The sequence below is a fragment of the Janibacter sp. Soil728 genome, assembly GCF_001428305.1.
Taxonomy (GTDB): Bacteria; Actinomycetota; Actinomycetes; order Actinomycetales; family Dermatophilaceae; genus Janibacter.
Genome location: NZ_LMRZ01000008.1, coordinates 1 through 56,299 on the forward strand (window position 1 = coordinate 1; position 56,299 = coordinate 56,299).

Below are 56,299 nucleotides of genomic sequence, written 5' to 3' on the forward strand. Positions count from 1 at the left end.
GCCGCGCAGCCTGGCCAACACCACCGACGAGGATGCTCTCTTCTGCGTCATCATCGGCACCAAGAAGCCGCAGCTGCCCACCTACCCCGAGACCTCGGAGATGCACGGCGTCACCCGCTGAGCAGAGTCCACACCACCACGGTCAGCGCGAGGAGCACTGTCATGAAGATCGGTTCAGAGTCGAGTCAGGTCCTGCGGGTCCACCAGAAGACCTGGGAGGCGCAGGGCGTCACGAGCGTCACCCTGGTCCACCCGCACGGCGAGGCCCTGCCCCGGTGGGAGCCCGGTGCGCACCTGTCGCTGCACCTGCCCAATGGGCTGGTGCGGGAGTACTCGCTGTGCTCCGACCCTGATGACACCTCGCGCTGGACCGTGGCGGTGCTGCGCGTGGAGGACTCCCGTGGTGGCAGCAGCCTGATCCACGACCAGCTGCCGGTCGGGGCCGAGATCCTCGTCGACGGCCCGCGCAACCTCTTCGAGCTCGATGGCGACTCCCCTCGCCACCTGCTCGTGGCGGGCGGCATCGGGATCACGCCGATCGTCGCGATGACGCGCGCGCTCCAGGCGAAGGGGGCCGACTGGCACCTGCTCTACACCGGCCGCTCTCGCGAGGTCATGGCCTTCGTCGACGAGATCAGCGGCCTGCCGGCCGACCGGGTCACCGTCCACGTCGATGACGAGGTGGGTGGCTTCGCCGACATCTCGGGCATCGTCGGGGGAGTGGATGACGAGACGGTCGTGTACTGCTGCGGCCCCGCGACCCTCATGGAGGCCGTGGAGATCTCGGCGCCGGACGCAGCCCGGCTGCGTCTCGAGCGCTTCCGCGCGCCGGACCCCGTGGTCGACGCCGATGCCGCGCCTGATGGTGGCTTCGATGTCGTCATCAGCAGCAGCGGCGAGCGGATCCCCGTGGGTGCACAGACCTCGATCCTGGACGCCCTCGCCTCGGCCGGTCACGACATGCCCTTCTCCTGCACCGAGGGCATCTGCGGGACCTGCGAGACCGGAGTGGTCTCCGGGGAGATCGACCACCGCGACTACCTCCTGACGGATGAGGAGAAGGAGTCCGGCACCACGATGTGCATCTGTGTCTCGCGCTGCCGGGGGCCCGAGCTCGTCCTCGACCTCTGAGCCCGATCCATCACCACCCCCTCCCGGACCCGACCAAGGAGCCCTTCATGAACTACTGCGACGAGCCCGTCGTCACCCTCCGCGGCCTGCGCTCGGTGACCCTGCGCGTGCCCGAGGTCGTGACGGCCAAGGACTTCTACACGCAGGTGTGGGGTCTGGGCGTGAGCGAGGAGGACGGCAACCGTTTTTGGCTGCGCGGTACCGGTCAGGACCACCACATCCTGCGGCTCGAGGAGGCGGCGAGCAATGCCATGGGTGGCATCTCCTTCGCGGTCGGGACCCCCGGCGAGGTCGACGAGGCTGCTCGACGTCTGAGCGCGGCGGGCATCCCGCTCCTGCGTGAACCGGGGCGGCACGACGAGGCGGCCGGTGGGTACTCCCTGGCCTTCGTCGACCCCGAGGGACGGGTCGTCGAGCTGGCCAGCGAGGTCAACGCCGTGGTCCACCAGGATCGCGACGGTTACCCGAGCGCGCCCCGCCAGCTGGCGCACGTCGTGCTCAACACCGTGGACATCGAGGTGGCCACGCAGTTCTACACCCAGGTCCTCGGGATGCGGATCTCCGACTGGTCCGAGCGCCAGATGGCCTTCCTGCGGTGCACGCCCAAGCACCACGTCATCGCCTTCAACCAGGCGCCCTGGACCTCGATCAACCACGTCGCCTACGAGCTGACGAGCATCGATCACTTCATGCGAGGTATCGGCAACCTCAAGGTGCACGGGATCGAGCCGCAGTGGGGCCCGGGCCGCCACGGCCCGGGCAACAACACCTTCTCCTACTTCACCGACCCCGCCGGCCTCGTGTGCGAGTACACCTCGGAGGTCGAGGAGATCGACGAGGACAGCTGGCTGTGCCGTACCTGGCGTCGCACGCCCGAGCTGTCCGACCAGTGGCGCACCGCCGGTCCGCCGACGCAGGGTGTGCGTTCGGCCATGGCCGGCATCCCCGACGATGGTGCCCGCGGGGCCGTCGAGGCGACGTCCGGGTACTTCCTCGCGGACGGCCGCGATGGCGTGGAGACGCCCGAGCAGCGCGCTGCCAGCGGCCGGTTCTGAGATGACGACCATGGCTGCCACCAGTACCCCCACCTGGACGCAGGACGGGATCGCTCTTGTCGAGCACCGCCCCGAGGGCGCACCGACCCGCACCGCAGTGCTCCTGCACGGCATCGGTGGCAACGCTGCCTCCTGCGCCGAGCTCGGCGACCGTCTCGCCGACCGTGGGGTGCTCGCCATCGCCTGGGACGCTCCCGGGTACGGGCGATCCCGTGACCCGCGTGGTGACGTCGACCTCGTCGACCGACTCGCGGGTGCGATCACTTCTCGACGCCTGGGCCCGGTCGATCTCGTCGGGACGTCGTGGGGTGGTGTCATCGCCACCGTGCTGGCGCACCGTCGGCCCGCCCTGGTCCGCTCCCTCGTGCTGGCCGACTCGACGCGGGGCTCGGGCACCACTCACGACAAGGCCACGGCCATGCGAGACAGGGTGACCGAGCTGGAGTCCTTGGGCGCCGAGGAATTCGCGGCCCGCAGGGCCGGACGGCTCGTCTCACCCCACGCGGACGACCACACGGCAGTGCAGGTGCGCCGTCAGATGTCCCGGGTCCGGGTGCCCGGCTACCGCGCGGCGGCCGAGTTCATGGCCAGCACCGACACCGGGTCGATCCTGTCCCGGATCAGCGCCCCGACGCTGGTCGTCGTCGGTGAGGACGATGTCGTGACCGGTGTGCCCGAGTCACGCCTGCTCGCCGAGCGGATCCCCGGCGCACAGCTGAGCATCATCCCGCGCGCCGGCCACGCCGCAGTCTCGGAGCGTCCCGACGCGATGGCCGATGCCATCACCGACTTCTGGGGGCTGACCTCGTGACGCAGCCTCGACTGGTCGTCATCACCGGCGCCGCGCGCGGACTCGGCCGGGCCATCGCCGAGAGCTTTGCCGGGGACCGGCTCGTCCTGGGCGACGTGCTGGCGGAGCAGCTCGACGAGACCGCCCGGGCGCTGCGGGCTGGTGGCACGGACGTGCACACCGTGCCCCTGGACATCGCCGACCGCGACTCGGTCCGGGCGCTCGCCCGAGTCGTCGAGGAGCTCGGCGGCGCGGACGTCCTCGTCAACAACGCCGCCAAGGCCGACGGCGTCGGCGGCGACACCTTCTGGGAGCTCGACGAGGACCGCTTCGAGGAGCTGGTCCGGATCAACGTGATGGGCACCTGGATGGTGAGCAAGTACCTCGTCGGTCCGATGCTCGCCCGGGGCGCGGGAGCGATCGTCAACATCGCCTCCGATGCAGCCTTCTACGGGTCGCCGCGGCTCGTCCACTACGTCGGGTCGAAGGGGGCCGTGCTCGCCATGACCCGCACGATGGCCCGTGACGCCGGCCCTCACGGGGTGCGGGTCAACGCGGTGGCGCCGGGCCTGACCCGCGTCGACGCCACCGAGGGCGTACCCGCCGACCGCTACGCACTGTACGAGGACAACCGCGCGCTCAGCCGCGACCCCGTCCCGTCCGACGTCGCCGACGTCGTCCACTTCGTCGCCTCCGAGGCGGCCGGATACATGACGGGCCAGGCGCTCGTCGTCGACGGTGGCTTCGTCATGCCCACCTGAGGAGGGTGAGATGGATCTGCAGCTGACCGACCGCATCGTGCTCGTCACCGGCGCCAGCTCCGGCGTCGGTCTGGCCGTCACCGAGATGCTGCTCGGCGAGGGCGCCCGCGTCGTGGCCGTGGCCCGTGACGTACAACGCCTCGAGGACGCGATCACGCCCCTCGACCCCGACGGCTCCCGGGTCCTGCGCCTGAGCGCTGACGTCACCGACCGGTCTGCGGTCGAGGCCGCAGTGACCGCGGGTGCCGAGCACTTCGGTGGCCTCGACGCCGTCGTGTGCAACGCGGGCCGCTCGCTGATGGCGCGGATCAGCGACACCACGGACGAGCAGATCCGCGAGGAGATGGACCTGAAGATCTTCGGTGCGTGGAATGTCATCCGCGCGGCCCGGTCGCACCTGGCCGCCTCGTCCGTCGGCGCCGTCGTCAACACCAATGCGATCCTCGCCAAGCAGCCCGAGGCCAAGCTGGCCATCACCGCTGCGGCCCGGGCCGCCTTGCTCAACCTCAGCCGCACCCTGGCCGAAGAGCTCGCCCCCGAGGGGATCCGGGTCAACTCGGTCAACCTCGGCCTCATCGACACCGGCCAGTGGCGCCGCCGTTTCGAGACCTACCGCAGCGACGGCGGCGCCCTCGACTACGACGCCTGGAGTGCCGATCTGGCAGCAGACCGCGGCATCTCGCTCGGTCGCTTCGGCACCGCCGACGAGGTCGCGTTCGCCATCGTCTCCCTGCTCAGCCCCCGTGCTTCATACATCACCGGCGCCCACGTGGACGTCGGCGGAGGAGTGACCCGACAGCCATGACCCAGACCTCAGCAGCCCCCCGTGCCGACAGCGTCCAGCAGGCCGGCCCCGCGACCGGCGGAGACGTCCTCGTCGACGTGATGCGCCGCCACGGCATCACCCACGCCTTCGGCGTCATCAGCATCCACAACCTCCCTCTGGTCGAGGCCGTCTCACGAGAGCTGACCTTCGTCGAGGTCCGGCACGAGGCGGCCGCGGTCAACGCCGCCGATGCCTTCGCCCGGGTCACCGGGGGAGTGGGTGTCGCCCTGACGAGCACCGGGACGGGCGCGGGCAACGCCGCCGGGTCGATGCTCGAGGCCCTCACCGCCGGCTCCCGCGTGCTCCACGTGACCGGACAGGTCGAGGCGGAGTGGATCGGCAGCAATCGTGGAGTCATCCACGAGGTCCCCGCCCAGCTGGAGATGCTCACCGCGATCTCGAAGGGAGCGGCCCGGGTCGCCGTCGCCGAGGACTCCGCGCGGGTCCTCGAGGAGGCGATCGCGATGATCCTCACCGCGCCCCACGGGCCGGTCTCCGTGGAGTGGCCCACCGACCTGCAGTACCTCGCCCGGCCGGACGCCCAGGTCGACGGAGACGTCGTCACGGTGCCGAGCCCGCCGGAGGCGCCCCTCGACGAGATCGACGCTGCCGTCGCGCTGCTCACCGGGGCCCGCCGTCCCGTCCTCTGGCTCGGTGGCGGTGCAGCCGGTGCCGGGGCGCAGGTGCGCGAGCTCGCCCATCGGCTCGGCGCCGGCATCATCACGAGCAACTCCGGCCGGGGGGTCGTGCCCGAGGACGACGACCTGGTCATCGGCAACTTCGGGTCCACACCGCAGGGAGCCGCGCTGCTCGAGGACGCCGATGTCCTGCTGAGCATCGGCACCCACTTCCGCTCCAACGAGACCCGGACCTACTCCCTTCGCCTCCCGGCGCAGCACGTGCAGGTCGACGTCGCCGCCGCGGCCATCGGCCGGGTCCACCCGGCCACGGTCGGGGTGCAGGGCGACGCCGCGCAGGTGGTCACCGCACTCCTGGAGCGCCTCACGCAGACGGCCACCGAGGACGGCTGGGCCGACCGGGCCCGGACCGTGCGACGGGAGGTCCGCGACCACCTCACCGGCTACATCGGTGGCTACGCCGAGGTCTGCGCCGAGCTGCGATCGCAGCTGCCCAGGGAGTCGGTCATCGCTCGTGACGTGACGATCCCCTCCAGCCAGTGGGGCAACCGGCTGCTGGAGATGTACGCACGGGAGACCAATGTCTTCCCGCTGGGCGGCGGCATCGGACAGGGCCTGGCGATGGGGATCGGTGCCGCAGTCGCTCGCCCGGAGGTGCCGACCGTCGTGATCGCCGGCGACGGCGGTCTGTCCGTGCACCTGGGGGAGCTCGCCTCCCTGAGAGGGACCGGCGCTGCGTGCGTCGTCATCGTCTTCAACGACTCGGGCTACGGCGTGCTGCGCAACATGCAGCAGGCCAACGACATGCGTCGTGCGGCCGTCGACCTGTGGACCCCGGACTTCGCGGTGCTCGCCGCGTCGATGGACATGCCCTACTGGCTCACTGGCGCGCCCGGGACCTTCGGCCCTGCGCTGCGTGAGGCGATCGCCACCGGCCGCCCGACGGTCATCGAGGTGTCGGTCGCCGACCTTGCGCCGGCCCCCGGTCCCTTCACCCCACCCGTACACATCCCCCAGCCGCAGGACGGTGCCTGATGGACGACCTGACCAGACCGGTGGCTCTCGTGGGAGCCGACCCCGGGCCGCCGCCGGAGGGCCTGCGCGTCATCCCGGTGGCTGCCGACGAGCGAGCCCGCTGGGCGGCGGACGCGGCCGGACAGCTCGCCGAGGCCACCCATGTCGTCGCCATCGGTGCTGACGCGCCTGGGGCCCTCACCCTGGCCGCGGACCACGAGCCCCACGTCGTCTCGCTCGTCCTCGTCGACCCCGAGGTCGACCTCGCGGACCCCGAGCACGAGGCCACGATGGCCCGGATCACGATCCCGACCCTCGTCATCGCCTCGGCGCCCACGCCCGAGACGTCCATCGAGCAGCCGCAGTCCATCGCGGGTGGTGTCGACAACGGGGTCTTCGTCGTCATCGACGGCGCAGCGGCCCCGACGCTCGTCACCCGTCCGGCCTCGGTCCTCGAGTGGTCGTCCGCCTTCATGGCGATCGCCGAGGGGCTGGCCGACACCCGCACCGACCTGATCCCGCCGCGCGACGAGTCCTGAGGAGGAAATATGTCGCAGTACCTCGAGGTGCACCAGACGCACCCAGAACCCTTCACCCCGTACGAGACCAAGCTGGCCGGCTCCATCATGGAGATCTTCGGCCGTGGGACCCACGATCTGCCCGGTCTCGTCGCCGGGCTCAACGACCTCGGCCTCCACGCCCCCGACGGCGGCGAGTGGACCGAGGACAACTTCCGCGACGAGATGCGAAGGATGGGCGACTGACGATGACGACGACCACACAACACCCCGCAGGGGCACCCGCCACGGCGAAGCCCCTCCACGCTGTCGGTACCCGACGCACCCTGGATGCCGACGAGCTGGCGGCCTTCGGCCTCCGGGATCGCTGGTACCCGATCCTGCCCGGGCACATGCTCGCCGGCGGGTCGATGCAGAAGGTGACGCGCCTCGGTGTCGACTGGCTGCTCTTCCGTGACGCGACCGGCCGGGTGCGCATGCTCGAGGACCGGTGCCCGCACCGCAGCGCCCCTCTCTCGGCGGGGCAGCACCTGGGCGACCGGGTCGCGTGCCGCTACCACGGCGTCCAGGTGGACGGCACCGGCACCGTCGTCTCCGTCCCGGGCATGCCCGGCTGTGCCCTGGAGGGCCGTCAGGCGACCGTCTCCCTCGAGGTGGTCGAGGCGGCGGGAGTGATCTTCGCCTTCGTGCCCCTCACGGACGACAGCGAGCCCACCCCCTTCGTCCTGCCCGACCGACTCGACGACGAGGAGCACTCCCACTTCCTCAACTACGTGGAGTGGGCCGGCCCGTGGCGCTTCTACATGGACAACGTCCTGGACCCGATGCACGGTGCCTTCCTGCACCGTGACTCGCACTCGATGAACGCCGGTGGCACCTCGGCGCGCTTCCGCATCCGGGAGACGGAGCGAGGCTTCTTCTTCGAGAAGACCGACCAGCGAGGCAAGAACTTCGACTGGGTCGAGTTCGTGCGCGGGTCCATGGACCACGTCGACCTCGAGATCCCCTACGGCGACGAGGCCGGCCCGGGCGGGTCCTTCGGCATCGTCGGGATGTCCGTGCCGATCGATGCGGGCAATGTCGCCGTCTTCCACTGGCGCACCCGCAAGGTGTCCGGCTGGGAGCGCGAGGTCTGGCGCTTCCTCTACCGCACGGCGCTGGAGGAGAAGCACTGGAACGTCCTCGAGCAGGATCGCGCCGTCCTGGAGATCCTCGCCCACGACGCCGACAGCCATGAGCACCTCTACCAGCACGATCTCGGGGTCTCGCGCATCCGCCGGATGTACAAGGCGGACGCCAAGGCCCAGGCAAAGATCCTGGCCGGCCAGGCGTGAGCCCAGCTCCACAGGCGCAGCAGGACGGTGAGCTCATGCTCACCGTCCTGCTCCGGCACGACCAGTCGCAGCACCTCGAGCAGATCCAGTCCTCCCTGGAAGAGCGCGACTGGTGGCACGGGTTCCCTCCGGAGGGCTGCGAGATCGTCTCGTGGGTCGTCGCCATGGGCATCGGCCAGATCGTCACCCTGCGCTTCCCCGCGGAGCGCCTCGCGGCGGTCAACGTCGAGCTGGAGCGCCGGGCCTGGGGTGTCTTCGCGACGGAGTTCTACCCCACCTATGACTTCCTCCCGGTGCGCGAGCGACTCACCCGCGAGGCCGACGAGCGCAAGGCCTCGGCGTGAAGGTCAGTGCCGAGTCCGTGCCCGAACCGCCACGCGAGGGCATGTTCAGCAACGCGGTCGTGCGGGGTGAGCGCTTCTGGGTCTCGGGCATGCACGCCGGTGCCATCGGCGGCCCAGTGGGCGGGGACGATGCGTACCTGCAGGCCCGCGAGGTCTTCCGGCGCGTCATCGCGCTCGTCCACGCGTGCGGCGCGATGCCTGCGGACGTCACGGCACTGAGGGTCTATCTCACGGACATGGCCGACAAGGCCGCCGTGGGTCGGGCGCGTGGGGAGTTCTTCACCGGCGACATGCCGTGCTCGACGCTCGTGGGAGTCAGTGCCCTCGTCGAGCCGGGCCTGCGGGTCGAGGTGGAGGCAGAAGGCGTGATCACGGTGGCGGAGGAGATCGAGACGCCCCAGCCGTGAGCGGGGCGCGCAGCATCCTGGTGTCCGGTGCCGGTATCGCCGGCTGTGCCGCTGCGATCGCCCTCGCCGAGCGGGGGCACGCCATCCGGCTCATCGAGCGGCAGGAGGAGTGGGCCTTCGCGAGCTCGGGGATCTTCCTCTACTCCAACGCCTTGGTGAGCCTCGAGATGCTCGGGGTGCTGGAGGAGATCCTCGCTGTCGGCTTCGTCGTCCCGGAGGGCCGCAACCGCTATCTCGATCACCACGGCGAGCCCATCGTCACGACCCACTACCCGCCAGCAGAGGGCGGACGGGTCCCGGCGATCGTCGGGATCAAGCGAGCCGAGCTGCACCGGGTCCTCGCGCACCGGATGTCGCAGGTCGGCGTCGAGGTCGAGCTCGGGACCACGATCGTCGATCTGGTCGACGGTGCCGAGAGCGTCCGGGTGGTCACCAGCGACGACGAGGTGCGCGTGCACGACCTCGTCGTCTCCTGCGAGGGTCTGGGCTCCCCCCTTCGCCAGCACGTCGCGCCGGGTGTGCACGCGAGCTACTCCGGGTTCGGGATCTGGCGCAGCGTCCATGCCCGCCCGGGGGACCTCACCGACAAGATCATGCAGATGGGCACCGGTACCCGGTTCGGGATCATGCCCATCAGCCACGACCGCCTCTACACCTTCGGCACGGTCAGCGATCCGGGCAAGACCTGGCACGAGCGCGCCGACTGGCCGCGACTCATGAGGGAAGCCCTGGCGGAGTACGCAGGACCGGCGCGTGCCTTCCTCGACGAGCTCGACGAGACCAGCGACGTGCTCTACACAGCCGTGGACGAGGTCCTTCTACCCCTGCCCTGGCATCGCGGTCGCGTCGCCCTGATCGGTGACGCTGCGCATGCGGGGACCCCCTTCATGGGGCAGGGCGGCGCCATGGCTCTCGAGGACGCCCTCGTGCTGGCCGACTGCCTCGAGGACGCTGACCTCGAGGCGGCGCTCACGCTGTTCGAGGAGATCAGGTACCCGGTGTGCGTCTACGCGCAGGACGTCTCCCGGCGCGTGGGGGAGTCAGGCGCACGCTCGGACGGCAGCGTGACCGAGCGCGAGGCCTTCGCCGCGGCCGCGCAGGGTGCGGTCGACGAGTTCTACGCGCAGCTGGACCGCCTGCGAGGGCAGCAGGCGCCGGGCCGGTGACGCTCAGGCGTCCTGGACCTGTGCGTCGGGCTCGGCCCGGTGGATCGACTGCTCGAGCTTGCCCAACCCCTTGGCCAGGCCGGCGCGCTCTGTGTCGGACAGGCCGACGAGGAGTCGGTCGAGGTTGGCGAAGTGCAGCTCGGCGACCCGGTCGACCAGCTCGATACCCTTGTCGGTGAGCTGGACGTGGACGACCCGGTTGTCGCGGGTGTCGCGCGTACGGCTCACGAGGCCGTCGGCCTCGAGTCGGCGCACCCGCAGGGTCAGGCCGCCGGTCGTCACGAGAGTGCTCTGTGCCAGATCGCCTGCGGCAGCGCGGAAGTCGGGCTGCCGGCGCAGGGCCGCCATCACCTCGAAGCCCGACGCACTCGTCCCGAGCTCCTCGAAGAGGTCGTTGATCTGCTTGCGATAGAGCAAGAAGTTGCGGTGCAGCCGGCTGAAGACATGCATGGGCGTCACGTCGAGGCCGGGCTTGACGTCGGCCCACGACTCGATGATGTGGTCGACCTGGTCTGGTTCGCTCTTCATGCGGGTCCCCCGGGAGCTGGTTGTTGTCACACAAAGAATATTAGCGCTAAGAGGTTGATCGTGCAGCACCGACTCGATTGCGGTCGCGCCGGACGAAGGGAGTGGCCGCAGTTCACAGCCACCCCCTTCGCCCCTCCTCTCCCCCGGAGTCCTGGGTCAGAGACCGACCTGGTCGGCCGCGTAGGTGGCCTGTTCCTTCGTGAAGCCGGAACCGGCGTCCGACGACAGCTGGTCGATGAGTCCCTGACGTGAGAAGGGCATCGTGTCGAGGTAGCTCTCGGCGGACTTGACCGCCTGGGCCTTCCAGTCGACCGTGATGTGGTTGACGGCGAACTCGGCCACGGCGCGGGGATATCCGCTGCCGGCGTCGGACGCGAGCTGGTCCATCAGGCCCTTCTTGGAGAAGGCCATGAACTCCAGGTAGTTCTCCGCCTCTGCCACCGCGTTCTCCTGCTCCTTGGTCATCTCCGCCGTGGTCGCCTTGGGCGGAGGGGGAGTGGTCGACGCGGGGGCCTTCGTCGTGGAGCTCTTCGTGGACGAGGAGGCGGCCGCCTTGGCCGTGCTGCTCGACGTGGCGTCGGAGCTCGCTGACGTGGCGCCTGCGGCATCGTCGGTGGTCGCCGTCGAGGAGTCGCTGGTCGACTCACCACCCATGCTGAGCACGCCTGCGCCGCAACAGACGAGCACGACGGTGAGGGTGATCCCCAGGATCACACCGAGGACCTTGTGGCGGGCGAACCAGCTCTGCTGGACGGCCGGGACCGGCGGATTGGTGGGCTGCCACTGCGGCTGATGGGTCATCGTGACTCCTGGGTTGCGGTGCGGAAGGTGATGCCGCTGATGCAACCGTGCCTAGGGGGTGGCGCGCCTCGCCCGATCGGTCACGGTCGATCGACCGAAGGGGGGACCCGGGCTGTCCCTGCCCGGGCCTACGATCCGGGCATGGACAAGGAGACACTGCAGCGGTGGGGACGGGCGTCGTGGTGGCGCTCGGTGCTGTGGACCTTCGCCTGCCTGATGAGCACGACCCTGGCGGTGGCGATGGGGGAGCCGCGTGCCGACCGCCTCGGTGGTCGCGTCCCCGACGAGATGGCCAGCGGTGCCTGGCTGCTCTTCTGGCTCGTCGGGATGCTGCTCATCGTCGTGATGTGGTGGCGTCGTCGGTGGTCCTGGCAGATCACCGTCATCGCCTCGCTCGTCACACTCGCCGTGCCGATCGACCCGCTCGTCGCTCTCGTCGTGCTGCTGCAGGTGTGGATCCGCTGCCGGTGGTCGATCGTCGCGGGGTGTACCGCTCTGGTGGCTGTCGCGACCTTCGTCGCGACCTGGCGAGACACCCGGGGCCACTCGCAAGCAGAGTCCTTCTGGTGGGTCCTCCTCGGCAGCGACCCGACCGCGACCCCCGGACCCTTCCCGTGGTGGGCGCCCGTGATGATCACCGTCCTGGTGGTCGCCCTCTTCGCCGGCATCGGTGGGTTGCGGCGGGAGCTGCACCGCGCGCAGGCCACGGGGGAGGGGCATCGGGTCACCGCGGCCCAGCTCGCCGACGAGGTCGTCCGGCAGGCCGAGCGCGAGCGCGTCGCCCGCGAGGTCCACGACGTCATCGGGCACCGGCTGTCGCTCCTGTCGATCCATGCGGGCGCGCTCGAGGCCAACACTCGTGACCAGGACGAGCGGTTGGCCGGCTCGGCGAGCCTCGTGCGGGAGTCGGCTGCCCAGACCGCGTCGGACCTGCGCTCCCTCCTCGAGGTCCTGCGCCGCCCCGATGACCCGGACCTGGCGCGGGCCGTGCCGGGGCTCGAGGCACTGTCTGCACTCGTCGACGAGACCGTCGCCCATGGGATGCCGCTCGTGGCGACCGTCGTGCTCGACGGCTCGACGATGCTCGACCCCGCCCTCGGGCAGACGGCCTACCGCGTCGTGCAGGAGTTGCTCACCAATGCGCGCCGGCACGCTCCCGGTGCAGGCGTCCGGTTGGCCGTCGTGGTCCGTCCGGACCTGGGCGTGACCATCGAGGCTGCCAACCGCATCGGCTCCACCCGCGTCGTCGAGGGCAACGGGCTCGCCGGGGTGCGCGAGCGGGTCACCCAGGCCGGTGGCGAGACCCACCTGCAGGTCGACGACGAGAGCGTCCTGCGGGTGGCCGTGCGGTTGCCGTGGCGCCCGGCGCCGACCGGAGCGGGGGTGCTCGTATGAGGGACCAGCCCATCCGCGTCCTCCTCGTCGACGACGACCCGCTCGTGCGGTCGGGCGTGCGCCTGATGCTCGAGGCGTCGGCCGATCTCCTCGTGGTCGGCGATGTCGGATCCGGCGAGGAGGCCGTACCCGCCGTCCAGGCCCACCGACCCGATGTCGTCCTGATGGACTACCGGATGGGCGAGCTCAACGGCATCCAGGCCATCGCCGAGCTGCGGCGCCTGGATCGCCCGCCCAGGGTGGTGCTGCTCACGACCTTCGACCTCGGCGACCTGCCCCTGCAGGCCGTGCGGGCGGGAGCCGACGGCTTCTTGCTCAAGACAGCCGGTCCCGACGAGATCGCCCAGGCCGTGCGCGACGCCGCCGCTGGTCATGCGCCGATGTCGCCCGCCTCGGCCAGGCACGTCCTCACCCACGTCAGGAGCGACGTCGCGGACGGTCGGCGGGCCGAGGCCGTGCAGCGCGTCGAGGTCCTCAGCGACCGCGAGCGTGAGGTCTGCGTGCTCATGGCCAGGGGCGCGACCACGGCGTCCGCGGCAGCCGAGCTGTTCGTCTCCGAGTCGACGGTCAAGACGCACCTGCGCAGCGCCGAGGCCAAGCTGAGGGTTGGCTCGAGAGCCGAGCTGGCGATCCTCGTGGACCGGGCCGGGTTGGTCTGAGCCGGGTGGTTCGTCCACACGTCCACACGTCCGGACGTTCTTGGGGTCCGGACGTTCTTGGGGTCCGGCGCCCTAATGTTGGTCCATGCCCGCCGACGCCGCGTACCTCATCGCGGGACTCTCGCTCCTCGTGGCGGTCGTCCTCCCGGGTCTGACCCGGAAGCTGGCCCTCTCCACGCCCATGGTGCTGCTCGGTCTGGGTATGGCCATCGGCTTGCTGCCTGTGCCCGACGGCACCAATCTCGACCCGGTGGATTCCCGGGCGATCGTCGAGCACGTCACGGAGTTCACCGTGCTCGTGGCACTCATGGGTGTGGGTCTCGCCCTGGACCGACCACTGTCCCTGCGCCGCCCGGGCACCTTCCGGGCCTGGGGCGCGACGTGGGGCCTGCTCCTCGTGACGATGCCGCTGACCATCGGTGCGGTGGCTCTGCTCGGCTGGACCGTCGGTGGGCTCGCACCCGCGACCGCACTCCTGCTGGGCGCCGTGCTCGCACCCACCGACCCCGTGCTCGCGAGCGATGTGCAGGTGGAGGGCCCGGCGGTGGAGTCCGATGGCCCCTCGGTCGATGAGCGCGACGAGGTCCGCTTCGCCCTGACCTCGGAGGCGGGGCTCAACGACGGGCTGGCGTTTCCCTTCGTCCATGCGGCGATCCTCATGCTCACTGCCGGCGCCGTCTCCGACTGGGGACCGCGCTGGCTCCTCTGGGACCTCCTCGGCAGGGTGGCGGTGGGGGTGCTCGTGGGCATCGCGGCCGGGTGGCTGCTCGCCAAGGTCGCCTTCCGGGCACCGAGCCCAGCGATGCGCACCGCCGAGCTGGGAGAGCCGACGTTCGCCCTGGCCGCGGTGTTCGCCGCCTACGGGGCCAGCGAGCTCCTCGGCGGTTATGGGTTCCTGGCGGTCTTCGTGGCGGCGATGACGATCCGGGCGGCGGACCGCGACCACGTCTACCACCGACACATGCACGAGTTCGTGAATCGACTCGAGCACCTGCTCGTCTTCGTCATCCTCCTGCTGCTGGGTGTTGCGCTGACGCGCGGGATCCTGGCGCACCTCGACTGGCGCGGCGCGCTCCTCGGCGCAGGGGTCGTGCTCGTCGCGAGACCGCTGGCCGGTGCCGCCGGCCTGTGGATCGGACGGTGGCGCGGTGGCCGGGTCCACAACCTGGACGTCCGGGAGCGAGCGGTGACCGCCTTCTTCGGTGTCCGGGGCATCGGCTCGCTGTACTACCTGGCGTACGCGGCCGGGCACGCGCCGGTCGAGGACGAACGCTGGCTGTGGTCGACCGTCACCTTCACCATCGTGCTGTCAGTCGTCGCCCACGGCATCCTCGTCACGCCCGCCATGAGCTGGATCGAACGCCACCGTGAGGGCGGCAGCGACCGGGAGCCGACGGTCACCCCCGGGTGAGTGCGGTACCGGTCGAGGCGCTCATCGTGGGTCGTCCCGCCCCTCGGTGCTGATCTCCTCCATGGCGTCCTGTGCCTCGCCGACGATCCGACGCATGATCTCCTCCGCGAGCTCCGGGCGGCCGTCGCCCACCTGGGCCGCGACCTCCACGTGCCACTCGATGGCACCCTGCTCGGGGATCTCGGGCATGAGGTCGTGCTCGGTCCTGCCGGTGAGGGCCTCCGCGACGAAGGGGGCGAAGCCCGCCAGCAGCGCATTGCCGGAGGCCTCCAGCAAGGTCCGGTGGAAATCGATGTCGTGCTGCAGATAGGTGCTCAGGTCACCCCGGGGTCCCGTGGTGGCCATCCCGGCGGCTGCGGTGCGCAGCTGCTCGACCTGCTCGGGCGTGGCTCGCTGCGCGGCGAGCCACGCGGCCTGGGGCTCGACGCCCCGACGCAGCTCGCTGACCTCGCGCAGCTGGGCGAGGCGCTGCGGCCCCTCCAGGCGCCAGTGGATGATCACCGGGCTCAGCGACTCCCATGTGCTCTCGGGCTGGATCGTCACCCCGACGCGTCGGCGGGAGGTGGCCACGCCGATCGACTCCAGCACCTTGATGACCTCGCGCACGACGGTGCGGGAGACGCCGTAGCGCCCCTCGAGCTGCTCCATCGAGAACACCTCGCCGGCGACGAGGCGTCCTGAGGTCAGGTCCGACCCGATCCGGCTCAGCACGCTGTGGTGCAGGCCCCCGCCCAGTGACATGCGCCAAAGTCTCGCAGAGGGGATGGTGCACCTCCAAAGAAAAGGATGATGATTGGTTGCGCAATAAGCATACTTTTGGGACAGTGGGCGCGCGAAGTCCCCGCCCGCATCCCGCCACCGGAAGATACGAAGATGTTTCTCGTCGCTGACGCCGTCCCCGAGCCTGCCTACGGATCGGGCGTGCTGCTCGCCATCGCTGCAGCCGCTGTCGCACTCCTGCTCCTGCTCATCATCCGCTTCAGGGTCCACGCCTTCGTGGCGTTGGTGCTCGTCAGCTTCCTGACTGCGCTCGCGACCAAGATCGCGCCGGCCGACGTCGTCACGACGATGACCGACGGCTTCGGCTCGACGCTTGCTTCCGTGGCCCTGCTCGTCGGCCTCGGGGCGATGATCGGCCGCTTGCTCGAGGTGACCGGCGGCGCCCAGGTGCTCGCCGACACGCTCATCGCTCGCTTCGGTGAGGATCGGGCCCCCTTCGCCCTCGGTATCGCCTCGCTGCTCTTCGGCTTCCCGATCTTCTTCGACGCCGGCCTGGTCGTCATGCTGCCGATCATCTTCAGCGTCGCCCGTCGCTTCGGCGGCTCGGTACTGCGCTATGCCTTCCCGGCAGCCGGTGCCTTCGCCGTCATGCACGCCTTCGTCCCGCCCCACCCGGGCCCGGTCGCTGCGGCCGATCTCGTCGGAGCCGACATGGGCCTGCTGCTCATCTTCGGCCTGCTCATCGGGCTGCCGACCTGGTACCTCGCGTCCTACCTCTACGGCCTGTGGGCCGGCAGCCGTTACATGGTCGAGGTTCCCGACCTGCTCGCCGGTGGCCCCTCCACCCCTGAGGCGAAGGCTGGCCGGTTGCCCTCCTTCGGACTGGTCCTGACGATCCTGCTCCTGCCGATGGTGCTGATCTTCATCGACACCGGACTCAACACGCTCTCGACCTCCGGCGTCGTCGACGGTGACGCCACCTGGGTCGCGGCACTGCGGATCATCGGCAAGACCCCGATCGCGTTGCTCATCACCACGCTCGTCGCGATGGTCGTCCTCGGCTGGCGCAACCGCTCCAAGGCCGATGTCGAGACAGTTCTCAACGACGCCCTCGGCCCGGTCTGCGCGATCATCCTCATCACCGGCGCCGGTGGCATGTTCGGCGGGGTCCTGCGGGCCAGCGGCATCGGTCAGGCGCTCGCCGGCACGCTCGAGTCGACCGGTCTGCCGGTCATCATCGCCGCCTTCGTCGTCTCGGCCGCGCTGCGTGTGGCCCAGGGCAGTGCCACCGTCGCCCTGACGACCGCGGCGGGCCTGATGGCCCCGACGATCGAGGCCACCTCGGGTCTGAGCTCGATCGACCTGACCCTCGTCGTCATCGCCATCGCCGGTGGCGCCACCGTCCTCTCCCACGTCAACGACTCCGGCTTCTGGCTCGTCGGGCGCTTCCTTGGCATGGACGAGAAGACGACACTGAAGACATGGACCGTCATGGAGACCCTCATCGGAGTCATCGGCTTCGTCTTCGCCTTCCTCCTGAGCCTGGTGCTCTGAGATGACCACCCACGTCGTCGTCATGGGTGTCTCCGGCAGCGGCAAGACGACCGTCGCCGAGGGGATCGCCGACCGCACCGGGTGGATCTTCGCCGAGGCGGACAAGTTCCACTCGCAGGCCAACATCGACAAGATGGCCAGCGGCACGCCCCTGACCGACGAGGACCGGTGGCCCTGGCTGCGCGACCTCGCGGCGTGGATGGCCGAGCACGCGGCGCGCGGCGAGGACACCGTCATCACCTGCTCGGCGCTCAAGCGGTCCTACCGCGACGTGCTGAGCGCCGACATCGCGGCCCTCGGGGGTGGGCACCGAGTCGTCTTCGCCCACCTCCACGGCTCCGCCGAGGTCATCGCCGACCGGCTCAAGGACCGCAAGGGCCACTTCATGCCCGCCTCGCTCCTCCAGTCGCAGATCGACACGCTCGAGGACCTGGGCCCCGACGAGGACGGTGTCGTCCTGGACCTCACCGGGAGCCCGCAAGAGCTCATCGACGAGGCCGTCGCAGACGTGGCCCCCGGCCGCTAGGCGGTCAGCCAGGGTGCGAGGTCGCTCGGCCCCCCGGGCGCCGTGCGAGGCCGCTCGGCCCCGGGCGCTGGACCGGTCAGCCCCCGGCCACCCGCACGATGAGCGCCTGCTGGTCGACGCTCACCCGCAGGCGGGAGGCCTCGCCGATGACATCGCCGTCGACCTGCACAGGGTGCGGCTCGTCGACGTCGACCGTGTAGACCGCGCCGGTGGTGCGGATCAGCTCGATGCCGTCCTTCTCGGAGCGGCCGAGCACGCGTAGCGCGATCGAGCCCCAGCCGATGAGCGTCTTGGGGGCGATGACGACACCATCGAGCAGGCCGTCGTCGACGCGGCCGCTCGGGACGAGCTGGATGCCGCCCTGCAGGGTGCCGCAGTTGCAGATGATGATCGCGCGCGCCAGCGCCGGGTCCTGGACGCGTCCGTCGATGCTCCACCGCACGCGGAAGCGCCCCACGAAGAGCTTGCGGAACCCGGTGACGAAGTAGGCGCTCCAACCGACCCTGGCCTTGAACTCCTCGCTCGTGCCGCCCATGATCTCGGCGTCGAAGCCCATGCCGGCCATGACGAGGAAGGGGTGGCGCTGCACGGGCGGACCCTCGACCGGCTCCTCGGCCTGGCCGGAGTCGTCGGTCGCCGGCTCCTCCGCCGGGTCGAGCTCGAGCCAGGCCACGTCGACGGCCTTGTTGCGGCCGCTGTAGGCCACGCGCAGCGCAGGGATGAGGTCGGCACCCACGGGGATGTCGAGATTGCGGGCCAGGAGGTTGCCGGTGCCCTTGGGCAGCAAGCCCATCGGCGTCCGCGTGCCGGCAAGCGCCACCGCGACCGCGCGGGTGGTGCCGTCCCCACCGAGCGGACAGACGAGGTCGACCCCTTGGTCGAGGGCCTGCCGGGTCTGCCCGGTGCCGGGGTCCTGCGCCGTCGTCTCGAGGAAGAGCGGCTCGGCCCACCCCAGCTGGGTGCTGGCCTGCGTCAGCTCCGCCCGAACGAGCGACACGTCGTCGAACTTCGTGGGGTTGATGATGATCGCGGCCCGGCGACTGGGCTCGTCCTTGCTCTCCTTGCGAAAGCTGCTGCGCTCGGGGCGGGCACGCCGGTGCCGGGCTCGGGCGCGGCCCGGTCCGGACAGGACGAGTCCGACGCAGACGCCGATGAGGGCCAAGCAGAGGGCGATGGCGATCGCCAAGAGGGTCCAGTCCGACACGTCGGTGACGCTACCGCAGGGCGGCGTCCGGGCGAGCACTGCTCGGCGGGGTCCGGGCGGGGCCGCATCGCGGATATCCTGCAGAGCGTGATCGACCTCAAGTTCTTGCGCGACCAGCCCGAAGCCGTCCGAGCGAGCCAGCGTGCCCGCGGAGAGGACGAGTCGCTCGTCGACGCCGTCATCGTCGCGGACGACCGCCGTCGCACCTCGATCCAAGCCTTCGAGGCGGCTCGGTCGGAGCAGAAGGCGGCGAGCAAGGAGCTGGGTCCCGTCATGGGCCGGCTGGGCAAGCTGAAGAAGGCCGACCCGGACAGCGCTGACCTCCCTGCGCTCGAGGCCGAGGCGACCGCGCTGCGCGACAAGGGCGCCGCGATGTCCGCCCGCGTCAAGGAGCTCGAGGCCGAGGCCGACGAGGCCAAGGCGCAGCTGGACACCTCCCTTCGCTCCATCGGCAATGTCATCCAGGAGGGTGTCCCGGCCGGTGGCGAGGAGGACTTCGACCTGCTCGAGGAGGTGGGGACGCCGCGTGACTTCGCGGCAGAGGGCTTCGAACCCAAGGACCACCTCGAGCTCGGCGAGCTGCTCGGTGCCATCGACATGGAGCGCGGAGCCAAGGTGAGCGGCAGCCGCTTCTACTACCTCAAGGGTGCCGGCGCGCAGCTCGAGATGGCACTCATGGGCCTGGCCCAGCAGATCGCCGGCCAGGAGGGCTTCACCCCGCTCGTCGTGCCGACCCTGGTCCGCCCCGAGACGATGGCCGGTACCGGGTACCTCGACGCGCACGACGACGTCTACCACCTGCCTGCCGACGACCTCTACCTCACCGGCACCTCGGAGGTCGCGCTCGCGGGCTTCCACGCCGACGAGATCCTCGACCTGCGTGACGGGCCGATCCGCTATGTCTCGACGTCGACCTGTTTCCGTCGGGAGGCCGGCAGCTACGGCAAGGACACTCGCGGCATCTTCCGCGTGCACCAGTTCCAGAAGACCGAGATGTTCGTCTTCTGCCGGCCCGAGGACGCCGTCGCCGAGCACGACAACCTGCTGCGCATCGAGCGCCGCATCCTCGAGGCCCTCGAGCTGCCCTACCGCGTCATCGACGTCGCCGCCGGTGACCTCGGTGGTCCCGCGAGCCGCAAGTTCGACTGCGAGGCGTGGGTGCCGACCCAGGGCAAGTACCGCGAGCTGACCTCGACGAGCAACTGCACGACCTTCCAGGCCCGTCGGCTGAACATCCGTGAGCGCAATGCCGAAGGGGGTGGGACGCGCGCGGTCGCCACGCTCAACGGCACCGCGATCACCAGCACCAGGCCGATCGTCGCGATCCTGGAGAACCACCAGCAGGCCGACGGTTCCATCCGCGTCCCAGCAGCGCTCCAGCCCTTCATGGGGCGCGAGGTCATCGCTCCCCGCTGACGTGACGACCACACAGCGAAGGGGGCAGGTCCCCCCGACCCGGCTCTGCGGGTTACGTTGGACTGGTCCCACGAGGGAGGAACGACTCGAGTGAACCTGGTTGCGCGTCATGACTTGGGCGGCGCTCCCGCCCCGGTGGGTCGGGCCCGTCTGCTGGCGTCGGTGACGGCCCGCGTCCTCGACGGGCAGGCCGTGGCCGTCCACGGACCCCGCGGCATGGGCCGCACGACCTTCCTCGACCTCGTCGCGTCGGGGCTGCCGACGGCCGTGGTCGTGCGGATCGCCCGCCTCGGTACCCCGGGGCACGCGGCCACGCTCATCGCACAGTCCTTCGACCCCTCGATCCTCGAGGAGCTGCCCGAGGGCATGCGGTCCACGCTCCTGGACCCCAGGCCCGCGGACTGGCCGCACCCGACGGCCCGGCTCGCAGACGCGCTCACCGAGCTGCTCACCGCGCAGGCGGGGCACGCCCCCTTCGTCCTCGTCATCGACGACGTCCAGTACCTCGACGAGCTCAGCGACCACGCCCTGCGGACCGCGGCGGTGCGCTCGCTCGGCCCGGGCGCCTTCGGCCTGCTGCTCGGTGTGGGCCCGGGCGAGCCCTTGCCCGAGACGGGCTTCGTCCCCACGCCGAGCGAGTCACGTGACCTCCCGCTGCTGCACATCGACCTGCCGCCCTTCGCGGGCGCCGACACGGTCGAGATGCTCACCGGGGTGGGCGTGCCGACGGACACCGCACTGTGGGCCCACCGGGAGTCCGGAGGCAACCCCGGGCTCGCCCACGAGATCGCCGAGTCGGCGGGCGAGCAGCCCGCGGCGAGCATCTCCCACGCCGAGCACGGCCGTGCGCGCGAGCGGGTCCACGCCCTCTCGGAGACCGTGCTGACGACCCTGCGCCGGATCGCGGCCATGCACCAACCGACGGTCGCCGTGCTCACCCGGCTGGGCGGCAGTGACGCCGCAGACAGCATCCGCACGGCCAAGCAGCTCTCGCTGCTCGTGTCCGAGGACGAGTACCTGCGGCTGACCCCGGGGGCGCTCGGCGAGGTGCTGCTCGAGTCCGTGGACAGCGACGAGCTCATCCGCTTGCACCGTGAGCTGGCCGAGCACGCGTCGAGCCTGCCCCTCACGCGCTACCACCTGGCGCTCGCCGGCGATCCCTCGACGACCCCCGCGGACCTCGCCGCCTCTGCTCGTGAGAGCGCGGCCCGCGGCGAGCACGACCTGGCGGCGCAGCTCTACCTCCTCGCGGCGGATGCGGGGACCCCCGAGCGGGCCGAGTGGATCACCTGCTGCCTCGAGAATGCCGTCATCGGCAAGGAGGCGAGGGTCCTCCACCGGGCCATCGAGGGCGCCGCCGAGCTCACCGAGCCGCACCAGCGGGTGCGGGCCGACATCGCCCTGCTCGAGCTCGATGCGAGCTCCCCGGACGAGCTGCTCATCGCGGCCATGCACGCGTCCGAGCGCTACCCCGAGCTGCAGGCCCGTGTGCTGCTCCAGCGGGCGCGCATCCTCCTGGGGACCCACGACCTGCGCACGGCGCTGGACCTGGCGCAGCGGTCGGTCGAGCTGGCCGCCAGGGCCGGCCGGCCAGACCTCGAGGTGGACGCCTTGACCGTCGGCGCCGCCGCCAGCCACACCCTGGGCGAAGGGAGTGCCCGTGGCCTCATCGAGAAGGCCTCGGCGCTCGCGGGCCCGCCGCGCCCCGGTCAGGTGCACACCTCGCCCCGGTACATCGCGGCCCGCTTCGCCCTGCACGACGACGACCTGCGCCGTGCGCGGTCGGAGTTCGTCGACATGCTCGCCGATGTCGGCCCCGACGCCGGGTACGACACCGTCCACGTCCTGCGCAGCCTGGTCGAGGTCGTCGCGCGCCAGGGCCGTGGCCGCGAGGCCCTGGAGCTGGCCGGACGGGCGACCCGGGCCGCGACCCACTTCGACACCCCGGTCGCGACCACCTGGTACATCGAGGCCATCGCCGAGACGGTGGGAGGCTCCTTCGAGCGGGCGGCCACCGTCAGCGCCCGAGGTGTCGAGCTGGCCCGCGAGCAGGGCGACGAGCGTTACCTGCGCCGTCAGCTCGCCCACCTGGGGCTGGCCCGGTTGCACCTGGACGACCTGGCCTCGGCCGTGGCGGCCTTTCGCGAGCTGCGTGAGATCGACGACGCCAGCGCCATCGCCGACGTGACCTCGATGCGCTGGCACACCGACGGGGTCACCGCGCTGGCCCTGGCCGGCGAGGTCGACGAGGCCCGCGAGCTGCTGAGCGGCATCCGCGACGCGGTCGATGTCTGGCAAGGTGCGCCGGGAGTGGCCGTCGCCGCGGATCGCGCGGGGGCCGAGATCTGCGCGGCGACGGGCGACCTCGACGAGGCGCGTCGCCTGGCCACCCGCTCCGCGACGGTGGCGGCGGATCTGCGCCTGCCCATCGAGGAGGCGCGCTCGCTGGTGACGCTGGCCCACGTGGAGCGTCGGGCCCGGCGCACCGGCCGCAGCCGCGAGGCGGCCGAGCGGGCCCGGGAGGTCCTGCGGCCCCTCCACGCCGAGCCGTGGGCCACATGGGTGCAGGCTCGGTTCCCCGACGGGGCGGCCCTGCACACGCTCGAGCCGGAGGAGCCCGAGGGTCAGGACCCTCTGGCGCACCTCACCCTCACCGAGCAGCAGGTCGCCGGGCTCGTCGCCGATGGTGCGAGCAACCGGGAGATCGCCCAACGTCTGCACCTGAGCGTCAAGACCGTCGAGGGCACCCTGACGCGGATCTACCGCAAGACCGGGGTGCGCTCACGCACCCAGCTTGCCGCGCTCGTGCTGGGTCACGGCTCGCGCTGAGCCGCCCCCACCCCCTTCGCCCCCCCCGCCTCCACCCTCCGCGGGTGGAGGTAAACCCGCGGACGATTCACCCGCGAGTCGGTATCCACTCGACGAGGCGTCGGTCAGTCGGTGGTCCGGGCGTTGAAGGCACGCAGGGCCAGCGGCGCGATGACCAGCGTGATCGCGACGGACCAGATGATGGTCGCCAGCTCCGGGTGGTGCAGCGGCCACGGGGCGTCGGCTCGCAGCGGCTGGCCCGCGACGCCCCAGTTGTCCCGCATGGCCTGACTCAGGGAGCTGATGGGGTTCCACTCGGCGATCGTGCGCAGCCACGAGGGCATGACGTCGGTGCGGGCGAAGGCGTTGGACAAGAAGGTGATCGGGAAGATCGTCGTGAACATCAGGCCGTTGACCGCCTCCACCGAGCGCATGGCGGATCCGACGAGGATGCCGATCCAGATCATCGCGAAGCCGAAGAGCAGCAGCAGCGCGTAGCCGATCAGGGAGCGGATCACGCCCTCGTGCAGGCGCCAGCCGATGAAGAGACCCGTCACCGACATGACCGCGACACCGATGCTCGAGTGGATGAGGGCGGCGATGCTGCGCGAGATGAGGATCGAGGAGCGTCGGATCGGCAGGGACCGGAGTCGGTCGACCATGCCCTTGCTGATGTCGGTGTTGAGGCCGATGGCGACGATGAAGGAGCTGAAGGCGATGGTCTGCGCCATGATCCCCGGCAGCAGCCACGGCTTGTAGTCGACGCCGGGGATCTGGATCGAGCCGCCGAAGACGAAGGCGAAGAGCAGCACGAACATGATCGGCTGGATCGTCACGTCGGTGAGCATCTCCGGCTGGCGCTTGATGTGCGTGAGGTTGCGACGCACGAGTGTCGTGATCTGACGGACCCGGCCGGCGCCGGTGGTCGGTGTGGCCACGCTCATTGGGGGACCTCCTGGTTGCTGGTCTCCGCGGCGGTGTGGCCCGTGAGGGAGAGGAAGACGTCATCGAGGCTGGGACGCTGCATACCCAGGTCATCGACCTCGATACCCGCGGCGTCGAGCACCGCCGCGATCCGGGTCAGATCCGAGACTGCCGCGCCCGGCGCGGTGAGACGACGGGCGTCGGAGTCGACGTGGAGGTCGCCGACGACTCCACGGACCAGGTCCGCGGCCCGGGACACCTCGTCGTGCCGTGACACCGTCACGACCAGGCTCGTCGCGCCGGACTGGTTCTTCAGCTCCAGCGGGGTGCCCTGGGCGATGATCCGGCCGTGGTCGATGACGCAGACGCGGTCGGCCAGCTGGTCGGCCTCGTCGAGGTACTGGGTGGTGAGCAGCAGGGTGGTGCCGTCACGCACGAGGTCACGCAGCACGTCCCACAGCTCGACGCGGCTGCGCGGGTCGAGGCCGGTCGTCGGCTCGTCGAGGAAGAGTACGGACGGGTGCGCTATGAGGCTGACGGCCAGGTCGATCCGTCGCCGCATGCCGCCGGAGTAGTCCTTGACCACCTTGTTGCCCGCCTCGGTGAGCGAGAAGCGCTCCAGCAGGTCGTCGGAGCGGTGCCGCACCTCTCGGCGGGGCAGGCCGTAGAGGTCGCCGATGAGTCGCAGGTTTTCGCGGCCGGTCAGCAGGTCGTCGACGGTCGCCCCCTGCGCCGTCAGGCCCATGCTCGCGCGCACGGCGTCGGGCTGGGTCACGACGTCGTACCCGGCGACGCGGGCCGATCCGCTCGTCGGGATCGCGAGGGTGGTCATCATGCGCACCGTCGTCGTCTTGCCGGCGCCGTTGGGGCCGAGCAGGCCGAAGACGCTCCCTCTCGGGACCTCGAAGCTCACGTCGTCGACGGCGACGAACTCACCGAACTTCTTCACCAGGCCGGTGGCCTCGATCACGGGTGCCGTCATGAGCGGAAATCCTACGGGTCACCGATGACAACGCACGAGCACTTTTTTGCCCGCAGCCGCACGAGGCCGCCCCCTCGTCCTGCGCGTGGCCTCGCGATCGTGCGGGTCAGTCCAGGGTCTCGACGTCGATCTGCTCGTCGGGGTCGTGGCTGCGACGCCGGGCGCGCAGGACCATCCACGCGAAGACGCCGATGACGGCCAGGATGATCAGCAGGTAGACGACCTTGCTGATCGGGTCCATGTACTTCTCGACGACCTCGTAGCGGTCGCCGAGCTGGAACCCGATCCAGACGAAGAGGGTGTTCCAGATCAACGAGCCGGCGGTCGTGTACCCGAGGAACTGCGTCAGCGGCATCCGGTCGATGCCCGCAGGGATCGAGATGAGGCTGCGGATCCCCGGCACGAAGCGTCCGAAGAAGACCGCCTTGGGGCCGTGCTTGGTGAACCAGACGTCCGTCTTGTCGATGTCGGCGACGTCGACGAGCGGCATCCGGTGCGCGATGCGCTTCAGCCGCTCCATGCCGAGCGCCGCACCGATCCCGTAGAGCAGCAGCGCCCCCGTGACCGAGCCGAGCGTGGCCCACAGGATCGCCTCGACGATCGAGTAGCGCCCCTGGGCGGCGGTGAAGCCGGCGAGCGGCAGGATCACCTCACTGGGGATCGGCGGGAAGATGTTCTCCAGGAAGATGCCGAGCGCGATCCCGGGGCCCCCGATGCTGTCCATGAGGGCGAGGACCCAGTCGACGACGGTGTTCATGCAGTCCTTCCGAGGCGGTGGCGTCTACGGTGGGGCCCCGTGGGCACCCCGGACGATCATGCCAAGGCTAAGGGCGAAGTCTCGACATCGCCTGTGAGTCACGGGGTGGGTCCGTGGGAGGGTTCCTGGCCCGATGATGCCCGGCTCGACCCGGAGCTGCTCCGGGAGGGCGACCGGCGCAATGTCGAGGACCGGTATCGCTACTGGTCCCACGACGCCATCACCGCGGACCTGGCCACGCGTCGCCACGACTTCCACGTCGCGATCGAGAACTGGGAGCACGACTTCAACATCGGTTCCGTCGTGCGCACCGCCAACGCACTCGGCGCGGCCGCCTTCCACATCGTCGGCAAGCGGCGCTGGAACCGTCGCGGTGCGATGGTCACCGACCGTTACCAGGTGGAGCACCACCACCCCGACGTCGCCGAGCTCGTGGAGTGGGCGAGCACCGCGGGCGAAGGGGGGACCCCCCTTCGCCTCATCGGTATCGACAATGTCCCCGGCTCGGTCCCGATCGAGACCTACGACCTGCCACGAGAGTGCGTGCTCGTCTTCGGCCAGGAGGGTCCGGGGATCTCCGCGGAGATGCTCGCCGCCTGCGACGTCGTCCTCGAGATCAGCCAGTTCGGCTCGACCCGGTCGATGAACGCCGGCGCCGCCGCAGCCATCGCGATGCACGCGTGGGTCCTGCGGCACCACTTCGGCCAGCACCCCTGAGGGCGCCGAGGGCGCGGACCACGGCTTCGACGCCGGGTCCGCGCCCCCTCACCGGACGGTCAGTCCACCAGCGTGAGGTCGATGTCCCCGCGGGAGGCCGCCAGCTCGCGCTCCATCAGGGTGAACTCGGCCTCCACCTCGGGGTTGGTCGACGGCTTCACCAGGGAGACCGCGACCGCGACGAGGAAGTTGAGGATGAAGCCGGGCACGATCTCGTACATGTTGGAGGTCAGGACCTCGACATTGCCCCAGACGAAGACGGTGATCGCACCGGTGAGCATGCCGGCGAGCGCACCTGCCGCGGTGAGTCGGCGCCAGTACAGGGACAGCAGGACGATCGGACCGAAGGCCGCACCGAAGCCCGCCCACGCGAAGGCGACGAGCTCGAGGATCGCCGAGCTCGGGTCGAGCGCCAGGACGAGGCCGACGAGGGCGACGACGAGCACGCCGAGCCGGCCGTACATGAGCAGGGCCTTGTCGGAGGCCTTGCGGCCGGTGAGGTTGACGAGATCCTCGACGAGGGCAGAGGAGCACACGACGAGCTGGCTGGACATGGTCGACATGATCGCGGCGAGCACGGCCGCGAGGACGAAGCCGGCGACCAGCGGGTGGAAGAAGACCTGGCTGAGCAGGAGGAAGACCGTCTCCGGGTCGTCGAGCGCCTTGGCCGGGTCGGGGCCGTTGAAGTAGGCGACGCCGATGAGGGCCGTGGTGATGGCACCGAGGCCGGTGATGATCATCCAGGTCGTGCTGACGATCCGCCCGTAGTGGGCGTCCGCGGGGCTGCGCAGCGCCATGAAGCGCACGATGATGTGCGGCTGGCCGAAGTAGCCCAGACCCCACGCGGCGGTCGAGAAGATGCTGAGGGCGAGCAGCACGACGCCGTCGTCGCCGGCGAAGAGGTTGAAGGCATCGGGGTTGACCGCCGTGACGCCGTCCACGATCGCGCCGGGCGAACCCATCTTGACCACGGCGACGATCGGCACGGCGACGAGCGCGGCAAACATCAGCAGGCCCTGGGCAACATCGGTGAGCGTCGCCCCGAGGAAGCCACCGAAGAGCGTGTAGAGCAGCGTGATCGCCGCGACGAGCAGGACTCCGTGCAGGTAGGTCCAGCCGAAGGAGCTCTCGAAGAACTTGCCCGCTGCCACCATGCCGGAGGAGACGTAGAAGGTGAAGAAGACGAGGATGATCAGCGCCGCGACGATGCGCAGCACGTTGGTCCGGTCGCGCAGGCGGCGGCCGAAGAAGCTCGGGATGGTGATCGAGTCACCGGCGATCTCGGTGTAGGCCCGCAGCCGAGGGGCCACGAACTTCCAGTTGAGCCAGGCGCCGATGGTCAGCCCGATGGCGATCCACGCCTCGATGAGGCCGGAGACGTAGATCGCGCCGGGCAGACCCATGAGGAGCCAGCCGGACATGTCGGCGGCGTTGGCGGACAGCGCCGCGACGGCCGGGTGCAGCCCGCGCTCGGCGAGCATGTAGCCGTCGATGTTGCGGGTGCGCGTGTAGGCGTAGAACCCGATGGCGATCATCGCCGCGAAGTACACCCCGATCGCGATGAGTTGGTAGGTCGTCTCCGACATGGGATGTCCTTGCTCTCGGGGGTGGTGCTGGGGTTGTGGCCGGGAGACTGTACCGCCCGCCCGTGCGCCCGGTCACACCTCCGCTCCCTGGTGTGAGGATGTGGGCATGCCGTCATCTCCCTTCGCCCCGTCCGCCCGGTCGGCCGTCGCCCCCTTCGAGGTCATGGATGTCCTCGCCACCGTCGCCCGCATGCGCGCGGAGGGAAGGGAGGTCATCTCGCTGTGTGCGGGGGAGCCCAGCCAGGGCGCGCCGAGCGCGGTCCACGCGGCTGCCGCCCGCATCCACACCGAGGCACGTCCGCTCGGCTACACGCCGGCGCTGGGGACCGCCCCCCTTCGCTCGGCGATCGCGGGCCACTACGGCCGCTGGTACGGCCTCGACATCGACCCGAGCGAGGTCGCCGTCACGACGGGCAGCTCCGGTGGCTTCGTCCTCGCCTTCCTCGCGGCCTTCGACCACGGGGACCGCGTCGCGCTCGCCCGCCCCGGCTACCCGGCCTACCGCAACATCCTCGCGGGCCTGGGCTGCGAGGTCGTCGACATCCCGACCGGTCCGGTCGAGCGCTACCAGCCGACCGTCGCCCAGCTCGAGGCGGAGCATGCGCAGGCGCCGCTCGCCGGGCTCGTCCTGGCCTCGCCCGCCAACCCGACCGGCACGATGGTCGACCGCGGTGAGCTCACCGCGATCGCCGCCTGGTGCAGCGCCCACGGCGTGCGGCTGGTCAGCGACGAGATCTACCACGGCGTCACCTATGCGGACCCCGCGTCACCCGATGCGAAGGGGGTCTGTGCCCGCGAGGTCGACGAGCACGCGATCGTCGTCTCCTCCTTCAGCAAGTACTGGGGGATGACCGGGTGGCGGCTGGGCTGGCTGCTCGTCCCGCAGGACCTGCGCGCTGCGGTCGACGCGCTCGCCGGCAACATCGCGCTCTGCCCGCCGGCCGGCGCGCAGGAGGCTGCTGTCGCCGCCTTCACCGAGGACTCCTACGCGCAGGGGGAGGCAGCGCGGCTGGACTTCGCGCGGGCGCGCGAGGTGCTGCTGGAGCGTGCGCCCGAGCTCGGTTGGGGCGCAGCGGCGCCCGCCGACGGTGCCTTCTACTACTGGGCCGAGCTGGGGGACCGGCTGGCCGGCTTCGCCGACGCGCGGGAGTACGCGGCGGCCCTGCTCGAGGCGACGGGGGTGGCCGTGACCCCGGGCGGCGACTTCGACCCCGTGGTCGGCTCGCGGTGCGTGCGCCTGTCCCTCGCCGCAGGTCCTGACGCGATAAAGGAGGCGCTGGATCGCATCATCGCGTGGCAGGGTTCGCGAGCATGACGCTCCTCGAGCACTTCCACGCCCAGATCCGGCTCGCCGGACGCGAGGACGAGCCGCGGCCGGGACTCGTGCAGGACAGCGACGGACCGGTCCGGCGGACGTGGTCGCAGGACCCGACGGCGTTCGCGATGGTCGAGTGCCCTGCCGGTCTGGGGGAGGACCCGGACCACTGGATCTCGCGTCAGGTGGACTTCTTCGCCGAGCGGGGGCAGGAGCTCGAGTGGAAGACCTACGACTACGACGAGCCGGCCGACCTGCTCGACCGGTTGCGGGCCCACGGGTTCACGCTCGAGGACGACGAGGCGCTGGTCTTGGGTGAGGTCGCGGACCTGCTCCACCCCGTGATGGCGAAGGGGGCCTCCCTTCGCCTCGTCGAGGCGGGGGACGACGCGGCCTTCGCCGGGATCGCCGACCTCCACGAGATCGTCTGGGGACGGCGCGACGGACACACCCAGCAGCTGCGGGACGAGCTGCGCAGGAGCCCCGAGACCCTCGACGTCTTCGTCGCCGAGGCGAGCGAGCCGATGGAGGCCGGCGGCCACCGGGCGGAGGTCGGTCAGGTCGTGTGCGGCGCCTGGGTGCGCTACAGCCCGGGCACCGACTTCTGCTCCCTCTGGGGCGGGACGACCCACCCCGCTGCCCGCCGCCGCGGGATCTACCGCGCACTCGTGGCAGAGCGGGCCCAGCGCGCGAGCCGGCGGGGCTTCCGCCTCGTCCGGGTGGACTGCTCACCGGACTCACTGCCGATCCTCACCCGCCTAGGGCTGGAGCGGGTCGCGACGACCGTCCCGGCGACCCGCGCCCCCGCCCCGGCGGGCCCCACGCCCGGCCAGCCGGCCCCCACGCGCTGACGCCAGAACCTACGTGCGGGTACGACGTGCACCCGTGTCGTCGTGTGCGCTCGGTGGCCCGGAATGACGGGGGTTGCCGAGCCGCTCGTGGGGCAGGTGCACGTCGTACCCGCACGTAACCTTCGCGGGCATGGGCTGGCACCGGGGCGATCTGCGAGGATCGGGGCAAAAGACCAACCGATCACCGCGCCAGGAGGCTCTCCGCCATGCCCATCGCCACCCCAGATGTCTATCGAGACATGCTCGACCGCGCGAAGGCGGGCTCCTTCGCCTACCCCGCGATCAACGTGACCTCCAGCCAGACCCTCAACGCCGCGATCCGCGGCTTCGCCGAGGCCGGCAGCGACGGCATCGTCCAGGTCTCCACCGGCGGTGGCGAGTACCTGTCCGGCCCGACGATCAAGGACATGGTCACCGGCTCCCTCGCGCTCGCGGCCTATGCGCAGGAGGTCGCCAAGAACTTCGACGTCAACATCGCGCTGCACACCGACCACTGCCCCAAGGACAAGCTCGACGGTTTCGTCCGCCCGCTGCTCGCCGCGAGCAAGGAGCGCAGGGACGCGACCGGCCTGCCGATCTTCCAGTCGCACATGTGGGACGGCTCGGCCGTGCCGCTGGCCGAGAACCTGCAGATCGCGCAGGAGCTGCTCGAGCTGTCCGCCGCGGCCGACATCGTCCTCGAGGTCGAGATCGGTGTCGTCGGTGGCGAGGAGGACGGTGTCGCCAACGAGATCAACGACCAGCTCTACACGACCCCCGAGGACGCGCTCGCGACCGTCGAGGCCCTCGGCCTGGGCGAGAAGGGCCGCTACATGACGGCCCTGACCTTCGGCAATGTCCACGGCGTCTACAAGCCCGGCAACGTCAGGCTGCGCCCCGAGATCCTCAAGCAGTGCCAGGACGCGATCGTCGCGAAGTACGGCAGCGACCACGGTGAGCGCCCCCTCGACCTGGTCTTCCACGGCGGGTCGGGTTCGACCGCGCAGGAGATCAGTGACGCGGTCGACTTCGGCGTCGTCAAGATGAATGTCGACACCGACACCCAGTACGCCTTCAGCCGTCCGGTCGCCGGGTGGATGCTCGAGAACTACTCGGGTGTGCTCAAGATCGACGGGGAGGTCGGCAACAAGAAGCAGTACGACCCCCGGGCCTGGGGCAAGGAGGCCGAGGCGGCCATGGCCGCCCGGATCGTCGAGGCCTGCGAGAACCTGCGCTCGGCCGGGACGTCGGTGAAGGCCTGATGGACAACCTGCTCGGTATCCCCGAAACGCTCCTGCCCGAGGACCCCGCCGCCGCACGGATCGACGCCGGTGAGGACGCCACCACAGTGGCGGCGGACCTCCCTTCGTCCTCCCTGCCGTGGGCGGTGCTCGCCGAGGCCTCCCTGGACGGGGGCCGCTCGATCGAGGGCTACGCCTACGCCCGCACCGGCTACCACCGCGGTCTCGACGCGCTGCGTCGCTCGGGGTGGAAGGGTCAGGGGCCGGTCCCGTGGTCGCACCTGCCCAACCGCGGCTTCCTCCGCGCGCTCGCGGCACTGTCGCAGGCGGCCGGTGAGATCGGCGAGGACGACGAGGAGCTGCGCTGCCGCACCTTCTTGACGGACTCGTCGCTGGAGGCCGCCCGGGCGCTGCTCGGCTGACCACGCTCCCTGAGGAGGCCGTTCGCGGCCGTCTCGAAGGGGCCGCAATGCACGAAGGGCGTCACGACCAGTGGTCGTGACGCCCTTCGTCGCCGGTCCGGTGTCCCGTGTCCGGAAGTGCGAGGCGCGGGGCGCCGCTCTGAGTCCCCTGATCCATCGGCGGCGCCCGCGCGCAGGGCCATTGTGTCGCACGACGAACCTCAGAAATGGCACTAGACGGCCACTGGCAATAACATGCCAATCATGTGCCCATCGACGCCACCGGACGACGAGCCGCTGCTCCGCCTCGAGCGCTATCTCGCCGAGGACAGCGTCCGCATCGAGCAGGGCCGCGAAAAGCTCATCGACATCGGTGACGCCCTGATGACGCTGCGGGCACGGATGCACAACATCGACCTCGGTGACGACCCCGGGGTGCAGGTGCTCACCCAGGAGATGGCGGCGCCGATGATCGACCGCATCGCCGGCCAGGTGGACCGCACCGACAACGTCATCCTCGACCTCGAGACCGGTGCCGGTCGCGAGGAGGTCAACGGGCGCCACGAGCGCGCTCGCGCGGTCGAGGGGCAGGTCCAACGGACCCTGCTGCACCCGTCGGTGCTGGGTACCGAGCTGGCTCGCAGCGAGCTCGCGGCCAAGCGCGGGACCGGGCAGGAGCAGCGGGTCTCCGAGCTCGTGGTCACGGAGTTCCTCGTCCTCGGCGAGGAGGCCGTCGTCACCCTGTCGGAGTGGGCCGACCCGCAGGCGCCGTACGTCTTCATCCGCAATCCCGCACTCGTGCAGTGCTTCGCGACGTGGTTCGAGCTCATGTGGTCCGTCTCGCCCGAGGTCGAGGTTCCGGAAGGTGGCGCCGACGATGCCCTGATCAGGATGCTGGCGCTCGGGGCCAAGGACGAGATGATCGCCCGCACGCTGCACGTCGGGCTGCGCACCGTCCGGCGTCGGGTCGCGGCGTTGATGGACCAGTACGGCGTGGGCACCCGCTTCCAGCTGGGGGCCGCTCTGGAGCGCGACGAGAGGCTCACGAAGTCCCCTCGGTAGAGTGGGCCGGGTGAGCAGCCGCGGGGGGTCCCGCGGCTGACGTGCTGTCGAGACCCGCTTCCAGATGCGGGCGAGGAGGACCGATGCCGGCGATCGTGCTGATCGGAGCCCAGTGGGGCGATGAGGGCAAGGGCAAGGCCACCGACCTGATGGGCAACGACGTCGACTACGTCGTGAAGTTCAACGGTGGCAACAACGCAGGCCACACCGTCGTCATCGAGGGTGAGAAGTACGCGCTGCACCTGCTGCCCTCGGGCATCCTGACCCCCACCGTGACGCCCATCATCGGCAACGGCGTGGTCATCGACCTCGAGGTGCTCTTCCAGGAGCTCGACGGTCTTGATGCGCGCGGGGTCGACACCTCCAAGCTGCTCGTCAGCGCCAACGCGCACCTCATCCCGCCGTACAACCGCACGCTCGACAAGGTGACCGAGCGCTTCCTCGGCAAGCGCAAGATCGGCACCACCGGCCGCGGCATCGGTCCGACCTACGCGGACAAGATGAACCGCATCGGGATCCGCGTGCAGGACATCTTCGACGAGGGCATCCTGCGGCAGAAGGTCGAGGCCGCTCTCGCCTTCAAGAACCAGGTCATGGCGAAGATCTACAACACGCGCGCCTCGGACGTCGACACGGTCGTCGAGGAGCTGTTGTCCTACGCCGACCGGCTGCGCCCCATGGTCGCTGACACCAGCCTGGTGCTGGAGAAGGCGCTCGACGAGGGCAAGAACGTCCTCCTGGAGGCGGGTCAGGCGACGCTGCTCGACGTCGACCACGGCACCTACCCCTTCGTCACCTCGTCCTCTGCGACGGCTGGCGGCGCCTGCACCGGCTCCGGTATCCCGCCGACCCGTGTCAGCCGCGTCATCGCGATCCTCAAGGCCTACTCGACGCGCGTCGGCGAGGGCCCCTTCCCGACCGAGCTCTTCGACGACGACGGGGAGTTCCTGCGCAAGGTCGGTCACGAGTACGGAACGACGACTGGTCGACCGCGTCGCACCGGGTGGCTCGACGCCGTGGTGGGTCGCTACGCGACGCGGATCAACGGCGTCACGGACTTCGTCATCACCAAGCTCGACGTGCTCACCGGGCTCGAGCGCGTGCCGATCTGCGTCGCCTACGAGATCGACGGCGAACGAGTCGACGAGATGCCGGTCAGCCAGTCCGACGTGCACCACGCGAAGCCGATCTACGAGTACCTCGACGGCTGGTGGGAGGACATCACCGCCTGCCGCACCTTCGAGGAGCTGCCGGACAATGCCCAGGCCTATGTCCTGCGCGCCGAGGAGCTCATCGGCGCCCGCGTCTCGGCCATCGGCGTCGGCCCCGGGCGCGAGGAGATCATCCCGCGTCACCCGCTGCTCGATTCCTGAGCCACACGTGGTGACGCCGACGTAAAGGCGTTGCCTTCTCTCCCTTCGTGCAGGAAGGTTGGGACAGACGAGGCCGCACCCGCGGTCCCGGCCAGCGACGAAGGGAGGTCCCATGAGCAACCACGAGAGCGCTCCTGAGGACATGAAGGCGAAGTTCCGGGAAGCGCTGGAGAAGAAGCAGCAGCACGGCGGCGCGAATGTCTCGCGCGGTGGGGCGCACGGCAAGGTCGAGGACTCGCACCGGGCCGAGACCACGGCGACCCAGCAGATGTTCCGGCGCAAGAGCGGCTGACCGACACCTCCAACTCGCGGGCCCCCGGAGCGGTTGCTTCGGGGGCTCTCGGGTAGTGGGAAGATGTCTGGAACCCCGATACGCAGGAGGCGCTGCCATGGGCCACGATGCCGCCATGACTCATGATCTGTCCGGGAGCGCGACGGTGCGCTGGACCACGACAGCCTCCCCCGAGCGGGTGTGGTCGGTCATCGAGGACGGCTGGACCTACGCCGCGTGGGTGGTCGGTGCCTCGCGGGTGCGCTCCGTCGATGCGTCCTGGCCTGCCGAGGGGAGCGATCTGCACCACTCGGTGGGGGTGTGGCCGCTCGTGCGAGATGACCGGACCTCGGTGGTCGAGATCGATCCCTCGCGGATGCGCATCGTCCTGCGGGCCCGGGTGCGGCCCTTCGGGACGCAGCTCGTCGAGATCGAGGTCGCCAGGCGGACCGAGGGGACGATGGTCACGATGCGTGAGGACGCCTCGGGAGGTCTGGCAGGCCTCGTCCCCCGACCGGTGCGTCAGGTCGGACTGACGGCGCGCAACCGTGAGGCGCTGCACCGGCTGTGCCTGCTTGCCGAGCGCGAGACGCACGTCGAGGAGGTCTGAGGGTTGGAGAGCGTCGACGCCGTGATCATCGGTGCCGGTCACCATGGTCTGGTCACCGCTGCCTACCTGGCCGATGCGGGCTGGGACGTGCTCGTGGTCGAGGAACGTGACCGTGTCGGTGGGGCGGTGGCGAGCCGCAGCAGCGAGGGCTGGATCGAGGACGAGTTCAGCGCCTGTCACCCTCTGGCGATGGCCTCGCCGGTGCTGCGAGAGCTCGATCTCGAGGCCCACGGGTTGCAGTGGGCGCAGGCGGAGCGGCCGCTCGCCCACGTCGCTGGCCCGGGCGAAGGGGGAGTCGCCCTCCACGCAGACGCCGAGGCGACCGCAGCCGGGCTCGATCGCGAGCACCCGGGCGACGGGCGGGAGTGGCTGCGCATGGTCGAGCAGTGGGGGCGGGTCCGAGACCCGCTCCTCGCGGCCTTGCTCACCCGCTGGCCGCCCATCAAGGACGCCGCCCGGGTCCTGGCCCGTCTGGGGCTGCGCGAGGCGCCCGACCTCGCCCGGCTCGCGGTGCTACCCGTCACCCAGCTCGCGGCGGAGAGCTTCGGCGGCCGCGGTGCCGGTCAGCTCCTCGCGGGCAATGCGATGCATGCCGACATCCCCCCGACCTCGGCCGGGAGCGGTCTCTACGGGTGGCTGATGACGATGCTGTGCCAGGAGGTCGGCTTCCCCTCGCCGAAGGGCGGTACCCGCGAGCTCGCCGAGGCCCTGCGTCGCCGGGCGGAGTCCGCGGGCGCGAGGGTCGAGACCGGCGCCGCCGTGGAGAGGATCGTCGTCGCCAGCGGACGGGTCCACGGCGTCGAGCTGGCCGACGGCCGGCGGATCCGCGCCCGACGCGCCGTCGTGGCGGACACGAGCGCCCAGGCCCTCTACGAGCGCCTGCTCGACCCTGACTGCGTGCCCGATGGGTTGCGGCGCAGGATGCAGCGGTTCACCTGGGACCTGCCCACGCTCAAGCTCAACCTGCGTCTCGACGCCCCGATGCCGTGGACCGCATCGGCAGCCCGGGGCGCAGGTGTGGTGCATGTCGGGCAGGACCTGCCCGGGCTCGTGCGGTGGTCCGCGGACCTGGAGAGCGATGTCGTCCCCGAGCGGCCCTTCTCCCTCGTCGGGCAGATGACGACGATCGACCCGTCGCGCTCGCCCGCTGGCACCGAGGCGCTGTGGCTCTACACCCACCTGCCTCGGGGCCGGCACGACGACCCGGCTGCCGCCCGAGAGGTCGTCGCGGGCGTCGAGGACATGCTCGAGTCGCTCGCCCCCGGCTGGTCCGCGCACGAGGTCGGCCGGTGGGTCCAGACACCGCGGGACCTGCAGGCAGCTGACGCCAACCTCGGTCACGGCGCTGTGGGTGGAGGCACCCAGCAGCTCTTCCAGCAGGCGATCTGGCGCCCGACGACCGGGCTGGGCGGACCGCGCACCCACGTGGCCGGGCTCTACCTGGGTAGTGCAGCGACCCACCCGGGCGGCGGGGTGCACGGTGGCTGCGGCTTCCTGGCCGCACGCGCGGCGTTGCAGGACTCCCGGTGGTGGGGGCGGCCCCGCCAGCGGCTGCTCCTGTCGACCCTCCAGCGATTGCACGACGCGCGGTGACGCGGGTCGTCATCTCCGGCGCGAGCGGCAACATCGGCTCAGCGCTCGTCCCCGCGCTGCTCGCCTCCGGTCACCAGCCGGTGGCGTTGGCCCGTCGACCACCGCCAGCGGCCGACGGGGCGGAGTGGATCCGCGCGGACCTGAGCACCTACGGCGGCCAGGAGGCCCTGACCCGTGCTCTGCGGGGCGCCGACGCCTATGTCCACCTCGCGTGGCCGCTGCAGCCGATGCGCCGGCCCGGTCTGCTGCACGACCGCGGTCCCCGGATGCTCCTGCCCTGCGTGACGGCCGCGCTCGACGCGGGGGTCGGCAAGATCGTGCACCTGTCGTCGGTGGCGGCGTACTCACCCGGTCCCGAGGGGGGCCGCGTCGATGAGACCTGGTCGCTCGGGGGTGCCGCCGACTCGCCCTATGCCCGTGGCAAGGCGCTGGGCGAGAGGCGTCTGGACGTGCTGGTGCGCGCACGTTCGGCCACCGACCGGGTCGCCGTCATGCGACCGTGCCTCGTCGGGCAGCACCGGGCCGGGGCCCAGATGACGCGCTACGGTCTCCCCGCGCTGATGGCCGCCACCCGGGCCGTCCGCCACGTGCCGTGGGTGCCGAGGGCCGACGGCTTTGCACTGCAGATGGTGCACGCCGACGACGTCGCACGCGCGATCGTGGCCGCCATCGACGGCGATGCCTCGGGCGCGTTCAACCTTGCCGCTGACGGTGCGGTCGGCGGGCGGGAGATCGCTGCGGCACTCGGCGCCCGGGCCGTGCGGGTCCCCCGGGGGCTCCCGCGGCTCGCGGTCGCGGCCGCGTGGCACGCCCACCTCGGTCCACTGGACCCGAGCTGGGTCGACATGGCGGTGCAGGCACCGCAGATGGCCACAGGGCGGGCTCGGGCGACGCTGGGTTGGCGACCCGAGCACGACGCGGTCGACGTCCTGCGCGAGGTCGTCGAGGGGATGCGGTCGGGCGCCGGCGGGGCGAGCGCCGCCCTTCGGCCGGCGGCCCGGGCCTCGGAGATCCGCAGCTGGACCGCCCGCGGGTCGGTCGCTCGCCGCTCGCTGACCTGAGCCCGTCGCCGTCGTGACGGTCAGTCGGTCGGGCGCAGCACCGTCATCCGGTGTGCGGCCCGGGTGAGCACGACATAGAGCACGCGGGCGCCGCCCGGGGACTCCGCGGCGATCGCGTCGGGGTCGACGACGAGGGTCGCGTCCCACTCCAGACCCTTGGTCGAGAGCGGGTCGATGACCACGACCCGGCCGCCGTGCGCGCCGGCGAGCGGGAGCACGGCATCGGTGTGCCGCTGAGGGGTGATGATGGCGATCGACCCGTCGACCTCTTGCGCGAGTGCGTCGAGGGCCTGCGCGGCAACGGCGCCCACGTCGGGACGCGAGGTGTCGAGCGCGTCGCCGAAGGTGATCTCCATCGGGTCGACGCCGGTCTCGCGCACCGCGTCGGGGATGTCGGCATCGGGGACGATCGGCAGGATGACATCGCGCGCGTAGTCGAAGATCTCCTGCGCGTTGCGGTAGTTGGTCGTCATGTGGAAGGCCTGGCGCGGCTGGTTGCCGTAGGCCTCCTCACGCGCCTGGTCGGCCTCGGCGGTGTCCTGCCAGGACGCCTGGGCGACATCGCCCACGACGGTCCACGAGGCACGGCGCCCACGTCGCCCGATCATCCGCCACTGCATCGGCGAGAGGTCCTGGGCCTCGTCGACGAGGATGTGCGCGTACTCGCCGGGGCGGCCGACGGTGCCGTGGAGCAGACGCTCTCGGGCGTTGGTCGGGGTCAGGCTGTGGCTCATCTCGGGTGCCGTGATGGCCGAGCCCATGGCGCGCAGCTCCTCGACGCCGTCGAGCTCCTCGATCTCGTAGAAGGAGCGCTCCTCACGCTCTGGCTCCTCGACCTGGCCGAGGCGGACCGACAGGTCGTCGACGAGGGCGGCGTCGGAGACACTCCACGTCCCGGCCTCGAGGGTCTCGCGGGCCGAGTGCGCCAGTGCGGCGGCATCACCCTGGCTGAGCACGGAGCGACACACCTCGTAGGCGAGCTCGGTGTCGGCGAGCCACAGCAGGGCCTCGCGGGGGTCGACCTGCGGCCACCACTCGGCGACGAAGTCGTCGATGGCCATCGACTCGTCGAAGGAGTCCATGAACTCGTCACGGTCACCCTCGCGGAGCTGGCGCCAGGCTGCCTGGCCGAGCAGCTCACGCACGTACCCGGTCGCCTGGTTGCGGCCGCGGTCGCGCAGCGCGCGCCGACGGATGTCGTCGAGCGTCCGCTCGTCGAGGCGCACGGGCAGACCGCCGACCATGGCCCGCAGGCTGGTGGGCGCACCGGGCACGGCCCGGTCAGCGAGCCGCTTGAGGACGGTGCGCATCTGCAGCGACCCCTTGATCGCGGCGACCTCGGGGGCGTCGTGGCGCACGGCGGTGATGACGTCGACGACGTCGCCGAGGGAGCGCAGCACCACCGAGTCCTCACCGAGCGAAGGGAGGACCCGCTCGATGTACGCGGTGTAGGCCGAGGAGGGTCCGATGACGAGGATGCCGCCGGACTCGTAGCGACGACGGTTGGCGTAGAGCAGGTAGGCGGCGCGGTGCAGCGCGACGACCGTCTTGCCGGTGCCGGGACCGCCGCTGATCTCGGTGATCCCGCGGTCGGTGGCGCGGATGGCCTCGTCCTGGTGGGTCTGGATCGTCGCGACGATGTCGCGCATCTGCTGGCCGCGGGTGCGGGTGAGGGCGGCGAGCAGGGCCCCGTCCCCGACGATCACCATGTCGTCGGGTGCCTGGGGGACCATGAGGTCGTCCTCGACGCCGATGACCTCGTCGCCGCTGCACCGCAGCACGCGGCGGCGGATGACGCCGTGGTTGTCGACGGGGGTCGCCCGGTAGAAGGGTGAGGCCGCCGGAGCGCGCCAGTCGATGACGAGCGGCTCGTAGTCGTCGTCGCGCACCCCGAGGCGGCCGATGTAGCGGATCTCGCGGTCGGAGCTGCCCTCGGGGTCGCCGTGCTCGAGGTCCAGGCGACCGAAGACGAGGCCTTCGTGCTGGTTCTCCAGGTGGGAGATGCGGCGGGCGGCGGTGTAGACGAGGGCATCCCGCTCGAAGAGCCCGGACATCTCCTCGTCGCGCACGTCGCCGGTGCGGTCGGTGCGGCCGCGGGACATTCCGTCGACCGCGACGAGGTCCGCTCGTTTGCCGGCCTTGGCCAGCTCGGCGTGCACGCGGTCGAGGTGCTTCTGCTCTGTGGCGACCTCCGCTGCGGCGGCGTCGACGTGGGTGTCGGTCACGTGTCGTCCTGCTCTTCCTGCGGATCGGGCGAAAGATGTGAGTCTAGTTCCTCGCGAGGGTGCCTCGGTGCCCGGTCGGCGGCAGTGCTTGCGGTGGGGCGGCAGGCGAGCGGCAAGAACTTCACGGCACCATCTTGATTTCACCCTCAACAAAGTGTCACTATCGACAGGTCGGCTTCGGTCGACGGTCGCGCGGTCGGTGTCCCCCCTGATGTCTGGACCCGCGACCTGGGGCGCAGCTCACGACAGATACCCCCTGCCTGCCGAGAGCTGCGCCCTCCCTCATGCCCTTTTGCGGTCGTCTCACCGCTCCAGGGGGTGCGGCGCGTGAGCCTCGAAGAGCCGTAGGCTCGCCCCCGTGAAGGTTCTCGTCATCGGCTCCGGCGCCCGCGAGCACGCTCTCGTCCGCGCCCTCACCCTCGATCCCACGGTGGCTGCGGTCATCGCCGCCCCGGGCAACCCCGGTACCGACGCCCTGGCGCTCAACGAGCCGGTCGACGCGACCGACCCGCAGGCCGTCGTCGAGCTCGCCCGGCGTCACGCGGTGGACCTCGTCGTCGTCGGGCCGGAGGCCCCGCTCGTCGCGGGCGTCGCCGATGTCCTGCGCGAGGCCGGGTTCCGCTGCTTCGGGCCGGATGCCGGTGCGGCTCGGCTCGAGGGCAGCAAGGCCTACGCCAAGGAGGTCATGGCTGCCGCCGAGGTGCCGACCGCGATGGCGCACGTCTGCGCCGACGAGGCGCAGCTGGCCCAGGCGCTCGACGCCTTCGGTCCCCCCTTCGTCGTCAAGGACGACGGTCTGGCGGCCGGCAAGGGAGTGGTGGTCACCGAGGACCGGGCCGTCGCCATGGAGCACGGTCTGGCCTGCCTGGCGAAGGGAGCCGACGCCCGCGTCGTCATCGAGGAGTTCCTCGACGGCCCCGAGGCGAGCCTCTTCTGCATCTGCGACGGGACCACCGTGGTCCCGCTGGACCTCGCCCAGGACTTCAAGCGGATCTTCGACGGTGACGAGGGCCCCAACACCGGTGGGATGGGCGCCTACAGCCCGCTGACGTGGGCCCCCGAGGGGCTCGTCGACGATGTCGTCGCTCGGGTCGCGCAGCCGGTGGTCGACGAGATGGCCAGGCGGGGGACTCCCTTCGTCGGGGTGCTCTACGTCGGTCTGGCGCTCACCTCGCGCGGGCCGCGGGTCATCGAGTTCAACGTGCGCTTCGGTGACCCGGAGACCCAGTCGGTCCTCGCGCGCCTCGAGTCGCCGCTGGCGGTGCTGCTCGCAGCGGCTGCCGATGGTCGGCTCGACGAGCTCGAACCGCTGCGCTGGAGCCCGCAGGCGTCGGTGACGGTCGTCATCGCGGCCGAGGGCTACCCGGCCGCGCCCGTCACCGGTGTGGCCATCGACGGGCTGGAGGCCCTGGCCGCGAGCGATCTGGCCGATCACGTCCACGTCCTGCACGCCGGCACCGCGATCGACGAGGTCCGGGCCCAGCTGGTCTCCGCCGGCGGCCGCGTCCTGTCCGTCGTCGCCCTCGGTGACGACCTGGTCCGGGCCCGCCAGCGTGCCTACGAGGCCGTCGAGCAGATCGGTCTCGATGGTGGCCACCACCGCACCGACATCGCCCTGCGCGCAGCCCGCGGCGAGATCCGCGCCTGACCCGCGACCGCGACCGCGACCGCGACCGCGCGCCCACGCGACCGCGCGCCACCGCGCTCGGTGGAGGTGAACGCGCCGGCCTTTCGTCCGCGTGTTGCCGTCCACTCGTCGGGCTGCCGCCAGCGAAGGGGGCTCAGGCCGCCGTGTCCTTGCGCGGGCGCCCTCTCACCCGCTTGCGGGCGATGACCCGGCCCTCGTCGAGGATCTCGCCACCCCACACGCCCCAGGGTTCGCGCCGTTCGAGCGCGCCCTGCAGGCACATCATCCGCAGTGGGCAGCCCCGGTACAGGACCTTGGCGTGCTCCAGGTCAGCGGGGCTCTCGGCGAACCACAGCTCCGGGTCGCTCGCGCAGGGCGTCGACGGGGAGCCCGGCCGTGACGACGGGGTCGATGGCGAAGGGGGCGTGGTCGCCCGGGCGGCGATCGTCGAGGACATGCCCTCCAGCCTCTGACCTGAAGTCCACTTGAGGTCAAGCGCTAGGTTGTCGGCCATGGACAAGCGCGATCTCCTGACGATCGGCGAGACGGCGGCACGGGCCGGGGTGAGCGTGCCGACGCTGCGCTTCTACGAGTCCAAGGGGATCGTCCACTCCACCCGCACGTCCGGCAACCAGCGTCGGTACCCGCGGCACACGCTGCGGCGTCTCGCCTTCGTCCGGGCAGCACAGCGCTTCGGTCTGGCGCTCGCAGACATCCGTCAGGCGCTCGACACCCTCCCGGCGGACCGCCCGCCGACCGCGAGGGACTGGCAGCGACTCTCCCGCCGATGGCACGACGCGCTCCAGGAGCGGATCGACGCGCTCGTCGAGCTGCGCGACACCACGTCCGGCTGCATCGGCTGCGGCTGCCTGTCCACGAGCACCTGCCCGATCTACAACGCGGATGATCGGCATGCGCAGGAGGGCCCCGGGGCCGGACGGTGGCCGCAGGGCCTGCGCGAAGGTCACTGAAGGCCTGCATTCCCCTAGGGCAATGCAGACGAACGGTCACTGAAGGCCTGCATTCCCCTAGGGCAATGCAGACGAACGGTCACTGTCCGGGGGGCTTGCTCGGCGTTCGCTCCGTCCCGCTGAACGCGCGTGCCCGGCGCCCGATCGGGTATGTGGTCCTCATGGACGAAGCACACCGCAGACCGGACGGCGTCGACGACCTGACGGTCGAGGCGCTCGGCAAGCTGTCCGAGGCCCTCGAGGTGGTCGAGGAGACCCGGGGCCACCTCTACGCCTTCCACCGCCGGTGCGGCACGGCCGACCTGACGCTCCAGGAGGCGGTGCGACTCCTGCGCGAGGCAGGCCACACCGCGATCGCCGACGACCTGCAGACCAACCTCGTGGGGCGCAACGTGCTCCCCGACCGCTGGAGCTACCAGATCGTCGAGGAGTACGACGCCACGTACTACGAGACCTTCACGGCCGCCGAGGCCGCAGCGCGTGAGGCGCTCGTCGACGGCAAGCGCCACCTCTTCGAGGCGGAGATGAAGGTGGCGGAGCGCCGCGACGGGCCCTGACGCTGCCTGCGAAGATGGGCCCATGACGACTGACGGCCACCTCGAGCTGCCCGGATACGCCCACGTCTACTCCGGCAAGGTGCGCGACCTCTACGCACCCCTGGGAGCTGACGGTGCCCCGCGAGCGGACCGGCTCCTCCTCGTGGCGAGCGACCGGATGTCGGCCTACGACTTCGTCCTCGACACCCCGATCCCCGACAAGGGGGCCGTGCTGACCCAGATGTCGTTGTGGTGGTTCGAGCAGATGGCCGACCTCGTGCCGCACCACGTCGTCTCGACGGAGGTGCCCGCGGCCGTCGCCGGCCGGGCGGTCCTCGTCGAGCGCCTCGCGATGCTGCCCGTCGAGTGCGTCGCCCGGGCCTACCTCACGGGCGGCGGGTTGAACGAGTACCGAGCGAGTGGCGCCGTGAGCGGTGTCGAGCTGCCCGCCGGCCTCGTCGACGGATCGCCGCTGCCTGAGCCGATCTTCACCCCCTCGACCAAGGCGCCGATGGGCGAGCACGACGAGCCGATCCCCTTCGGCGGAGTCGTCGACGAGATCGGTCAGGCGCTCGCCGAGCGTGCCCGCGACCTCACCGTGCGGATCCTGCAGCGCGGCAACGAGATCGCCACCGAGCGCGGCATCATCCTCGCGGACACCAAGGTCGAGTTCGGCCTGCGTGGCCTCACCCTGGGCGAAGGGGAGGACGAGCGGGCCGCGATCCGCGACCGGGGGGCCGACTGCGAGATCGTCCTCGCGGACGAGGTCCTCACACCGGACTCCTCACGCTTTTGGCCGGCCGAGTCCTGGGAGCCGGGACGTCAGCAGCCCAGCTACGACAAGCAGTACGTCCGCGACTGGCTGACGTCCTCGGCGAGCGGGTGGGACAAGAGCTCGGGCGAGGCGCCCCCTTCGCTCCCGGAGGACGTCGTCGCGCAGACCCGGGCCAAGTACGTCGAGGCCTACGAGCGGCTGACGGGGCAGACCTTCCGCTCCTGACGTATCAGATCGGATACGATGGGTGGATGATCGCGCAGCCCACGCTGGCCCGTGTCCTCGAGTCTGCAGCCCACTTGCAGGAGATCGTCCCCGACGCCGTGCTCGTCGGAGGGTCCGCCGCTGCCTTCTATGCGGAGCATCGTCAGTCCTTTGACCACGACCACGTCGTGACCGATCTGGCGGCGCGTTACGCCGATGTCGTCGAGGCCGTCGAGGCCACGCAGGGTTGGGCCACGAGCGTGCGCGCCAGCTCGCCCCCTCTCACTCTGCTCGGCTCGCTCGACGGGGTGGAGGCGGGCCTGCGCCAGCTGCGTCGGACCCGGCCGCTGGAGATCGAGGTGGTGGACGTGCGTGGGCACGCGCTGCGCGTGCCCACCCCCGTCGAGTGCCTCCGCATCAAGGCCTACCTCGTCGTGCAGCGCAACCAGGTGCGGGACTACCTCGACGTCGTGGCTCTCGCCGACCGGCTGGGGAGCGCGGGCGCGGTGGCGGCGCTGAGCGAGATCGATGCCTACTACGCGGACCGGTCGGGAGAGTCCGACTCCGTCCTGACCGTCCTCACGCAGCGGCTCTCGCAACCGGATCCCCGCGATGTGCGGGTGACGCGACAGCTGTCCTCGTACAAGGGCCTGGTGGCCCGGTGGCAGGACTGGGGGGCCGTGGTCGGGGCCTGCCAGGCGCTGGCCGATGCCGTGGTGGATCGACTCGAGGCCGAGTCGTGAGCGTCTCCTTCCGCAATGTCGACGTCGATCCGACCGCACCCGTCGGGACCTGGCCCTACGAGGCGATCGTCACGGTCATCGAGCGAGGCTCGATCACCGACTGGATCGTGCTGACCCGGGCCATCGATGCGGACCCGTGGGGGCCGGTGGCCCGTCAGGTGGAGGACTACCTGTCCTACGAGTCTCCCTATGGGGTGGGGCCATTGCTCGGTCGCGCCATCGCTCGGGCGCGACGCCAGGCCGAGGAGCGGGAGCGTGCGGCGGTGGCCGACGAAGTTCGGCGGCTCGTCGCCGACTCCGGCATGACGACGGAGGAGTTCGCGCGCAGCGTCGGTACCTCGCGCAGCCGGCTCTCGACCTATCGCACGGGGCGGGTCGTGCCCTCGGCGACGATGATGCACCGCATGCGGGGCGCTGGTGGACGTGCCACGCCTGCTCAGTAACGACCGACGACCGCGACCTCCCGCGCCGGCGGCTCGTAGGGCTCCGGCCAGAAGTCGTCGATCTCGGTGATCAGGCCATCGCTGAAGCGGAAGAAGCACAGACCGGTCATGGTCTCCTCGCCGACTGCGACGGTCGTCCAGCTCACCCCTTCGTCGTCCCGGGCGATGACCCGCTCGACCGTGAGGTGCCAGTCACCGGGGTAGGTCTGGTTGAAGGCCACGTAGTCGGCGCGACCGCGCACGATCTCGCGGGTCTGGGGATCTCGGTAGACGACGTCGGGCGCCACCGCCTGCCCGAAGGTCTCCCAGTCCCGCTCCTCGCAGGCGCGCCAGTACTGCGTGATGAGTGCGTGTCCGTCCATGCGTGGACGATAGGGCCGGGCGCCGACAGCCGCTCGGTGGCGGGCGTCCCCGCCCTTCCGCCAAGCCGCGTCCCGGGGCAGACTGCGGTCATGTCGACGACGACCGAGATGGCCACTGCCCGCGCCAACGGACTGGGAGAGGTGTTGCGCCGCAGCGCTTCCCGCTTCCGCGACAAGACGGCGATCATCGACGGGGAGACCCGGTGGAGCTTCCGCGAGCTCGACGCGATCGTCAGCTCCGTGGCCGCCGGTCTGGCCGAGCACGGCGTGGCGAAGGGGGACCGGGTCGCCCTGCTCAGTCGCAACAGCGCCGAGTTCGCCGCGATCGCCTGGGGCGCCGCGCGCCTTGGGGCCATCCTCGTGCCGATCAACTTCATGCTCACCGCCGACGAGGTCGGCTGGATCCTCGGCGACGCCGAGCCGGTCGCCTTCGTCGCCCAGCCCGAGTTCGTCGCGACGGCGCAGTCCGCGATCGAGAGCAGCGGGCAGGAGGTGACCACGCGCATCGTCTCCGGGGGAGAGGCCGCGGGGTGGACCCCCTTCGCCGATCTCGTCGGGACCGATGCCTCCGACTGGACGCCACCGCTCGTCGCGGACGACGACCCGATCCGCCTGATGTACACCTCTGGCACCGAGTCGCGGCCGAAGGGGGCGCTGCTCACCTCCCGTGCCCTGCAGGCCGAGTACCTGAGCGCGATCATCGACGGTGGCATGACCGGCGACGACATCGACCTGCACACCCTGCCGCTCTACCACTGCGCACAGCTGGACTGCTTCCTCGGCCCGGACATCATGCTGGGCGCGACGAGCATCATCCTGCCCGCGCCGGAGCCGGGGGCAGTGCTGCGCGCCATCGCCGAGCACGGGATCACGAAGTACTTCGCGCCGCCGACGGTGTGGATCGGGCTGCTGCGGCACGCCGACTTCGACTCCACAGAGCTGTCCTCGCTGCGCAAGGGCTACTACGGGGCGGCGGCCATGCCGGTCGAGGTGCTCAAGGAGATCCTGCAGCGGCTGCCGGAGCTCGACCTGTGGAACTTCTACGGCCAGACCGAGCTCGCGCCCGTCGCGACGATCCTGCCGCCGCACGAGCAGCTGAGTCACGCGGGCTCGGCGGGCTTCCCGGTGCTCAATGTCGAGACCCGGCTCGTCGACGACGACGGCAACGAGGTCCCTGTCGGCGAGGTCGGCGAGGTCGTGCACCGCAGCCCGCAGATCGCGGCCGGCTACTGGCGCAACGAGGCCAAGACCGCAGAGGCCTTCGCCGGGGGCTGGTTCCACTCCGGTGACCTGGCCGTCGCCGACGACGAAGGGAGGATCACGATCGTCGACCGCAAGAAGGACATGATCAAGACCGGTGGCGAGAATGTCGCCTCCCGCGAGGTCGAGGAGGCGATCTACACGCATCCCGACGTGGCCGAGGTCGCCGTCTTCGCGCTGGCCGACCCCAAGTGGATCGAGGCCGTCACCGCGACGGTCGTGGCTCGCGAGGGATCGACCCTGAGCGTCGAGGCGCTCCAGGAGCACTGCGCCGGGATCCTCGCCCCCTACAAGCGGCCCAAGCGGATCGAGATCCTCACCGAGCTGCCCAAGAACCCGAGCGGCAAGATCCTCAAGCGCGAGCTGCGGGAGCGCTTCAGCTGACACCCCGTGGACGCACCTTCGACGCGCCGACCCCCCGCGGCTCACGGGGTCCGCCACGGCGGCTCCCGTTAGAGTCAAGGGTCGAGTGCACCAGCATCAAACGAAGGCGTAGCCAATCACCATGAACTCCCCCCGCCGGTCCATTGATCCGCTTCTTCCTCCCCTGAAGAGTCGTCTCAAGAAGGTGCTGCGGCCCGCGGCGGGCCGAGTCATGCCCACGGTCGCGAGGCTCGCCGGCGCGAGCGAGGTGGCCCCGAGCCGGGAGGCCGTCCAGCCGAAGGCCGATGCGGGCCGTGCGGCACGGACCCCGACCGTGGACTCCGACCAGCTGGTCCGCGGGGCATCGCTGGACGAGTCGCTCCTGACCGAGGTCCGTGGCCTGGTCAAGAACGGCGAGCGGGACAAGGCCGTCGCACTCGGCCATGCCCTGCGAGGACGGCCGGCCACGCGCGACCTGGGCTCTGCCGTGCTCGGTGTCGCCCTGCTCAACAGCTCTGGACCTGACAGGGCCTGGTCGGTCTTCTCCGAGATCGCCGGCACGCCGGCCTCGGAGCCCGTGGCCAACGAGCTCTACGCGGCTGCCTTCGGTGCGCTGGGCGACGACGCTGCCACGGTCCTCGACGAGGACCTCGCCTCGGGCCGGTACCGCAGCTGGAGCGGCAACTCCCTGCTGCGTGTCGCCCAGAAGTCCCTCGTCCGGGGCCTGCACGAGCAGGCCAGGGTCCTCATCAAGCAGGCGGAGGAGATCCCCGAGGGCGCGACGTCCAAGGCGGTCCGCAAGGAGCTCGCGCGCTTGGCCACCTGGCTCCCCGAGGGCACGAAGCGGGCCGAGATCCCGCAGGTCGCGGGAGCCATCAACTACGGCGTGATCGGCTACGACCAGCCCGACGTCGTCTCGCGCAACATCGGCGACTACATCCAGACGGTGGCCTCGATGGGGCACATCGTGCGGCAGCGCAACTTCAGCTTCACCGGCAACGCGGACCTCGTCGACTTCGCCGCCGAGCTGCGGGCGTCGACCAAGACCGAGCGCATCGTCGACGGACCATCGGCCACGCTCAACCTCTTCGAGCTCAACCGCGACGGCAACCCCTTCCAGGCCGTCCCCGAGCAGACCTGGGCGGTGACCTTCGGTTGGTTCATGCACCACATGTTCGGCCAGGGCTTCGCCATCCCCTTCCACGACAACGTGCGCCCCATCATCCTGTCGGTCTACGTCCGCTTCCCGGAGATGCTGACCCCTGAGGTCGTCGACTACCTGCGCAAGTACGCACCGATCGGTTGCCGCGACTGGCAGAGCGTCGCCCTGCTGCGCGCTGTCGGGGTCCCCGCCTTCTTCTCCGGCTGCATGACGACCACCGTCGACACCGTCTTCCGCCGTGATGGCGAGGACACGCGAGACGCCACCATCTACGTCGACTCCCCGCAGACCGGTCCGGGGGTGTCGCGCACCCAGGTCCAGACCGGCATCCGGGACCTCTCCTTCGTCGAGAACCTGCGGCTCGCCCGCGACTGGGTCTCCCACTACCACCTCGAGTACGACAAGGTCATCACCTCCCGCCTGCACTGCAACCTCCCTTCGCGCTCGGTCGGCTCCACGGTCACCTTCCTGCCGAAGAACCGGTCCGACACCCGCTTCGGCGGCCTGATCGACACCACCGACGAGGACTTCGAGCGGATCCGTCAGGGCATCCTCGACAAGGTCTCGGTCATGCTGCAGACCATCGCCTCGGGGGCCAGCGAGGACGACGTCTACGCGAAGTGGCGCGAGATCACCGCTCCCGCCATGGCCGAGGCGGACGAGCTGCTGGCCTCCAAGCACCTGCGCGTGCTCGACGCAGACACCGTGGCCTCCCTCGTGCCGGCGGCGGGTACCGACATCGCCCAGGCCTCCAGCGCCGACACCATCAACGTCGTCGTGGACGTGCGGCGCGGAGAGCTGAAGCACCTGCCCAAGCTCATCCGGTCGATCGACGCCCACACCTCGACCCCGGTCGAGGTCTGGCTGGTCGCCGCCGGCGCGACCAGCGCCGAGCGCAAGAAGCTCCTCGCCCAGGACCTGCCGCTGAGCGTGCACTGGGTCGACCTCGACGCGTCGGCCCTGACCAGCCTGGGCAGCGACCTCAAGCCCGCCGCCCAGCAGGAGCTGGCCCTCGCCCTGACGGCTGCGGCGCTGCCGCAGGCCCAGCGCGCGGTCTTCCTCACGGCGCCGGCGCTGGTGCGCCAGGACCTCGCCACGCTGGCGGCCCAGGCGCCCACGGAAGGGTCCCTGGTCACCGCGACCGCGGACCGTCACCGCGGCCGGCAGAGCGGCCTGGCCCTCATCCACCGCGTGTCCAGCCGGCAGGGCGACGACAACCGCAAGGCCCTCGACTTCCTGATGGCCGCGCACGGCCTGCGCCCGGGTGAGTTCGCGACCTTCGACACCAATGTCATGGTGCTCGACCTCGAGGCGGCCCGGCGCGACAACCTCAGTGGTCACCTCGCGCCCCTGGTCGTCGACTACGGCATGACCTTCCGCGAGGCGCTCAACCTCGTCGTCGGGCCCCGACGCACGGATCTCGACGCCGTGTGGAACCACGCCCCCGGGTACGAGGTGCAGGACGAGCCGGCCGTCGTCAACTGGCGGGACACGACCAAGCCGTGGTCCGGGTCGGTGACCCCCTTCGCTGCGGAGTGGACGGCGAGCTGAGTCAGAGGCGCAGGTCCCGGATTGGTGAGCACGACCGTTGACCCGTCCGGGCCTCCCGCCGCCTAGCCGTCCTCGTCGGACGGGTGGCGGCGCGCGACCGCCCGGTCGGTCAGCACGATGTGCACCGCGAGAGCGACGGCCGCGAGCACCGCGAAGGTGAAGAAGACCATCGCGATCGCGGGGAACCCGAGGATCCGCGCGTCGGTGTCGACACGCATCATCATCGCCGCACCGATGATGGTCGCCGCGATGATCAGGCCGAGGGTCAAGCGGTTGCCGACCCGTTGGAGCACGAGGTGCAGCCGCTGCTCGTCGATGGCGTCGACGCGCAGGCGCATCTCGCCGCGCGCGAGGGTGTCGAGGATCCGGTTGGCCCGCTTGGGCAGCTGCGCGGTGAACTCCTTGGCCTCGATGGCCGCCGTGAGCATCCCGCCGGGCGAGAGCTTGAGCGACGAGGCGAAGATGTCGGACACGTTGTCGCGGATCGCCTCTGCGGGGGAGAAGTCCGGGTCCAGGTGCGATGTCGTCTGGTCGAGGTTGAGCAGCGCCTTGCCGATCATCGCCATCTCGGCGGGCGGTCGCAGACCGTGCATGCCGGAGAGGCGGGAGAGGTCGACGAGCAGGCGGCCGGCCTCGAGGTCGGCCCCGCTGGACACCGCCTCGCTCACCAGGTGCGCGACATCGTCGCGGAAGGCGCCGGGATCGTTGTCCTCGAGCGCGTGGCCCATGTCGGCCAGGACGGCAGCAACCTCCTCGCCCTCACCGTCGTTGATCGCCAGCAAGAGCTTGGTGACATGGGTCTGCACCCGTCGAGGAACGGTGGCGACCATCCCGAGGTCCAGCAGCGCGAGGCGCCCGTCCTCGGTGATGAGCAGGTTGCCCGGGTGGGGGTCCGCATGCAGCACGCCGTCGTCGAGGATCATCCGCAGGTAGCAGTGGAAGAGCTGCTCGACGACGGGACGGGCGTCGAGATCGATGAGGGCCAGCGGGCCGAGGTCGGTGACCTTGCGGCCCTCGATGTACTCCATCGTCAGCACTCGTGTCGTGGACAGCTGCAGCACCGGCTCGGGCACGACGAGCCGGTCGTGCTGCGAGGTCAGCTCGATGAAGCGCAGCAGGTTGCGCGCCTCGCGCCGGTAGTCGAGCTCGTCGACGAGCGAGCGGCGGAACTGGCGCAGCAGCTGGTTGAGACCGTAGGAGCGGCCCACGCTCGTGTGCCGATCCGCGAGTCCGGTCACGGTGTCGAGCGCGTCCATGTCGCCCCGGACGGTCTCGCGCACGTCGGGGCGCTGCACCTTGACGACGACGTCCCTGCCGGAGCGGGTCGTCGCCCGGTGGACCTGCCCGAGGGAGGCCGCCGCGAGCGGCTCCTCGTCGAAGAAGGCGAAGAGGTCCTTGATCCGGGCGCCCAGCTCCTCCTCGACGATCTCGCGCACCTCCTCGAAGGGGAAGGGCGCCACGGAGTCCTGCAGCCGGGTCAGAGCCTCGGTGTAGGCCGGCGGCAGCAGGTCGAAGCGCGTGGAGAGCAGCTGACCGAGCTTGATGTAGGTCGGCCCCATGGCCTCGAGGTCCGCGGCGAAGGCCTCGGCGTCGTCGCGGGCACCCTCGGGCTGGTCCGCGCCAGCCGCGAGGTCGTCCTGCTGCGCACCGGAGAGGAGGTCGCCTCGGGAGTGGCGCAGGAGGAGTCGCACGAGGTCGGAGTATCGGCTGGCGCTCATGGTCATATCTTGCCTGCGGATACTCGTCGTGGGCACCAGAGGAGCAGCCTTGGGCTCGCCCGTAGACTCACCCCCGGACGCACCCCCTTCGCACCAGGAGATTCCCCGTGGGACGCATCGTCGTCGACGTCATGCTCAAGCCCGAGATCCTCGACCCCCAGGGTCAGGCCGTCCGCGGGGCGCTGCCCCGTCTGGGCCTGGACCAGTTCACCGACGTGAGGCAGGGCAAGCGCTTCGTCCTCTCCGTCGACGGTGAGGTCACGGACGAGCACCTCGCCAAGGCCCGCGAGGCCGCCGAGACGCTCCTGTCCAACCCCGTCATCGAGGACGTCGTCAACGTCCACGAGCTGACGAGCGACGAGCCGGAGCAGGCGCCGATCACCGGGGCGGGCGCGTGAAGATCGGCGTCGTCACCTTCCCCGGCAGCCTCGACGACTCCGACGCCCGCCGCGCCGTGCGCATCGCCGGCGGCGAGGCCGTCGAGCTGTGGCACGGTGACGCGGACCTGCGCGGCGTCGATGCCGTCGTCATCCCCGGCGGCTTCTCCTACGGCGACTACCTGCGCGCCGGGGCCATCGCCCGCTTCGCCCCGGTCATGACCGAGGTCATCACGGCGGCGAAGGGCGGCCTGCCGGTCCTCGGCATCTGCAACGGCTTCCAGATCCTCACCGAGTCGCACCTGCTGCCCGGATCGATGATCCAGAACGACCATCGCAAGTTCCTCTGCCAGGACCAGGTCCTGCGGGTGGAGAACGCGAGCAGTGCGTGGACCAACGGCTTCGAGGTCGACCAGGAGATCACCGTCGTGCTGAAGAACCAGGACGGCCAGTTCGTCGCCGACGAGGCCACCCTCGACCGGCTCGAAGGGGAGGGACAGGTCGCCTTCCGCTATGTCGGAGGCAACCCCAACGGTTCCTCGCGTGACATCGCCGGCATCACCAACGAGCGCGGCAACGTCGTCGGGCTCATGCCGCACCCCGAGCACGCCGTCGAGGAGGGGTTCGGCCCGAGCCTGGACGGTCGCACCTTCTTCACGTCCGTCCTGCAGCAGGTGGTGTCCGCATGAGCATCCTCGACACCGTCACCCAGGCCGCCCAGACCCCTGACGTACAGCAGCCCTGGGCCGACCTCGGCCTCAAGCAGGACGAGTACGAGCGCATCGTCGCCATCCTCGGGCGTCGCCCCACGAGCGCCGAGCTGGCCATGTACTCGGTCATGTGGTCCGAGCACTGCAGCTACAAGTCCTCCAAGGTCCACCTGAAGCGCTTCGGCGACCTGCCCTCCGAGACGCCGCTGGGCAAGACCCTCGCCGGCATCGGCGAGAACGCGGGCGTCATCGACATCGGTCAGGGCTGGGCGGTGACCTTCAAGGTCGAGTCCCACAACCACCCGAGCTATGTCGAGCCCTACCAGGGCGCGGCCACCGGCATCGGCGGCATCGTCCGCGACATCATGGCGATGGGCGCCCGCCCGATCGCCGTCATGGACCCCCTTCGCTTCGGTGCCATCGACCACCCCGACACCGCCCGGGTCCTGCCCGGCGTCGTCCGGGGCGTCGGCGGTTACGGCAACTCCCTCGGCCTGCCCAACATCGGTGGCGAGATCGTCTTCGACGAGTGCTACCAGGGCAACCCGCTCGTCAACGCGCTGTGCGTCGGGTCGCTGCGCCACGAGGACCTGCACCTGGCCAATGCCACGGGTGCGGGCAACAAGATCGTGCTCTTCGGTGCCAAGACCGGCGGCGACGGCATCGGTGGCGTCTCGATCCTCGCGTCCGAGACCTTCGACGAGGGCGGCCCCGCCAAGCGCCCCGCCGTGCAGGTCGGCGACCCCTTCGCGGAGAAGGTGCTCATCGAGTGCTGCCTCGACCTCTACGCCGCAGGCGTCGTCGAGGGCATCCAGGACCTCGGCGGAGCGGGCCTGTCCTGCGCCACCTCCGAGCTCGCCTCCGCCGGTGACGGCGGCATGAGCATCGAGCTCGACCGCGTCCCGCTGCGCGACTCCACGCTCTCCCCCGAGGAGATCCTGATGTCGGAGTCGCAGGAGCGGATGATGGCCGTCGTCGCGCCCGACAAGCTCGACGCCTTCCTCGAGATCACCGGCCGCTGGGATGTCGAGGCCGCCGTCCTCGGTGAGGTCACCGAGGGTGACCGTCTCGTCGTCACCTGGCACGGCGAGACCATCGTCGACGTGCCGCCGCGCTCCGTGGCCCACGACGGCCCGGTCTACGAGCGTCCGATCGCCCGGCCGGAGTGGCTCGACGCGGTGCAGGCCGACTCGAGCGACTCCCTTCCCCGCCCGAGCGACCTTGGCGCGGACCTGCTGGCGCTGCTCGCCTCGCCCAACATCTGCGACAAGTCCTGGGTCACCAACCAGTACGACCGCTACGTCCTGGGCAACACCAAGCGCGCCATGCCGCACGACTCGGGCGTCGTGCGCGTCGACGAGGAGACCGGCCTCGGTGTCGCGCTCTCGACGGACTGCAACGGCCGTTTTGGTCGGCTCGACCCCTACGCCGGTGCGCAGCTGGCGTTGGCCGAGTCCTATCGCAATGTCGCGACCACCGGCGCCCTGCCGCTGGCCGTCACCGACTGCCTCAACTTCGGCTCGCCCGAGGACCCGGCCGTCATGTGGCAGTTCCAGCAGGCCATCGGCGGGCTCTTCGACGCCTGCCTCGAGCTGGGCATCCCGGTGACCGGCGGCAATGTCTCCTTCTACAACCAGACCGGTGAGACGGCGATCCACCCGACGCCTGTCGTCGGCGTGCTCGGTGTCATCGATGATGTCGCGACGGTCGTCTCCTCCGGCTTCGAGACGAAGGGGGAGATCGTCCTCCTTCTCGGTGAGACGCGGGACGAGCTCGATGGTGGTGAGTGGGCGCACGCGCTGCACGGCCACCTCGGCGGCCAGCCGCCCCGGGTCGACCTCAAGGCGGAGAAGGCGCTGGCCGACTTCTTCGTCGACGCGGTGCGTCGTGGCGTGCTGACCAGCTCCCACGACCTGTCCGACGGCGGTCTCGCCGTGACGCTGGCGGAGTCGGCCATGACCGGTGGCATCGGTGCCTCGGTCGACCTGTCGCCGGTCCTCCAGCGCGACGGGGTCGACGCCTTCACCGCGCTGTACTCAGAGTCCACCGCCCGTGCGCTGGTCACCGTGCGCTCCGAGGCCGACCTGGCCACCGTCGCCGGCATCGCCGAGACCCACGGTGTCCCGATCGCCCGCCTCGGCAGCACCGACGGCGACCGGCTCAAGGTCAAGGACGCCTTCGAGGTGGGCCTCGAGGAGATGCGCGCGGCGCACACCGGCACGATGCGGCAGTACTTCGGCTGACGCCCTGACCCGCCTCGGGCCACGCCACACAGAGACCGTGCATTGCCCTAGGGCAATGCACGGTCTCTGCGCGTGAGGGCTGCATTGCCCTAGGGCAATGCAGCGATCAGGCGTCGCGTCCGGCAGCAGCGAGACGCTCCGCGACGAGGGCCACGAGCAGAGCCAGCGCCGCCATGCCGGCACCCACCCAGAGGGGTGAGGTGTACCCGAGCCCGGCCGCGATCGTCATCCCACCGATCCACGCGCCGATGGCATTGCCGATGTTGAAGGCCGCGATGTTGGCACCCGAGGCGAGGGTCTGGGCGTCGCCCGCCCAGGCCATGACCCGCATCTGGAGGGCTGGCACGGTCGCAAAGCCGAAGCCGCCCATGAGCACCAGCGCCACGACGGTCAGCCAGGGAGAGGAGGCGACGAGCGCGAAGCCGACCATGACGAGCGACAGCGCCGCGAGGGTCACCACGAGGGTGAGTGCGCGGGACCGGTCGGCAGCGCGGCCGCCGAGGGTGTTGCCGACGAAGAGCCCGCCGCCGAAGAGGATCAGCAGCCACGGCACGCTGGAGGAGGCGAACCCGGAGACGTCGGTGAGCAGGAAGGCGATGTAGGTGAAGGCGCCGAACATCCCGCCGAAGCCGAGCACGGTGACGAGCAGGGACAGCCAGACCTGGCTCTCGCGGAAGGCGGCCACCTCGTCACGGAGGGAGGCCTCCCCTTCGCCCCGGCCTGCACCCTGCGGTACGAGTGCAGCGATCGCCACGAAGGCGGCGATGCCGATGAGCGTGATGGCCCAGAAGGTCGAGCGCCAGCCGAGCTGCTGACCCAGCAGCGTGCCGAGCGGGACGCCGAGGACATTGGCAGCGGTGAGACCGGTGAACATCACGGCGATGGCTCCGGCGCGACGTTCGGGACTGACCAGCGAGGCCGCGACGACTGATCCGATGCCGAAGAAGGCACCGTGGCACAGCGCCGCGACGATCCGGCCGGCGAGCATCACCTCGTAGGTGCTGGCGAGCGCCGAGAGCGTGTTGCCCGCGATGAAGAGGGTCATGAGCGCGAGGAGGACCCGCTTGCGATCGAAGCGCGTGGCGACCGCTGTCAGCAGGATGGCTCCGACGGCGACCGAGAGTGCGTAGCCGGAGATCAGCCAACCGGCTGTCGCTTCGTCGACACGGAAGTCCGCTGCCACCTCGGGGAGCAGCCCGGCAATGACGAACTCGGTCAGGCCGATGCCGAAGCCGCCGGCCGCAAGGGCGATGAGGCCCGCAGGCATCCGTCGCGAGGGCAGTGGCTCGGGCGCCACCAC

54 protein-coding genes are annotated in these 56,299 nt (G+C 70.8%); 41 read left to right on the forward strand and 13 right to left on the reverse strand.

The genetic code is table 11. The features are described 5' to 3' along the window. Positions 1-162: 162 nt before the first annotated feature. From ASG73_RS16695 to ASG73_RS16750, 12 genes are read left to right on the forward strand one after another with little or no spacing between them, the layout of a single operon-like run. Positions 163-1,131, forward strand: a complete 969-nt coding sequence (locus ASG73_RS16695; RefSeq protein WP_055998083.1) for a PDR/VanB family oxidoreductase — start codon at positions 163-165, stop codon at positions 1,129-1,131. Between the two features lie 47 nt (positions 1,132-1,178). Next, positions 1,179-2,186: a VOC family protein gene (locus ASG73_RS16700; protein WP_055998087.1), complete on the forward strand. Its 1,008-nt coding sequence runs from the start codon at positions 1,179-1,181 to the stop codon at positions 2,184-2,186. Between the two features lie 10 nt (positions 2,187-2,196). Next, complete coding sequence (locus tag ASG73_RS16705) at positions 2,197-2,997, forward strand: alpha/beta fold hydrolase (protein ID WP_235499499.1); 801 nt, start codon at positions 2,197-2,199, stop codon at positions 2,995-2,997. Next, entirely contained in the window at positions 2,994-3,737 is a 744-nt protein-coding gene (locus ASG73_RS16710) for an SDR family oxidoreductase (RefSeq protein ID WP_055998093.1), read from the forward strand. Before ASG73_RS16705 ends, ASG73_RS16710 begins: the two co-directional genes overlap by 4 nt. A 10-nt stretch (positions 3,738-3,747) precedes the next feature. Further along, a complete protein-coding gene (locus tag ASG73_RS16715) occupies positions 3,748-4,542 on the forward strand; it encodes an SDR family oxidoreductase (RefSeq protein WP_055998096.1) in 795 nt (264 codons plus the stop codon). Continuing rightward, positions 4,539-6,236: a thiamine pyrophosphate-binding protein gene (locus tag ASG73_RS16720; RefSeq protein ID WP_055998099.1), complete on the forward strand. Its 1,698-nt coding sequence runs from the start codon at positions 4,539-4,541 to the stop codon at positions 6,234-6,236. The genes ASG73_RS16715 and ASG73_RS16720 overlap by 4 nt, the downstream gene beginning before the upstream one ends. Beyond that, positions 6,236-6,754: an alpha/beta fold hydrolase gene (locus ASG73_RS16725; RefSeq protein WP_156466368.1), complete on the forward strand. Its 519-nt coding sequence runs from the start codon at positions 6,236-6,238 to the stop codon at positions 6,752-6,754. The genes ASG73_RS16720 and ASG73_RS16725 overlap by 1 nt, the downstream gene beginning before the upstream one ends. A gap of 9 nt (positions 6,755-6,763) precedes the next feature. Beyond that, positions 6,764-6,979 (forward strand): recombinase-like helix-turn-helix domain-containing protein, encoded by a 216-nt coding sequence (locus ASG73_RS16730; RefSeq protein ID WP_055998102.1) that lies wholly within the window; start codon positions 6,764-6,766, stop codon positions 6,977-6,979. A gap of 2 nt (positions 6,980-6,981) precedes the next feature. Continuing rightward, on the forward strand, positions 6,982-8,067 hold the full coding sequence (locus ASG73_RS16735; RefSeq protein ID WP_156466369.1) for a Rieske 2Fe-2S domain-containing protein: 1,086 nt from the start codon (positions 6,982-6,984) through the stop codon (positions 8,065-8,067). Continuing rightward, positions 8,064-8,411 carry a hypothetical protein gene (locus ASG73_RS16740; protein ID WP_200946931.1) on the forward strand — a complete coding sequence of 116 codons (348 nt, stop codon included), beginning with the start codon at positions 8,064-8,066 and terminating at the stop codon, positions 8,409-8,411. Before ASG73_RS16735 ends, ASG73_RS16740 begins: the two co-directional genes overlap by 4 nt. Next, positions 8,408-8,818, forward strand: a complete 411-nt coding sequence (locus tag ASG73_RS16745) for a RidA family protein (protein ID WP_200946934.1) — start codon at positions 8,408-8,410, stop codon at positions 8,816-8,818. The genes ASG73_RS16740 and ASG73_RS16745 overlap by 4 nt, the downstream gene beginning before the upstream one ends. Next, the gene (locus ASG73_RS16750) at positions 8,815-9,984 is read left to right on the forward strand and encodes an FAD-dependent oxidoreductase (protein ID WP_055998108.1); all 1,170 of its coding nucleotides are present in this window, start codon (positions 8,815-8,817) and stop codon (positions 9,982-9,984) included. Before ASG73_RS16745 ends, ASG73_RS16750 begins: the two co-directional genes overlap by 4 nt. A 3-nt stretch (positions 9,985-9,987) precedes the next feature. Here ASG73_RS16750 and ASG73_RS16755 read toward each other — a convergent pair whose 3' ends face one another. Then, the gene (locus ASG73_RS16755; RefSeq protein ID WP_055998112.1) at positions 9,988-10,512 is read right to left on the reverse strand and encodes a MarR family winged helix-turn-helix transcriptional regulator; all 525 of its coding nucleotides are present in this window, start codon (positions 10,510-10,512) and stop codon (positions 9,988-9,990) included. 156 nt (positions 10,513-10,668) lie between these two features. After that, entirely contained in the window at positions 10,669-11,313 is a 645-nt protein-coding gene (locus ASG73_RS17675) for an Ltp family lipoprotein (RefSeq protein WP_082567354.1), read from the reverse strand. A gap of 141 nt (positions 11,314-11,454) precedes the next feature. Here ASG73_RS17675 and ASG73_RS16765 point away from each other — a divergent pair, with 141 nt between their 5' ends. The 3 genes from ASG73_RS16765 (at position 11,455) to ASG73_RS16775 (ending at position 14,778) form a co-directional block, all read left to right on the forward strand. After that, positions 11,455-12,708: a sensor histidine kinase gene (locus tag ASG73_RS16765; RefSeq protein ID WP_055998115.1), complete on the forward strand. Its 1,254-nt coding sequence runs from the start codon at positions 11,455-11,457 to the stop codon at positions 12,706-12,708. Further along, positions 12,705-13,367 (forward strand): response regulator, encoded by a 663-nt coding sequence (locus tag ASG73_RS16770; RefSeq protein WP_055998280.1) that lies wholly within the window; start codon positions 12,705-12,707, stop codon positions 13,365-13,367. The genes ASG73_RS16765 and ASG73_RS16770 overlap by 4 nt, the downstream gene beginning before the upstream one ends. Positions 13,368-13,452: 85 nt before the next feature. After that, the gene (locus ASG73_RS16775; protein ID WP_055998118.1) at positions 13,453-14,778 is read left to right on the forward strand and encodes a cation:proton antiporter; all 1,326 of its coding nucleotides are present in this window, start codon (positions 13,453-13,455) and stop codon (positions 14,776-14,778) included. 21 nt (positions 14,779-14,799) lie between these two features. Here the strand turns inward: ASG73_RS16775 and ASG73_RS16780 are convergent, their stop codons facing one another. Beyond that, a complete protein-coding gene (locus tag ASG73_RS16780; protein WP_055998121.1) occupies positions 14,800-15,519 on the reverse strand; it encodes a FadR/GntR family transcriptional regulator in 720 nt (239 codons plus the stop codon). 132 nt (positions 15,520-15,651) lie between these two features. On the opposite strand from ASG73_RS16780, the gene ASG73_RS16785 reads away from it, so the two are divergent. Together ASG73_RS16785 and ASG73_RS16790 are read left to right on the forward strand one after the other, a co-directional pair. Then, positions 15,652-17,052 carry a GntP family permease gene (locus tag ASG73_RS16785; RefSeq protein WP_055998124.1) on the forward strand — a complete coding sequence of 467 codons (1,401 nt, stop codon included), beginning with the start codon at positions 15,652-15,654 and terminating at the stop codon, positions 17,050-17,052. A 1-nt stretch (position 17,053) separates the two neighbouring features. After that, the gene (locus tag ASG73_RS16790) at positions 17,054-17,578 is read left to right on the forward strand and encodes a gluconokinase (protein WP_055998127.1); all 525 of its coding nucleotides are present in this window, start codon (positions 17,054-17,056) and stop codon (positions 17,576-17,578) included. A 76-nt stretch (positions 17,579-17,654) separates the two neighbouring features. On the opposite strand, the gene ASG73_RS16795 is transcribed toward ASG73_RS16790, so the two are convergent. Then, on the reverse strand, positions 17,655-18,782 hold the full coding sequence (locus ASG73_RS16795) for a diacylglycerol/lipid kinase family protein (protein WP_055998130.1): 1,128 nt from the start codon (positions 18,780-18,782) through the stop codon (positions 17,655-17,657). Positions 18,783-18,869: 87 nt separating this feature from the next. Here ASG73_RS16795 and serS point away from each other — a divergent pair, with 87 nt between their 5' ends. After that, entirely contained in the window at positions 18,870-20,198 is a 1,329-nt protein-coding gene (serS, locus tag ASG73_RS16800; protein ID WP_055998133.1) for a serine--tRNA ligase, read from the forward strand. A 135-nt stretch (positions 20,199-20,333) separates the two neighbouring features. Next, positions 20,334-23,027 carry a helix-turn-helix transcriptional regulator gene (locus ASG73_RS16805; RefSeq protein WP_055998137.1) on the forward strand — a complete coding sequence of 898 codons (2,694 nt, stop codon included), beginning with the start codon at positions 20,334-20,336 and terminating at the stop codon, positions 23,025-23,027. A 104-nt stretch (positions 23,028-23,131) separates the two neighbouring features. Here the strand turns inward: ASG73_RS16805 and ASG73_RS16810 are convergent, their stop codons facing one another. The 3 genes from ASG73_RS16810 to ASG73_RS16820 all read right to left on the reverse strand — a co-directional run bounded on the left by ASG73_RS16810 (position 23,132) and on the right by ASG73_RS16820 (position 25,669). Beyond that, positions 23,132-23,950, reverse strand: coding sequence for an ABC transporter permease (locus tag ASG73_RS16810; protein ID WP_055998140.1), 819 nt, complete (start codon positions 23,948-23,950; stop codon positions 23,132-23,134). After that, the gene (locus ASG73_RS16815) at positions 23,947-24,912 is read right to left on the reverse strand and encodes an ATP-binding cassette domain-containing protein (protein WP_055998143.1); all 966 of its coding nucleotides are present in this window, start codon (positions 24,910-24,912) and stop codon (positions 23,947-23,949) included. Before ASG73_RS16815 ends, ASG73_RS16810 begins: the two co-directional genes overlap by 4 nt. Positions 24,913-25,018: 106 nt before the next feature. Beyond that, positions 25,019-25,669, reverse strand: a complete 651-nt coding sequence (locus tag ASG73_RS16820; RefSeq protein WP_055998146.1) for a DedA family protein — start codon at positions 25,667-25,669, stop codon at positions 25,019-25,021. Between the two features lie 93 nt (positions 25,670-25,762). On the opposite strand from ASG73_RS16820, the gene ASG73_RS16825 reads away from it, so the two are divergent. Continuing rightward, complete coding sequence (locus tag ASG73_RS16825; RefSeq protein ID WP_055998149.1) at positions 25,763-26,386, forward strand: TrmH family RNA methyltransferase; 624 nt, start codon at positions 25,763-25,765, stop codon at positions 26,384-26,386. 59 nt (positions 26,387-26,445) lie between these two features. On the opposite strand, the gene putP is transcribed toward ASG73_RS16825, so the two are convergent. Beyond that, positions 26,446-27,972, reverse strand: coding sequence for a sodium/proline symporter PutP (gene putP, locus ASG73_RS16830; RefSeq protein WP_055998153.1), 1,527 nt, complete (start codon positions 27,970-27,972; stop codon positions 26,446-26,448). Positions 27,973-28,078: 106 nt separating this feature from the next. On the opposite strand from putP, the gene ASG73_RS16835 reads away from it, so the two are divergent. The 10 genes from ASG73_RS16835 (at position 28,079) to ASG73_RS16880 (ending at position 37,729) form a co-directional block, all read left to right on the forward strand. Further along, positions 28,079-29,287: a pyridoxal phosphate-dependent aminotransferase gene (locus tag ASG73_RS16835; RefSeq protein WP_055998156.1), complete on the forward strand. Its 1,209-nt coding sequence runs from the start codon at positions 28,079-28,081 to the stop codon at positions 29,285-29,287. Beyond that, positions 29,284-30,138, forward strand: coding sequence for a GNAT family N-acetyltransferase (locus ASG73_RS16840; protein WP_156466371.1), 855 nt, complete (start codon positions 29,284-29,286; stop codon positions 30,136-30,138). Before ASG73_RS16835 ends, ASG73_RS16840 begins: the two co-directional genes overlap by 4 nt. 206 nt (positions 30,139-30,344) lie before the next feature. Further along, positions 30,345-31,379 (forward strand): class II fructose-bisphosphate aldolase, encoded by a 1,035-nt coding sequence (gene fbaA / locus ASG73_RS16845; protein ID WP_055998162.1) that lies wholly within the window; start codon positions 30,345-30,347, stop codon positions 31,377-31,379. After that, positions 31,379-31,780, forward strand: a complete 402-nt coding sequence (locus tag ASG73_RS16850; protein WP_055998167.1) for a DUF3151 domain-containing protein — start codon at positions 31,379-31,381, stop codon at positions 31,778-31,780. The genes fbaA and ASG73_RS16850 overlap by 1 nt, the downstream gene beginning before the upstream one ends. A 243-nt stretch (positions 31,781-32,023) precedes the next feature. Then, positions 32,024-32,821, forward strand: a complete 798-nt coding sequence (locus tag ASG73_RS16855) for a helix-turn-helix transcriptional regulator (protein ID WP_055998170.1) — start codon at positions 32,024-32,026, stop codon at positions 32,819-32,821. A gap of 83 nt (positions 32,822-32,904) precedes the next feature. Next, positions 32,905-34,194: an adenylosuccinate synthase gene (locus ASG73_RS16860; protein ID WP_055998173.1), complete on the forward strand. Its 1,290-nt coding sequence runs from the start codon at positions 32,905-32,907 to the stop codon at positions 34,192-34,194. A gap of 112 nt (positions 34,195-34,306) precedes the next feature. Continuing rightward, complete coding sequence (locus ASG73_RS16865; protein WP_055998176.1) at positions 34,307-34,486, forward strand: DUF5302 domain-containing protein; 180 nt, start codon at positions 34,307-34,309, stop codon at positions 34,484-34,486. A gap of 115 nt (positions 34,487-34,601) precedes the next feature. Next, positions 34,602-35,075 carry an SRPBCC family protein gene (locus ASG73_RS16870; protein ID WP_055998284.1) on the forward strand — a complete coding sequence of 158 codons (474 nt, stop codon included), beginning with the start codon at positions 34,602-34,604 and terminating at the stop codon, positions 35,073-35,075. Between the two features lie 3 nt (positions 35,076-35,078). Beyond that, positions 35,079-36,668 (forward strand): phytoene desaturase family protein, encoded by a 1,590-nt coding sequence (locus ASG73_RS16875; RefSeq protein WP_055998179.1) that lies wholly within the window; start codon positions 35,079-35,081, stop codon positions 36,666-36,668. Continuing rightward, positions 36,665-37,729: an NAD-dependent epimerase/dehydratase family protein gene (locus ASG73_RS16880; RefSeq protein ID WP_055998182.1), complete on the forward strand. Its 1,065-nt coding sequence runs from the start codon at positions 36,665-36,667 to the stop codon at positions 37,727-37,729. Before ASG73_RS16875 ends, ASG73_RS16880 begins: the two co-directional genes overlap by 4 nt. A 20-nt stretch (positions 37,730-37,749) precedes the next feature. Here ASG73_RS16880 and ASG73_RS16885 read toward each other — a convergent pair whose 3' ends face one another. After that, entirely contained in the window at positions 37,750-39,954 is a 2,205-nt protein-coding gene (locus tag ASG73_RS16885; protein WP_055998185.1) for a HelD family protein, read from the reverse strand. 358 nt (positions 39,955-40,312) lie between these two features. On the opposite strand from ASG73_RS16885, the gene purD reads away from it, so the two are divergent. After that, positions 40,313-41,602 carry a phosphoribosylamine--glycine ligase gene (purD, locus tag ASG73_RS16890; RefSeq protein WP_055998188.1) on the forward strand — a complete coding sequence of 430 codons (1,290 nt, stop codon included), beginning with the start codon at positions 40,313-40,315 and terminating at the stop codon, positions 41,600-41,602. A gap of 133 nt (positions 41,603-41,735) precedes the next feature. On the opposite strand, the gene ASG73_RS16895 is transcribed toward purD, so the two are convergent. Continuing rightward, positions 41,736-42,038, reverse strand: coding sequence for a WhiB family transcriptional regulator (locus tag ASG73_RS16895; protein ID WP_055998287.1), 303 nt, complete (start codon positions 42,036-42,038; stop codon positions 41,736-41,738). 55 nt (positions 42,039-42,093) lie between these two features. On the opposite strand from ASG73_RS16895, the gene soxR reads away from it, so the two are divergent. From soxR to ASG73_RS16920, 5 genes are all read left to right on the forward strand, one after another. Further along, positions 42,094-42,552, forward strand: a complete 459-nt coding sequence (gene soxR / locus ASG73_RS16900) for a redox-sensitive transcriptional activator SoxR (RefSeq protein ID WP_055998191.1) — start codon at positions 42,094-42,096, stop codon at positions 42,550-42,552. A gap of 161 nt (positions 42,553-42,713) precedes the next feature. Then, a complete protein-coding gene (locus tag ASG73_RS16905; protein ID WP_055998291.1) occupies positions 42,714-43,109 on the forward strand; it encodes a hypothetical protein in 396 nt (131 codons plus the stop codon). A gap of 22 nt (positions 43,110-43,131) precedes the next feature. Beyond that, positions 43,132-44,088 (forward strand): phosphoribosylaminoimidazolesuccinocarboxamide synthase, encoded by a 957-nt coding sequence (locus ASG73_RS16910; protein WP_055998194.1) that lies wholly within the window; start codon positions 43,132-43,134, stop codon positions 44,086-44,088. A gap of 26 nt (positions 44,089-44,114) precedes the next feature. After that, positions 44,115-44,810 carry a hypothetical protein gene (locus tag ASG73_RS16915; protein WP_055998197.1) on the forward strand — a complete coding sequence of 232 codons (696 nt, stop codon included), beginning with the start codon at positions 44,115-44,117 and terminating at the stop codon, positions 44,808-44,810. Next, positions 44,807-45,253 (forward strand): helix-turn-helix domain-containing protein, encoded by a 447-nt coding sequence (locus ASG73_RS16920; RefSeq protein WP_055998200.1) that lies wholly within the window; start codon positions 44,807-44,809, stop codon positions 45,251-45,253. The genes ASG73_RS16915 and ASG73_RS16920 overlap by 4 nt, the downstream gene beginning before the upstream one ends. On the opposite strand, the gene ASG73_RS16925 is transcribed toward ASG73_RS16920, so the two are convergent. Further along, positions 45,247-45,615 carry a nuclear transport factor 2 family protein gene (locus tag ASG73_RS16925; protein WP_055998203.1) on the reverse strand — a complete coding sequence of 123 codons (369 nt, stop codon included), beginning with the start codon at positions 45,613-45,615 and terminating at the stop codon, positions 45,247-45,249. The genes ASG73_RS16920 and ASG73_RS16925 overlap by 7 nt on opposite strands. Positions 45,616-45,705: 90 nt before the next feature. Here ASG73_RS16925 and ASG73_RS16930 point away from each other — a divergent pair, with 90 nt between their 5' ends. Further along, entirely contained in the window at positions 45,706-47,259 is a 1,554-nt protein-coding gene (locus ASG73_RS16930) for a fatty acyl-CoA synthetase (RefSeq protein WP_055998206.1), read from the forward strand. A 211-nt stretch (positions 47,260-47,470) separates the two neighbouring features. After that, positions 47,471-49,951 carry a polysaccharide pyruvyl transferase family protein gene (locus tag ASG73_RS16935; protein WP_055998209.1) on the forward strand — a complete coding sequence of 827 codons (2,481 nt, stop codon included), beginning with the start codon at positions 47,471-47,473 and terminating at the stop codon, positions 49,949-49,951. Between the two features lie 62 nt (positions 49,952-50,013). On the opposite strand, the gene ASG73_RS16940 is transcribed toward ASG73_RS16935, so the two are convergent. Continuing rightward, positions 50,014-51,669: an ABC1 kinase family protein gene (locus ASG73_RS16940; protein ID WP_200946940.1), complete on the reverse strand. Its 1,656-nt coding sequence runs from the start codon at positions 51,667-51,669 to the stop codon at positions 50,014-50,016. A gap of 107 nt (positions 51,670-51,776) precedes the next feature. Between ASG73_RS16940 and purS the strand changes: the two genes are divergently transcribed. Genes purS through purL form a run of 3 tightly spaced genes read left to right on the forward strand, consistent with a single transcriptional unit; the run spans position 51,777 to position 54,999 of the window. After that, on the forward strand, positions 51,777-52,067 hold the full coding sequence (gene purS / locus ASG73_RS16945) for a phosphoribosylformylglycinamidine synthase subunit PurS (protein ID WP_055998215.1): 291 nt from the start codon (positions 51,777-51,779) through the stop codon (positions 52,065-52,067). After that, positions 52,064-52,735: a phosphoribosylformylglycinamidine synthase subunit PurQ gene (purQ, locus tag ASG73_RS16950; RefSeq protein WP_055998218.1), complete on the forward strand. Its 672-nt coding sequence runs from the start codon at positions 52,064-52,066 to the stop codon at positions 52,733-52,735. Before purS ends, purQ begins: the two co-directional genes overlap by 4 nt. Continuing rightward, entirely contained in the window at positions 52,732-54,999 is a 2,268-nt protein-coding gene (purL, locus tag ASG73_RS16955; RefSeq protein WP_055998221.1) for a phosphoribosylformylglycinamidine synthase subunit PurL, read from the forward strand. The genes purQ and purL overlap by 4 nt, the downstream gene beginning before the upstream one ends. A 106-nt stretch (positions 55,000-55,105) precedes the next feature. On the opposite strand, the gene ASG73_RS16960 is transcribed toward purL, so the two are convergent. Next, a complete protein-coding gene (locus tag ASG73_RS16960) occupies positions 55,106-56,266 on the reverse strand; it encodes an MFS transporter (protein ID WP_055998224.1) in 1,161 nt (386 codons plus the stop codon). Positions 56,267-56,299: the final 33 nt, after the last annotated feature.

Bases quoted from the DNA above. Each gene is read 5' to 3' on its own strand.
- ASG73_RS16695 (WP_055998083.1), top strand. From the start codon at position 163: ATGAAGATCGGTTCAGAGTCGAGTCAGGTCCTGCGGGTCCACCAGAAG.
- ASG73_RS16700 (WP_055998087.1), top strand. From the start codon at position 1,179: ATGAACTACTGCGACGAGCCCGTCGTCACCCTCCGCGGCCTGCGCTCG.
- ASG73_RS16705 (WP_235499499.1), top strand. From the start codon at position 2,197: ATGGCTGCCACCAGTACCCCCACCTGGACGCAGGACGGGATCGCTCTT.
- ASG73_RS16715 (WP_055998096.1), top strand. From the start codon at position 3,748: ATGGATCTGCAGCTGACCGACCGCATCGTGCTCGTCACCGGCGCCAGC.
- ASG73_RS16720 (WP_055998099.1), top strand. From the start codon at position 4,539: ATGACCCAGACCTCAGCAGCCCCCCGTGCCGACAGCGTCCAGCAGGCC.
- ASG73_RS16725 (WP_156466368.1), top strand. From the start codon at position 6,236: ATGGACGACCTGACCAGACCGGTGGCTCTCGTGGGAGCCGACCCCGGG.
- ASG73_RS16730 (WP_055998102.1), top strand. From the start codon at position 6,764: ATGTCGCAGTACCTCGAGGTGCACCAGACGCACCCAGAACCCTTCACC.
- ASG73_RS16735 (WP_156466369.1), top strand. From the start codon at position 6,982: ATGACGACGACCACACAACACCCCGCAGGGGCACCCGCCACGGCGAAG.
- ASG73_RS16755 (WP_055998112.1), bottom strand. From the start codon at position 10,512: ATGAAGAGCGAACCAGACCAGGTCGACCACATCATCGAGTCGTGGGCC.
- ASG73_RS17675 (WP_082567354.1), bottom strand. From the start codon at position 11,313: ATGACCCATCAGCCGCAGTGGCAGCCCACCAATCCGCCGGTCCCGGCC.
- ASG73_RS16765 (WP_055998115.1), top strand. From the start codon at position 11,455: ATGGACAAGGAGACACTGCAGCGGTGGGGACGGGCGTCGTGGTGGCGC.
- ASG73_RS16770 (WP_055998280.1), top strand. From the start codon at position 12,705: ATGAGGGACCAGCCCATCCGCGTCCTCCTCGTCGACGACGACCCGCTC.
- ASG73_RS16775 (WP_055998118.1), top strand. From the start codon at position 13,453: ATGCCCGCCGACGCCGCGTACCTCATCGCGGGACTCTCGCTCCTCGTG.
- ASG73_RS16780 (WP_055998121.1), bottom strand. From the start codon at position 15,519: ATGTCACTGGGCGGGGGCCTGCACCACAGCGTGCTGAGCCGGATCGGG.
- ASG73_RS16785 (WP_055998124.1), top strand. From the start codon at position 15,652: ATGTTTCTCGTCGCTGACGCCGTCCCCGAGCCTGCCTACGGATCGGGC.
- ASG73_RS16790 (WP_055998127.1), top strand. From the start codon at position 17,054: ATGACCACCCACGTCGTCGTCATGGGTGTCTCCGGCAGCGGCAAGACG.
- ASG73_RS16810 (WP_055998140.1), bottom strand. From the start codon at position 23,950: ATGAGCGTGGCCACACCGACCACCGGCGCCGGCCGGGTCCGTCAGATC.
- ASG73_RS16815 (WP_055998143.1), bottom strand. From the start codon at position 24,912: ATGACGGCACCCGTGATCGAGGCCACCGGCCTGGTGAAGAAGTTCGGT.
- ASG73_RS16820 (WP_055998146.1), bottom strand. From the start codon at position 25,669: ATGAACACCGTCGTCGACTGGGTCCTCGCCCTCATGGACAGCATCGGG.
- putP (WP_055998153.1), bottom strand. From the start codon at position 27,972: ATGTCGGAGACGACCTACCAACTCATCGCGATCGGGGTGTACTTCGCG.
- ASG73_RS16835 (WP_055998156.1), top strand. From the start codon at position 28,079: ATGCCGTCATCTCCCTTCGCCCCGTCCGCCCGGTCGGCCGTCGCCCCC.
- ASG73_RS16840 (WP_156466371.1), top strand. From the start codon at position 29,284: ATGACGCTCCTCGAGCACTTCCACGCCCAGATCCGGCTCGCCGGACGC.
- fbaA (WP_055998162.1), top strand. From the start codon at position 30,345: ATGCCCATCGCCACCCCAGATGTCTATCGAGACATGCTCGACCGCGCG.
- ASG73_RS16850 (WP_055998167.1), top strand. From the start codon at position 31,379: ATGGACAACCTGCTCGGTATCCCCGAAACGCTCCTGCCCGAGGACCCC.
- ASG73_RS16855 (WP_055998170.1), top strand. From the start codon at position 32,024: ATGTGCCCATCGACGCCACCGGACGACGAGCCGCTGCTCCGCCTCGAG.
- ASG73_RS16860 (WP_055998173.1), top strand. From the start codon at position 32,905: ATGCCGGCGATCGTGCTGATCGGAGCCCAGTGGGGCGATGAGGGCAAG.
- ASG73_RS16865 (WP_055998176.1), top strand. From the start codon at position 34,307: ATGAGCAACCACGAGAGCGCTCCTGAGGACATGAAGGCGAAGTTCCGG.
- ASG73_RS16870 (WP_055998284.1), top strand. From the start codon at position 34,602: ATGACTCATGATCTGTCCGGGAGCGCGACGGTGCGCTGGACCACGACA.
- ASG73_RS16895 (WP_055998287.1), bottom strand. From the start codon at position 42,038: ATGTCCTCGACGATCGCCGCCCGGGCGACCACGCCCCCTTCGCCATCG.
- soxR (WP_055998191.1), top strand. From the start codon at position 42,094: ATGGACAAGCGCGATCTCCTGACGATCGGCGAGACGGCGGCACGGGCC.
- ASG73_RS16905 (WP_055998291.1), top strand. From the start codon at position 42,714: ATGGACGAAGCACACCGCAGACCGGACGGCGTCGACGACCTGACGGTC.
- ASG73_RS16910 (WP_055998194.1), top strand. From the start codon at position 43,132: ATGACGACTGACGGCCACCTCGAGCTGCCCGGATACGCCCACGTCTAC.
- ASG73_RS16915 (WP_055998197.1), top strand. From the start codon at position 44,115: ATGATCGCGCAGCCCACGCTGGCCCGTGTCCTCGAGTCTGCAGCCCAC.
- ASG73_RS16925 (WP_055998203.1), bottom strand. From the start codon at position 45,615: ATGGACGGACACGCACTCATCACGCAGTACTGGCGCGCCTGCGAGGAG.
- ASG73_RS16930 (WP_055998206.1), top strand. From the start codon at position 45,706: ATGTCGACGACGACCGAGATGGCCACTGCCCGCGCCAACGGACTGGGA.
- ASG73_RS16935 (WP_055998209.1), top strand. From the start codon at position 47,471: ATGCCCACGGTCGCGAGGCTCGCCGGCGCGAGCGAGGTGGCCCCGAGC.
- ASG73_RS16940 (WP_200946940.1), bottom strand. From the start codon at position 51,669: ATGAGCGCCAGCCGATACTCCGACCTCGTGCGACTCCTCCTGCGCCAC.
- purL (WP_055998221.1), top strand. From the start codon at position 52,732: ATGAGCATCCTCGACACCGTCACCCAGGCCGCCCAGACCCCTGACGTA.
- ASG73_RS16960 (WP_055998224.1), bottom strand. From the start codon at position 56,266: ATGCCTGCGGGCCTCATCGCCCTTGCGGCCGGCGGCTTCGGCATCGGC.